This window comes from Mucilaginibacter lutimaris (assembly GCF_042676625.1).
GTDB classification, from domain to species: domain Bacteria; phylum Bacteroidota; class Bacteroidia; order Sphingobacteriales; family Sphingobacteriaceae; genus Mucilaginibacter; species Mucilaginibacter lutimaris.
The window spans coordinates 346,029-402,945 of record NZ_JBHTIA010000012.1 but is presented as its reverse complement, the minus strand read 5'-3'; the positions used below and the strand labels follow the sequence as shown (position 1 = coordinate 402,945).

The following is a 56,917-nucleotide window of genomic DNA, read 5'->3' as shown; positions in this document are numbered from 1 at the left end:
CGATTGTAGTTGCTGGGCAAAAACGGGGTAGCCGCAGAAGGCAGCTATAAATACAAAAAGTAATTTTTTAATCATGTATAAAATGCTTGTGTCAGTAATGCTAATCTAAATATATTTTTTTCAGGTTTCACTATCAGGCTATTAATTCAAATCTGCACTTTTGCATACAACATCATGACGCCTATACAAGCCCTTCAAAAATATTTCGGATACTCAGAATTCAGGCTTTCGCAGGAGGCTATTATAGCTAATGTTTTAAATAAGAAAGATACGCTGGCGCTAATGCCTACCGGCGGCGGTAAATCGCTTTGCTACCAGTTGCCCGCTGTATTGCTTAATGGGTTAACTATAGTTATATCGCCACTGATAGCGCTGATGAAGGACCAGGTAGATAGCCTGAACCTCTCCGGCATCCCCGCGGCATTTCTTAATTCGAGCCAAAGCCCTGAGGAGCAAAAGGATATTGCCATTAGGCTGAGGAAAAATGAGCTTAAACTGCTTTACATTGCCCCCGAACGTTTGTTTGGCGCCGATAACCGCATGATGGCCTTTTTGCATACACTTAACGTGGTGCAAATAGCTATTGATGAGGCGCATTGTATATCGCAATGGGGTCATGATTTCCGCCCCGAGTACCTGATGCTGGCCGGGCTGAAAAAAGAATTTCCAGGCGTACCGGTGATTGCCCTTACTGCTACCGCCGACAAGCTTACCCAAAAGGACATTTTAGAAAAGCTGAACCTGCACCAGCCCGCAGTCTTTATCTCATCATTTAACCGCGAGAATATCACCTACCGGGTGGTTCCAAAAAAGAATAGTTTTAACCAGCTTTTGAGCTTTTTAGAGGCGAAAAAGGACGAATCGGGTATCATTTATTGTCTTTCGAGGAAGTCTACGGAATCATTGGCGGATGATTTGAAAGAAGAGGGCTACGCCGCCGCCGCTTACCATGCGGGGCTCACTAACGATATTAAAGCCCGCAACCAGGAAGCATTTCTGAAGGACGAGATCAAGATAATTGTTGCAACCATTGCCTTTGGTATGGGCATCAACAAAAGCAATGTGCGTTACGTAGTGCATATGGATCTGCCCAAGAATATAGAAGGCTACTATCAGGAAACCGGCCGTGCAGGCAGGGATGGCCTGCCATCGAACGCGCTGTTATTGTACTCGCCAGGCGATGCTATTAAACTGCGTGGTTTTGCTACGGTAGAAAACAACCAGGAACAAAGCGCCATTATGCTTAAAAAGCTGGATGATATGGTTGATTATTGTCAACTTCATGCCTGCCGCCGGCAGTATCTGATGCATTACTTTGACGAGCCCTTCCCCGATAATTGCGGCTCGTGCGATTTTTGCCTGAGCGAGTTCACCAAATTTGACGGGACGCTTATCGCCCAAAAAGCGCTGTCGGCTGTGGTACGGTTAAAGGAACGTTTCGGTGCCAATTATGTGATTGATTTTTTACGCGGATCGCGAAATGAAAAAATTTGGGCGGAGCATAAAGCGCTTAAAACCTATGGTGCAGGCGCGGATATAAGTAAGGCCGACTGGCAGCGCTACCTGCGAGAGCTGATCTCGCAGGGCTTTTTGCAAAGTGTTGACGAAGGTTTCCCTACCATCCGCCTCACCCCAAAAAGCGACGGCGTTTTAAAAGGAGAAACAAAAGTTGAATTAATTGCAAGCCAGGTTACCGACGAGCAGGAACAGGAAGTATTAAACTACGAAGCTGAACTATTGGCCGAATTGCGCCAAAAGCGGCAGGAAATTGCCATTAGCGAAAACCTGCCTGCATACATCATCCTGTCGGATGCTACCTTGCTGGAAGTAGCCACGTACCTGCCGCAAAAAATGGATGAGCTAAGGCTCATCTCGGGCTTTGGTGATGTTAAGCTGGCTAAATACGGCCGCGAATTTTTAGCGGTCGTAACTAATTATAGTTATGCTAAAGGTTTATCATCCCGCATAAAACAAAAAGCGGTTAAGCGCGAACGCAAAGCCAAGGTCAGGAAAAGCAAGCAATCAGATACATTTGCATTCACCTATAACCTATATAAAGAAGGCAAAAGCGTTACCGAAATTGCACACGAACGCGGCCTCTCGCCAACTACAATTGAGGGCCACTTAAGCCGTTATATACAAACCGGCGAACTTGATGTATATGAATTTGTTAACGAGAATAAAATCCCGGCTATAAAAGACGCGGTTGAAAATTATGGTAGCGCCATGCTATCGCCCATAAAAGAAGCACTTGGCGATGCCTACACCTACGGCGAAATTAAAGCCGTTATTGCCTGGATGAACAGAGAAGTGTAATTTAGTTTACAATTTACCATGAAAACAACTACCGAACAACTATACCAGGTATTTACCCAACACCCCGTTGTTAGCACCGATACGCGCAAAATAGCGCCGGACAGTTTATTTTTCGCACTAAAGGGCGATAAGTTTGACGCCAACACATTTGCCCAAAATGCACTTGAAGCCGGTGCAGCATACGCCGTTATTGATAACCCGGAATATGCTACAAACGAAAAATTTTTATTGGTTGATGACGTGCTTACTACCCTGCAAGACCTGGCAAGGCACCACCGCAGGCAGCTGACCATCCCTATCATTGGCCTTACCGGCACTAATGGCAAAACAACCACCAAAGAATTGATCAACGCCGTGCTATCTCAAAAATATAAAACGCTGGCAACACAGGGTAACCTTAACAACCACATTGGCGTGCCGTTAACTATTCTTACAATTGATGGTAGTCATCAAATGGCGGTGATTGAAATGGGGGCTAATCACCAAAAAGAAATAGGGCTGCTTTGTAGCATAGCACAGCCCACGCATGGTTTAATAACTAACGTAGGCAAAGCCCATTTGGAGGGTTTTGGTGGTGTAGAAGGGGTGAAAAAAGGTAAAGGAGAGTTGTATGATTATTTAGCAGAGGCCGAAAATCGCGTCGCTATTATTAATAGTGATGACACTACGTTGCTTGAAATGCAAAAAGCCCGCACCTTAAATAACGTGGTTTATTACGGGCAAAATAATAATGCGGATAATTTGGTAAGCGGTAAATTGCTGGGCAACTCGCCGTACCTAACCTTAAAATGGCACGATAAAACATGTTCTTCGTACAATGTGCAATCGCAACTAACGGGGTCATATAATTTAGATAATATTTTGGCGGCAATTTGCATCGGCCGGTTATTCAGGCTGTCATCAGATCAGATAGACCAGGGCATTGAAGGCTATCAACCTAAAAACAACCGGTCGCAGATAACCAAAACGGCAACTAATACCCTCATCTGCGATTTTTACAATGCTAACCCCAGCAGCATGTTTGTAGCTATTGAGAATATGGATAAGTTACAAGCTGCCCATAAAGTAATGATATTGGGAGACATGTTTGAAATGGGTACAGAATCGGCCGTAGAGCATACATCTGTAATACAAAAGGCCATGAGCGCGCAGGTAGACGAACGTATTTTTATAGGTAAAGATTTCTCCAGCCAGCAAACCGAGGTAGATAATACCAACCTGATAAATACCACATTTTATTTAACTGCAGAAGACGCTATGAAAGGCCTTAAACAAAACCCGATAACTAATGCAACGATATTGATTAAAGGCTCACGGGGTATGGCTTTAGAAAGGCTGGTGGAGATGTTTTAAATGCGTTCACGATTGCAAAGACATAAGCAACTGAAATAAATAAACTTTCTACTTAAAAGCCAGTTTCGCCACTTCCTCTCCTACCAAACTACCCATTGCTACGCCCATACCGTTGCAGCGCACGGCACAAAATATATTTGGTTCCAGCTGTTTTACAATTGGGCTTAGTTCTTCTCCAAAGCCCATAATGCCGCTCCACCAATAATCTATTTCGGCGCCCTGCCCGGGCAGTATCACCTCATTGAGATAGGCAGTCAGCTTTTGCTTTACGGCATCGGTATGTCCAAATTCCGGGGTTTCTTCCGCAGCGAAATCAAGGTTACGGCCGCCGCCAAAAAGCACACGGCCATCAATATTCCTAAAATAGTAGTACCCGCTTTGAAAGTGGTATGTCCCCTTTAATTTTAAACCGGGAATGGGTTTGGTAACCAGCACCTGCCCACGGCCCGGCCTAACATGCAATTCGGGATAGAGCTGCCGGGCAAATGCATTAGTAGCCATAATAACTTTCCGGGCCTTGAAATCGCCATGCTGAGATTTAACGCAGATATAGTCGCCATAATTGTGGATTGATGAGATCTCGCAGCCGTTCAATACCAATACATCTTTTAGATAACACTTATTCAATAACGCCCTCATCATTTTACCGGTATGTATCTGCCCCTCAAAGGGATTGTAGATCATCCGGCTAACGCCGTTAAAACCAAAACCTGCAATTTTAGCATCAGCAACTGAATAAATGTCATGCCCTCCTATAGCGGCTTTTAATAAATCATTCAAGCGTGGTAAATGATCTAAAGCCTCCTCGGCCCGGTGTTCCTCACCATTCATAAACAACTCATAACCGCCATGCTGATGGTAATTAATATTATCGTCGCCAAGGTTTTGACGAAGGCGCTGCAACCCATGCCACTTATAGCTTGCAAGTTTTGCAACTTCTTCTTCTGATGTATGTTTTAGCGCTTCTAACTGCTCAGAAGCTGTGCCGAAACAGGCAAAACCCGCATTTTTTGTACTTGCGCCACTGGGCAAAAAGCCGCGCTCTAAAACCAATACTTTTAAACCCGGTTCGCGCGTTTTAAGATGAAGTGCGGCACTCAGGCCAACAATGCCACTACCAATAATGATAACGTCGGTATCATCAATATAGGCGGTGCGCTCCCAGTAAGAGAAGTTATTATCCATTAACCCAAAAGTACATTTTTGAGTTTTGAAATTGCCTGTTGCCAACATGGAATGCTTTTTGAAATAGCTAACAATAAAATCTATTGAAAATGATGAACCTGTTATTCATATCCTATAATTCGGCAATACTGCTTATGATAGTGATTGCGCTGGTGAGCTTTATTGTACAATGGCGCTTTAAAAGCAAATTCAGGCAGTACTCAGAAGTACCGCTGTTGTCAGGCCTCTCCGGTAGGGATGTGGCCGAGCAGATGCTTAAAGACAACGGCATATACGACGTAAAAATAATTTCGGTAGAAGGCCAGTTAACCGACCACTATAACCCCGAAGATAAAACGGTTAACCTTAGCCCCGATGTATACCACAGCCGCAGTATTGCTGCCGCTGCTGTTGCAGCGCACGAGTGCGGGCATGCCGTACAGCATGCTAAAGCATATAGCTGGTTAAGCTTTCGCTCGGCAATGGTGCCGGTTGTTAACGTGGCATCCACCCTTACACAATGGACGTTGATGATTGGTATTATGCTGCTGTTTTTTACGCATAACCCTTTAGTATTGGCCATTGGCGTAGGTGCACTGGCATTGGTTACCCTATTTAGCTTTATTACTTTACCTGTTGAGTTTGATGCCAGCAACCGCGCTTTGGCCTGGTTAAATAATAACTATGCTATTATGCAAACCCGTCAGGAGCATGAGCAGGCAAAAGATGCGCTTTGGTGGGCCGCAATGACATATGTGGTTGCAGCATTAAGCGCATTAGCTACGCTTGTTTATTACGCTTCATTCCTTTTTAACAGAAGGGACTAAATTCGGAGACTTTAAATTTATATCCTGGTAAAAATCGCCACGAATATCTCGCGGCGATTTTTTTTGCCCTGATGTAACACTTTGCTTTACGCTACCGTCATGTATATTGTTATGAAAAAATATATATGGATTTGCCTGGGCTTAGCATTTACGCTACAGGCATGTAAAAAAGATAAGATTGAAACCGACCCAATAATACCAACCGACCCGGTAGAAACAGCGCCGGTTACCGGCGACACACAGCCATCATCTCAACATATTGTGTACCGTACCTTAAACATGAAGGTTGGGTATAACAAAAACATATTTTTAGATGCCAATGCTGATGGCTCGACTGATATAAGCTTTTCGAGCGTATTAATTATGCGCGATGGCAAACAGCATTTATACCTTTCGGCCTATGGAAAAACAAGCAGTGGTAACAAACTATTTGTAAAAAAAGGCGATGGTTTGGTTAACGGTAGCCTTTGGGCATATCCTTTTGCTAAAGATGAACGCATTGAGCCGACAGATGCGAACCAGGTTACCCTGACAGCACCGCAGCAAAAGGCATCTATCTTGAGCGTAATATCAACAGGATCGCAAACAAGTGTAGACGGACTTTGGGCAAACAAAACAGATAAATACCTTGGCTTTGCCATTAAAATGAACGGCGAACCACATTTTGGCTGGATAAAACTAAGCCATGATGCTGCAACCAATGAAATTGTAGTAAGCGAATATGCTTACAATAAACTACCCGGCGAAGACATCATTGCCGGTGAAAAATAGTTTTTTAGTTTAATTAGTTTAGTGTTTAAAGGCTACCTTAAGGTGGCCTTTTTGTTTACATCCACTTATAGCTGAATCAGGTCCGCACACAATACCTTTTATATTGTGTTATTTAAAAATGGCATCAACCCAAACAGGTAAAGACTGGCGTTTCAGGCTGCACGAGATCATTTATGAATCTAACACGCGTGCAGGCAAGGCTTTTGATGTAGGGTTGCTGATAGCCATTTTTACCAGCATTGTTGTAGTGATGCTGGATAGTGTGGAAAGCATACATCAGCATTACGGCAACCTGTTTAAATACATTGAATGGGGCTATACCGCGCTATTCACTATTGAATATATTCTTAGGCTTATCAGTATCAAACGCTCAATAAGTTATGTATTTAGCTTTCTGGGTATAATTGATCTCATCGCGCTGATACCATCTTACCTCAGTATATTCTTTATGGGTGCGCAATCGTTATTGGTGTTTAGGGCGCTGCGTTTGTTGCGGGTTTTCAGGATCTTTAAACTAACGGCTTTTTTAACAGAGATCAATTTTTTAACAGTTGCCATAAAAGGCAGCCTGCGCAAGATCAGTATATTTTTACTCACCGTTTTATCGCTCACCGTAATATTGGGGTCCATAATGTACCTGGTAGAGAAACGCGAGAACGGTTTCAGCAACATCCCCGAAAGCATTTATTGGGCTATTGTTACCATAACTACGGTTGGTTATGGCGATATATCTCCGGTTACACCCTTAGGTAAGTTTGTAGCATCTATTGTGATGCTTATTGGCTATGCTATCATAGCTGTACCAACCGGCATTCTTACGCATGATTTGGCCATAGCCGCTAAAAACAGAAAAGAACTCACGGAATCGTGCCCATCCTGCGGCCGCGAAGGGCATGAAAGCGATGCCACCTTTTGTAAATTTTGCGGCGCGGCGCTTCTTTAAGTTTGCCATAAAAAATAAATCAGATCGATGTGTAGCGCTAACAACAATGCCTGCGTAATGCAATTGATCGTTCTATTGATTTTGCATTACAATGTATTGCATATGCCTCCGCAAGATAGCCGGCCAGCTTCTTAAAAAGGCAGAATAATCTGATAGTTTGATTGTTGTTTAGAAAGGCTGCCTTAGGGCAGCCTTTTGTTTTTTAAATAAAAAAGCCCCAACATTTCTGTAGGGGCGGTATCTAAATTATTTCCTGCTCTTTAATTTAACCTGTAAGGTGCTATCAAATAAAACTCGGGGATCTGTACATTAAACAGGGAGTTATCCAGCAGGCGCTCCATCTGGTATTCGCCTTTCATGCTGCCCATATCTGTTTTAAGATTACATCCACTAACATATTCGTGTGAGTTACCCGGCTCTATAATAGGCTGTTGGCCTACTACCCCCTCGCCTTCAACTTCTCGCTTGGCTCCGTTAGAGTCGAAAATGTACCAGTGGCGGCTTACCAGGCGCACGGCATAGTTGCCCATATTCTCGATGCTTACCCTGTAGGCAAACATAAAGTGGTCGTTCATCGGGTTAGAATATTCGGGCTGGTAAATTGTTTCCACTGAAACCTTAACACCTTCAGTTATGATAGTGGCCATTGTTTATTGTCTTGTAATTTCAAATATATAGGATGCAAACAAATATTACGCCATTTCAAAAGCATATTTTCTGTCTACCTGATCCAGTATATCCATAATTTCTTCTACGGTTGCGGCGGTAACAAGTTTCATTCGATACTCCTTAAAATCTGGCACACCTTTAAAATAATTGCTGTAATGGCGGCGCATTTCAAATATGCCGGTTCTAGGTCCTTTCCACTCTATTGATTTTTGCAGATGGGTTTTGCAAACGTCTATCCGCTCGGCAATGGTTGGTTTATCCAGGTGTTCGCCTGTTTTAAAATAATGTTTTATTTCGCGGAAGATCCAGGGATATCCTATAGCGGCCCGACCGATCATCATGCCATCAACCTCAAACTGCGTACGCCATTCAGCAGCTTTCTCCGGCGAATCTATATCACCATTTCCAAAAATCGGGATCTTGATACGCGGGTTTTTCTTTATCTGATGTATCAGCGTCCAGTCAGCAACGCCTTTATACATTTGCGAACGGGTACGGCCATGAATGGTTAACGCTTTTATACCTACATCCTGCAGCCGTTCGGCAACCTCATAAACGTTTTTGGTGTTATCATCCCACCCCAGGCGTGTTTTAACGGTAACAGGCAGGTGGGTAGCGTTTACAACAGCCTTGGTCATGGCTACCATCTTGTCAATATCTTGCAAAAGGCTTGCGCCTGCTCCGCGGCATGCCACTTGTTTAACAGGGCAGCCATAGTTAATGTCCATCAAATCGGGGCCGGCAAGTGATGCTATTTCGGTAGCCTCGCGCATGTGGTCAATGTCGCTCCCAAAGATCTGGATGCCTATAGGGCGTTCGTATTCAAATATATCCAGTTTCTGGCGGCTCTTGGCGGCATCTCGGATCAACCCTTCAGATGAGATAAATTCCGTGTACATCATATCCGCGCCGTTTTGCTTACACACATAACGGAACGGCGGATCGCTCACGTCCTCCATAGGTGCAAGTAACAGCGGAAACTCCCCTAAATCAATATTTCCTATTTGTACGGACATGCTTATATTTAACCCTGCAAAATTACGAAATTTAAGCAATATGATAAAAGGCCCTGTAAATCAAATGTCCCCGGCAAAACAATTATTGCTTTTTATAGCTGTTTTTGGTGGGATATTTTTAGTCGGCAACCTTTTGGGCTTCGCTATGATAGCTGCTTTTTACGGCATGGGTATGCTAATGGATATTGGCCGCCTAAACCTTAGCAACCCGCAAAGTATAACTGCGCTTTATATTTTACAAATAGCTACCATGACTGCCCCAATTTTTTTAGCGCCGGTTGTATTTGCAAAATGGATCTTAAGAGACACAGCCAATTACATTAAACCGGGCTTCCGTTTTCCCTGGTTATTGCTTGTTATTACTTTTTTTGTGATGCTGGTATCTATGCCGTTAATAGAGGTTTTAAGCAACATAAACCAGCAAATGGTTTTACCCGGATGGCTAAGTGGTTTAGAACAGTGGATGAAAAACAGCGAAGAAAACGCCCGGCGCATTACCGAAGCTATACTCAACATGGATTCTGTTTGGGATTGCTTAAAAAATGTATTCCTGATAGGTTTTTTAACTGCCGTTGCCGAAGAAATTATGTTTAGAGGGGTGTTGCAAACCATCTTTCAAAAATTAACAAAAAACACACATGCTGCCATTTGGGTAACGGCGGCACTTTTTAGCGCGTTCCACATGGAGTTTTATGGCTTCTTACCCCGTACATTATTAGGCGCGCTGTTCGGTTATTTTGTTGCTTATAGCGGCAGTATATGGCCTGCGGTTTGGGGGCACTTTTTAAATAATGCAACAGCTGTTGTGGGCACCTTTCTCTATCAAAAAAAGCACATACAACTAAATCCTAATGATTCGCACTTATTTAGTTACATGGGTTATGTATTTAGCGCGATAATTATTATAATTTTGCTGTTAGTGTACAAAAAAGTAGCGCAGGGCAGTCAAAAGCCCCTATTAAATGGAGAAGAACTGGGTTAAGATTTTTACCTCATCAAACTTTTATCAATCAGAAATTGTGAAACAGGTGCTTACCGATTACCGGATAGATGCCGTATTGCTTAATAAGCAGGCATCATCGCACCAGGCGTTTGGAGATATTGAAGTTTACGTTCACCAGGAAAACTTTAGCAGTGCTATAGAAATAATGATATTGAACCAGATAAGTTTATGAAAACACGCGCCATTACAGGCTTCTTTTTTATAATAGTGATGATCGGGTCGTTTTTACTTGGTTACCAGGTGTTTTCGGCATTTTATTTACTGCTAAGCTGTTTTGGCCTTTATGAGTTTTATTCGCTTATAAAAAAAGATACAGCATCCCCTAACATTATTGCGGGTATAATTAGCGCCGTATTGCTGTATAGTGGAATTGCATTGCTAAACTATGCGGGCGCATTTGCCGCACCTGCATTCAATATTCATAGCGCAGCTTATATACTGCTCTTTTTATTTGTATTCGGCATTAGCTTAGTTTTTATAATGGAGCTGTTTAAAATATCGGTAGCGCCTTTCGCCAATATCGCATTTACCATCATGGGGCTGGTTTTTGTAGTAGTGCCTTTTACCTTTTTCCATGCCCTGGCTTATATCAATAAAGATTTTAGTCCCCATATACCTCTTGGCTTTTTACTGATGCTTTGGGCTAACGATACCGGGGCTTACCTCGTAGGCATGAGTATGGGCCGCACCAAGTTATTTGAACGCCATTCCCCTAAAAAAACCTGGGAAGGTTTTATCGGCGGTGTGGTAATAAGCGCCGGGGTTGGCTACATCATCAGCCTGTACTTTCCCGAGCTCGACTGGAAGCAGTGGGTATCGGTTGGGATACTGATCTCGTGCTTTGGTACACTTGGCGATCTGGTAGAATCGATGTTTAAACGCAGCATCAACATTAAAGACTCGGGCACTATATTGCCCGGCCATGGTGGCCTGTTAGATAGGTTTGACGGATTGCTAATGGCCGCGCCTATTGTTTATACATACTTGTACTTTGTTGTAAATTTTTAATTTTGTAGAAACACATACCCAATTATAATGACTTTCCATAAAGAAGGATATACATCACTTGCCTTAACCGTTCTGTTCATTTTTGTAGTGAACGCCTTAATATCTTTTTATTTCCCCGATGCCCACGTAGTAAAATGGATAGTTTACATCCTATCGTTTTTGCTTTTTGTAACCATCGTACAGTTTTTCCGCAACCCTAAATTTGCTATTACCACCAGTGAGAATCATGTTTTATGCCCTGCGGATGGTAAAGTAGTTGTAATTGAAGAAGCGGATGAAACCGAGTTTTTAAAAGACCGCAGGATCCAGCTTTCTGTATTTATGTCGCCGGTTAACGTACACGTAAACCGTAACCCTATAAGTGGTGTTGTTAAATATTTTAAATACCACCCCGGCAAATACCTGGTGGCATGGCACCCTAAATCATCAACCGAGAACGAACGTACAACCGTTGTAACTGAAAATAGCCAGGGCGTACAAGTGTTGTTCCGCCAAATAGCAGGCGCACTTGCCCGCCGCATTGTATGGTACGTTAAAGAAGGGGATGTAGTTGAACAGGGCCAGCAATTTGGCTTTATTAAATTTGGGTCGAGGGTAGACCTTTTCCTCCCGCTTGGCACCAAGATCAACGTAGAGCTTAATCAGGTTGTTAAAGGTGGTCGCACGGTATTAGCAGAACTAGTCGGCACAGCGCCAGCAACAGAGATAACATCAGACGTTATTGAAAACACCCATATCCCCGATGTAGAAACGCCGTTATCTGACGAGCACGGTGAAGAAACTTTAGTAATTGAGCACGATCTTGAAAAAGAAAAGCTGCCTGCTACCCCGGTTGCCAAAGCAGCTGCACCTGCCAAAAAACCTGCCGCAGCAAAAACTCCTGCAAAACCAAAAGCAACTCCTAAAAAGGACGATAAAAAATAATTTCTGGTCTGAATAAAACAAGGCCCCGGTGTGTTTCACACCGGGGCCTTGTTTTAAATGTTTCATAGCGAGGAGCGATAGCGACGTGGCAATCTCAAAACCAGTGCCTCATAGCCTTTTAAACGAGGAGATTGCCGCTGTGCTACCAATGACGTGAAATGATTATTAATCGCTGCGCATTACAATCAAATAAAAACCAATCAACGCAAAAAAACCCGCCCGTTTAACGGGCAGGTTTGGTACACTTTTATATTGTATCCGCCTTGCGGCGAAAGATAATTAAACCCTTTTTGATTTGATACGGGCTGCTTTACCGGTAAGGGCACGCAGGTAGTAAAGTTTTGCGCGACGTACTTTACCAACGCTGTTAACTTCTACTTTATCGATGTTTGGAGAGTTGTAAGGGAAGATACGCTCAACACCAATACCGTTAGACACTTTACGTACGGTAAAGGTTTCGCTGTTACCAACGCTGTTGCGTTGTAAAACAACACCCTGGTAAACCTGGATACGTTCTTTATTACCTTCTCTGATTTTATAATGCACGCTAACAGTGTCACCAGCCTTAAATGACGGGAAGGTATTTTTAACTACTGATTGCTCTTCTACAAATTTTACTAAATCCATGATTTTTAGCTCTTAAAGCGATTTTTAACCCGTAAAAATCGGAGTGCAATAATAGGGATATTTTTTGAAATAATAAAACCTATTTTAAAAATTTCCACAAATTGTGTTTTGTCCACACATGGCGTGGGTTTTTAGTTGATTGCCTTGAGTATGTAAATGGTTTTAAGAATGTTAACCGATCCCGTTTATACACTTGATTATTCCAAAAGATCGGGTCGGCGTTGTTTAGTCCGTTCCAGCGCTTGCTCAAAACGCCACTTTTCAACTTCGGGTGTATTGCCGCTTAATAGTATGTCCGGGACCTTATGCCCGTTCCAATCGGCCGGGCGCGTATAAACCGGGGCATCCAGCATATCATCCTGAAAGGAATCGGACAATGCCGATGTTTCGTCGCTTAATACGCCGGGTATCAGCCTCACCACGGCATCTACCAGTACAGCTGCCGGCAGTTCGCCGCCAGATAGTACATAGTCGCCTATCGAGATCTCGCGGGTAACATAAATATCCCTTATTCGTTGATCTATCCCTTTATAATGGCCACAAAGTATGATGATATTTTGTTTAATAGAAAGCTGGTTGGCTATCCCCTGGTTCAGCGTTTCGCCATCGGGCGACATAAAGATGATCTCGTCGTACTCGCGTTCGCTTTTGAGCTTTTCGATACAATCGGCAAAGGGTTGGATGGTCATTACCATGCCACTCCCACCACCATAAGGATAATCGTCAACGCTTTTTTGTTTCGCAGTTGAGTAATCGCGAAGGTTATGCACTACAATTTCAGCAACCCCTTTCTTTTGAGCGCGTTGTAAAATTGAGTGGGCAAACGGGCTTTCCAGCAGGCCTGGCAAAACGGATATGATATCGAAACGCATGGGGCAAATTTAGTGATTAGTGATTGGAGAATGGAGATTAGTTTTATCTTGATCCTCTCAAATCTTTTTCTGGATTTGCCAGCAATGTCCGTAAATATCTATAAGATCGGCCTGCCGGTAGCCGTAATCAAAATCCTGAACGGGTGAGGTAACCTTGGCGCCCGCGGCAACGGCCCGATCAACAACGGCATCTACATCATCCACAAAAATATTTACAGATACGGTGCTTGCCCTGGCCTTCTCGGGGCTTACCAATTTGATCTCCCATTGCTCGTGCAGGTGAAATACCGAACCGTCCAGATCAAACTCCACCACGTGGATGGTGCCATCATCATTATTAAAACGCCTTAATTCCACAGCGCCGAAAGCTTTAGTGTAAAAGCTAACATCAGTTAACCCGTTGGGGATGATAAGCATAGGTGCAAATGTTGTTGCCATGGTTAAAGTTAGTTTTAAAAAACAAAAGCTCCCAAAACCGGGCGCTTTTTATGCTAAATAATTTCGGGCTAATGTTTACCCCTCCAAGTATACATCCAGCAAACCGTCGGGCAGGTCAATATAAATTTCTCCGCCTTCAACATCAATTCCTTTAATGATCTCCACATTAAGCGGAAATAATACTTCTTTATTTTTAAAGTTAACAGACGCGATGAGTTGCTGCGGATATTCGATCACGTCCAGTATCTCGCCCAGTTCTCCATGGGTTTCATCAACCGCAATAAAGCCTTTAACATCTTTAAGGGTAAACTCTTCCTTCTTCTTTTTAGGTTTTACCTTGTTGGGGAGGTAGATATCCTTTTTAACCAGCATGGCTGCCTTCTCAATGGTATCTATATCCTCCAGGTTAAGGTAGGCCTGGCTTTTTTGCAAAAATTTGATAGAACTTACAAAGTAAGGCACCAGTTTACCGGCAACATCCACAAAAAGCGATTTGATCTTGATGGTTTCGGCGCCGTCAAAATCAATGTAAACTTGCATTTCCCCTTTAAGACCCTTTGTTTTTAGTATGCTGCCCAGTCTAAAATATTCTGCTGTATTGGTCATGTATGTTTCTTTAAATAATAATGGCGAAGAACATTGTCCTTCGCCATTATTGTGTTTTTGAGTTAAGGATAGCGACAATAGTTTAATCTCTCGTCTCTAATCTCCTATCTCTAATTACTCAGCGCTTTCTGCTTCAGTATCAGCAGCGGCTTCTTCGGCAGGGGCCTCGGTTGCTTCTTCTTCTACTTCTTCGGCAACAGGAGCGTTTTTAGCAGCGATAGCCGCAGCTTTATCTTCTTTCTTTTTCGCTTCAGCAATTAAAGCCAATTTACGGGCTTCGTCTTTAGCAGCGTTAAGGTTTGATTTTTTGCCTGTTATTTTGCTGTCTTTTTGGTCTAACCACTCAGCAAATTTAGTATCTGCCTGCTCTTGGGTTAAAGCACCTTTTTTAACACCGCCCTGTAAGTGTTTTTTGTATAATACGCCTTTGTAAGACAGTATTGCACGGCAAGTGTCTGTTGGCTGTGCGCCGTTGTTTACCCACTCAAGAGTTTTATCAAAATTGATATCAATTGTAGCCGGGTTGGTGTTAGGGTTGTATGAACCTACACGCTCAATAAAACGACCGTCTCTTGGAGCACGGGCATCTGCTACTACGATGTAATAAAAAGGTTTGCCTTTTTTACCGTGTCTTTGCAGTCTGATCTTAGTTGCCATTCTTTAATTTTTATGTATTCAACATTATCCCCGGAGTTCTTTCTGCGGGGACGCAAAGGTAAATAAATTTATCTTAATATAAAAGGCTTATAACTAAATGAATAACTATGTACTATTCTGTCAAAAATATTTTCGCTATTTTTTGTAACAAGCAAATCACATCTGAATCATAATATCGCTATATAGCCAAGGTCTCATAAAGCTATAAGTTATTGTGAGGAGCCCGCACCTTAAGGGTTCCGTTAATTAAAATCACTTAAACAAAATGTCTCAAAATTTATTGATCCAGTTCTGGTGGGTATTTCCGCTGGTGGGTGCTGTTCTGATGTACAAATTTGTACTTCGGGTGTTTTTTGGTATGATCATCGTTCCCGATAACCGTATTGGGCTGGTGGTTAAAAAGTTTACGCTTTATGGCGATAAGCGGCTGCCCGATGGCCGCATAATTGCCATACATGGCGAAGCCGGTATGCAGGCAAAACCCCTTGCGCCGGGCCTTTACTGGCGCATGTGGCCATGGCAATATATGATCACTATGGAGCAATTTACTATTGTTCCGCAAGACAGGCTGGGCCTGGTAAAAGCCAAGGATGGCGCGCCGATGGATACCGGCCGTGTGCTGGGTAAACCGGTAGATTGCGATAAATTCCAGGATGCGCAAGCCTTTCTTGAAAACAACGGGCAAAAAGGCCCGCAGGCAGCATTCTTAACGCCGGGTAATTATCGTATCAATACTTTCCTGTTCGAGATTGTAATGGTGCCTATTACCAACATACACGAAAACAAGGTTGGTATAGTTACCACACTTGATGGTGAGCCGCTTGATAAGGGTGAAATTGCCGGCGGCTCGGTTGAAGGCCACCGTAATTACCAGGACCCAATGGCTTTTATAAAAGCCGGTGGTAAAAAGGGCTTGCAGGAAGATGTGATACTGGCCGGCACCTATTATCTAAACCCGTGGTTTGCCATTGTGGAACAGGTAGAGATGGTGCATATTCACATCGGCTTTGTGGGTGTGGTAAACTCCTTCGTAGGCCCCGAAGGTAAGGATACCAGCGGTATAGGCTTTACGCATGGTAACATCGTTAAGAAATACGAAAAAGGTGTTTGGGACGAGCCGCTCGACCCGGGCAAACACCCCGTAAATATTTACACCCATACTGTAGAAATTGTACCAACAACCAACATTGTATTGAACTGGGCCAACAGCCGTACCGAAAGCCACGAACTTGATAAAAACCTGTGTACTATAAGCGTACGTTCATCCGATGGTTTTACATTCAACCTCGATGTTTCGCAGATCATCCACATACCGCGTAACGAAGCGCCTAAGGTTATCGCCCGTTTCGGTAACATGAAGAACCTGGTATCGCAAGTGCTCGAGCCTACTATCGCTAACTACTTCCGTAACTCGGCGCAAAAGAGTGGTGTTATCGAGTTCCTTACCGCTCGTTCGCAAAGGCAGGAGGATGCCCGTATGCAAATAAGTAAGGTATTGAATGAGTATAACGTAGAGGGCGTTGATACGCTGATAGGTGACATTGTGCCACCCGAAGCGCTGATGAAAACCCTTACCGACCGTAAAATAGCCGAACAGGAACGCGTCACTTACGAAATTCAAAAAAGCGCGCAGATAGAGCGTAAAGAATTTGAAAGCGCCAAAGCCGGTGCCGACATGCAGCCCGAGGTGGTAAAATCTACCCGCCAGGTTGAGATAAACACGCAAATGGCTGCATCTAAAGTTGCTGCCGCTAAAGGTGATGCCGAATCGCGGGTGATCAACGCTAAAGCGGATGCCGAGAACAAAACTATTATTGCCCGTGCCGATGCCGAAGCTAAAACCATTAACGCTAAAGCGGATGCTAATGCAACAGAAGTAAACGGTAGCGCTGAGGCAGGTAAAATTAAAGCGATAGGTTTAGCCGAAGCCGAGGTTACCAAACAAAAAACTGAAGCAATGGGTACCGAACAATATGCCATTGTCCGCGTGGCCGAAGCTTTGGCTAACGCCGGTATTAAACTGGTACCAGAGATTTTGGTTAATGGCCAAAACGGCGGCGGTAACGGCATGATAGACGCCCTGATAGGCTCGGAAATGCTGAAAAAGCTGCAACGCGAAGGCGAAGAAAAAGTGGTTGATATTACGCCCAAAGCGGAGTAAGTAAGCAACCAATCATCATCCTATGTTTGCATAGGATGACGGATTTGAATACAATGAAAGAGCCGCTCAATTGAGCGGCTCTTTCATTATGCTATTATCAAACTTATATCGCCAGTATCTCTACTATCTTTAAAAATTTGGGGTTTATTTCCACATTATGTTTGCAGGCATGCTCAAACGGAGTGTAAGATATTTCGTTATGTATAACACCTATCATTTCGTTGCGGTGCCCGTCTCTTAAAGCCTCAACAGCAGCTACACCAACGCGGCTTGCCAACACCCTGTCCTGGCATGACGGGCGGCCACCACGCTGAATGTGACCAAGGATAGAAACACGGGTATCATAATGCGGGAAACGCTCTTTTACATGGCGGCCAATCTCAAATGCGCCACCGGCATCGTCGCCTTCGGCAACAATCACGATTTTTGATAGCTTGTCCTTACGGCCGTGTTCAAGGCGTTCGCACAGGGCATCAATATTGGTTTTACTTTCGGGTATTACAATGGCTTCCGCGCCGGATGCTATACCTGTACGTAAAGCAATAAGGCCCGAGTCGCGGCCCATTACCTCAACAATGAATACCCGGTCATGAGATTCTGCAGTATCGCGGATTTTATCAACGGCGTCAATAACAGTGTTAATGGCAGTATCGTAGCCAATGGTAAAATCGGTACCTAAAAGGTCGTTATCTATAGTGCCCGGTAATCCTACAATCGGGAAATCGTACTCTTCCCCAAAAATACGTGCACCGGTAAAGGTACCGTCGCCACCAATGGCAACAAGTGCATCAACACCATGTTTTTTTAACTGTTCGTAAGCTAATTTACGGCCCTCGGCTGTGCGGAATTGTTCGCTGCGGGCAGTTTTAAGAATGGTACCCCCACGCTGAATGATATTAGAAACAGATTTCCTGTCCATGGCAAAAAATTCACCATTTATCATTCCCTCGTATCCCCTGCGGATACCGGTAACTTCAATACCATAATAGATTGCGGAGCGTACAACCGCCCTGATGGCGGCGTTCATACCCGGTGCATCACCACCAGATGTAAAAACTCCAATGTTTTTGATCTGCGTCATTTGTAAAAGGGCGCTGTCGCTTTGTAAGTGTAAACAAAAAAGAACTCTACAAAAGCTATGCAGCATGCTACATCGTTTTCGTAAAGTTCCGCGAATTTACACTAATTTTAATAGGTTACACTGATTATATCTCGAAAGATCTTTTATAGAGTTAGAATATTTATTCCCATAATAACCAAGAATAATACGCCTTAACATATTAATATCAGTAAATACTCTTCAAATATTCGTAAATCAATTACAGCTAAACCCTATTTATGACGATTAGTTCTGTAACATCGCTCCGCCACAAGCGTGGTTTTTGTCATGTAATTGTTGTGCGCTACAGCACATACCTAGTGCATTTGGTCCATAATCTCCAGAAATCAGCACACATATCGGTGTGCTACCTGAACAATTGCTGTGTGTAGTACAATTAGCAGCTAATCCGCCCATAACATTCTTCATTTCTCCCCTTGAAAGAGGGGTTCCAAAATTTTTCATAGAATTTTAATAAATGGTTTTTAAGTATTCAAATATAACAATATTAGGCAATTGTGATTGAATTAATAAAATTACTGCTTACTATTAATTTTATATGCTGCTATCCCGCTATCCAGGTAAGAAATAAAGGATTTAATATTTTTTGTAGATCCAGTAGGCTCTACAAGTACTTCGCCCTTTTCATTAATAATCACATAGTATGGTTGCGCATTGGAATTAAATTTACTAATCTCAAGGTCTAGCCACTTGCCTCCAATAGTTGTTATTTCCCTTTTTTGCACTGGAGATACATACTGTTCCGCTTTTGGCAATTCTGTTTTATCATCTATTACCATCTGCAATATTACAAAGTCGTTTTGCAGGCGTTTAAGCACCTCTGGATTGGGTAATACGTTCTGCTCCATTTCTCGGCAGTTAACGCAGTTCCAACCTGTAAAATCAATCAAAACAGGTTTATGCAATTCTTTTGAAAGCTGTATAGCCTGATCATAATCATACCATTCGTCAAGCCCCTTTACCTTTGGCAAGCGTTTAAAAAGCTCTTCGTATTTTTTTGTTTTTATGGATGATGTATTGGTCGGTGTTGCAACGGGTGCAGCGCCACCGCCGGATATATCAAAATCCTGCGTGCTTAGCGGAGGCAGTAACGCGCTAATAGCTTTTAAAGGCGCTCCCCAAAGGCCGGGGATCATATAAACCGTAAAAGCAAACATACCCATGGCAATAAATGTGCGGGTTACTGTTAAGTGTTGCACATCACTATCGTGCGAGAATTTGATCTTGCCGATAAGGTATAAACTCATTAATATACCAATAGCTATCCAAAGCGATAATACCACTTCGCGGTCTATTAAGTTCCAGTGGTAAGCAAGATCGACATTTGACAAGAATTTTAAAGCGAAGGCAATCTCTATAAATCCTAAAATAACCTTGACGCTGTTTAACCAGCCGCCGGATTTTGGCAGGCTTTTAAGCGCAGAAGGGAACATGGCAAATATGGTGAACGGCAATGCTATGGCTAACGAAAAGCCAAACATTACTACCGCAGGCCCAAGCCTGTCGCCTTTTGTAAAGGCACTTGAAAGTACCGCGCCAATAGCAGGCCCAGTACAGGAAAACGAAACCACAACTAAAGTAGCTGCCATAAAGAAGATCCCTGCAAGGCCCCCCTTATCAGAATTAGCATCCAACTTGTTAGCTAACGAGCTAGGCAATGTTATTTCAAACGCGCCCAGGAATGAAGCCCCGAACACGATCAGCATCAAAAAGAAAAAGAAGTTAAAGACGCCGTTTGTAGCCAGTCCATTAAGTGCCGCCGGCCCAAATATAATGGTGATCAGCAAGCCAAATACCACGTAAATAAATATGATAGACAGCCCGTATAAACAAGACTGCCATATGGCATTGGCCCTGCTTCCACCTCGCTTAGTAAAAAAGCTCACGGTTAACGGCAGCATAGGGTAAACACATGGCAGTAAAAATGCTGCAAAGCCGCCCAAAAAGCCAATTATAAATAATTGCCAAAGGCTTTCAGATGCATCCGCTGCACCGGCATTTTTAAACTTAGCTTTTGCATTAACAACCGCGGCCTTAACCGAATCCGCTTTTACTTTAGCCAGCGAATCTACCTTCTTCTTGTTGGCAATAATTTGCTGCGAGGCTGATGGCACATCGGTAAATTCAACATCGTTGGTAGATACGGTGTCGGCGGTTTGCGCCTTAAGCTGTTGAGGTACTAACGTGGAAAGAAAAAACAGGAAAACGAAAAATAGAAAAGCGTGCTTAAAGGAGCTGCGCGAGGTAGCTGATGTCATTTTGTGTTGCCTTAAATATTATTTACCTAACGGGATAGAAAACTCAACCTCGTCTGGTTGAAGACATCTGGAATCACTACAGGTCATAAACTCAAGTTTGCCTTTAACAGCAGAAGCTTTGGCCGATTTTAGTTTAATTTTTTGTTGAAATACAACTGAGTTTTCAAAATAACCGACGTTCATGCCAAAGGTTTTTTCGTATTTAATTACAGGCTGTGGTTCGACAGGCTTTCCAACTAAAACGTATTCTTTCGAGGGGGCAAAAGTAAAACTGGTTTTAATTGGGCCGCCTTCTTTAACCGTTTGCGAATAAATGTGCCATCCCGGGTCAATAGTAGCCTTTATTAAAACAACCGCCTCTGTTGGGCTGGTCTTTTTGGCTGCGTAGGCCCATCTTACATGTGACTCTACCTGCGCTTTAGCCCCTACTGATAATACTAATGCGACAACCGCTAAAAATAATCTCTTCATATTACTTATTTAAAAATTCTATTTCCTTTAAATTATATCTTTCTTCAAGGCCGCTTTTGTTAATAACCAGCATCCCTGCGGGCTCAACATTTTTAATAACGCCTTTAAAAATGTCTCCGTTCGACTTAAATCTACGCTGTTCGTTTAACCAATATAGCCGGCTTAAATATAAATTCCTTACAAAATCTATGCGGCCGGCCTTCAAATGCAGGTAATAAGCCTCGATATGGTTACAAATTTCAGCTAATATATTTTTTAATTCATAATCCCTTTGTAATATCTTCTTTATAGAGGTAGCATTAACTGCCCCCGGCGGAAAGCTCTTCTGATTTACATTCAAGCCTATGCCTATAATACTATGCTTAATATGGTTGCCCTGTAAGATGTTCTCTATCAACATCCCTCCAAGTTTCGCATCGCCGTGATAAATATCATTTGGCCATTTTATTTTTAGGTTGTCACGCAACAGGGGGTATAAAGCGTCATATACACCCATGCTAATGGCGCGCGTAAGATCAAACTGCTGCTGTGCCGATAAAAAGGTGGGATTTAAAAGAATGCTGAAAGTTAAGTTTTTGCCGGGTTCGGCATACCATGTGTTATCCCGCTGCCCTCGGCCGGCAAACTGGTCTTCTGCCATAATGACTGTTCCTTCGGGTACTGGCTTGGAATTTGACAGGATATTTTTAAGGAATGTATTTGTAGAGTCAACTTCTTTGAGTGACACTAAATTTTGTCCAACAAATAGTCCTGAAAATATGTTATTTTGCAACGTATAATATTATTAAACCCAAAATCGTTCAAAACTAAATCTTTTTAATGGTAAAAAGTAAAGTGATAAATGAATCTACCTATATTTCTGAGCTGGCCATTCATGGTATGCAGGAAAAAAAAGGTAATGATCTGGTAAGGCTCGATCTCCGTAATATCAACAGCTCGGTAGCAGACTACTTTGTAATATGCCACGCCGATTCAACCACACAGGTAAAAGCAATAGCAAACAGTGTTGAGGAAGAAATTTATAAAGTTATGCAACAGGATCCCTGGAGAAAAGAGGGCCTTGAGCATGGCGAATGGATACTGCTGGATTATATAGACGTTGTCGTACACATCTTCAGGACCGATAAACGTGAGTTTTATGGTGTTGAGGACCTTTGGGGTGATGCTGAAGTAAAAAGCTATAAAAGCGCTTAACCAACACCCTAATTAATACATTATTGATAAGTTGAGCTTGTAGAACATGGAAATTAACGATAAGAAAGAATCTCAAAAACCTTTACGTAAGGTACCTAATAAAAAACCCTCGCCAAAGCCGCCTAAGTTTAACCTGATGTGGCTTTACGCCATTGCTATTATAGGTATACTGGTTGTACCTACTTTAATGAGTGGAAACAGCGGTAAAACCATAGATTTTCAAAGATTTAGCAGCCAGATGCTGCGCAACGGCGATGTTGAAAAAATTGTAGCCTATAAAAATGGCGACCTGGTAACTGCCGAAGTTTTTTTAAAACAAGGCAGTATTGGTAAATCTGAATACGCCGATGCCAACAAAGGCCAGCGCAGCCTGGGTATCTCGGCTAAAGAGCCTCAATATAATTTTACCGATGCATCTTATGAAAGTTTAAAGCAATCTGTAGCGGCAGCGCAAAAGGATATACCCGATGCTAATAAAATATCCATCGAGTTTCAGCAGGGCAAAGAGAACCTGTTAAGCAATTGGCTTGTACAATGCGTAATTATGGCTATACTACTTGTTGGCGTATGGTTGTTTATTATGCGCCGTATGGGTGGCGGTGCTGGTGGCGGCGCAGGCGGCCAGATATTTAACATTGGTAAGTCAAAAGCTACCCTGTTTGATAAAGAATCGCAGGTATCGGTAACCTTTAATGATGTCGCCGGCCTCGAAGAAGCCAAACAGGAGGTTATGGAAATTGTAGATTTTCTTAAAAACCCAAAGAAATATACCAATCTGGGTGGTAAAATACCTAAAGGCGCGTTGCTGGTTGGTTCGCCGGGTACAGGTAAAACATTATTGGCCAAAGCTGTAGCCGGCGAGGCGCAAGTGCCATTTTTCTCGCTTTCGGGTTCGGATTTTGTGGAGATGTTTGTGGGTGTAGGTGCATCACGTGTGCGTGATCTCTTTAAACAGGCAAAAGATAAAGCCCCATGTATCATTTTTATTGACGAGATTGATGCTATTGGCCGTGCCCGTGGTAAAAATAATATGATGGGCGGTAATGATGAGCGCGAAAACACCCTGAACCAGTTATTGGTGGAGATGGATGGCTTCGGTACCGATTCCGGTATTATCATACTTGCAGCTACCAACCGCCCCGATGTATTGGATAGCGCGCTAATGCGACCGGGGCGTTTCGACAGGCAGGTATCTATAGATAAGCCCGATTTGAATGGCCGTGAGCAGATCTTTAAAGTACACTTAAAGCCGATTAAACTGGCCGAAGGTGTTGACCCTAAAAAACTATCGGCCCAAACACCAGGCTTTGCTGGTGCAGAGATCGCCAATGTTTGTAATGAGGCCGCGTTGATAGCTGCACGTCAAAATAAAGAGGCGGTTGATATGAAAGATTTTCAGGACGCTATTGACCGTGTTATTGGTGGTCTTGAAAAGAAAAACACGCTTATTTCTCCTGAAGAAAAACGCGTTGTTGCCTACCACGAAGCAGGGCACGCTATTGCAGGCTGGTTCCTTGAGCATACCGATCCATTGGTTAAAGTGTCTATTGTTCCACGTGGTGTGGCTGCGTTAGGTTACGCGCAATATTTACCAAACGAACGTTTCCTGGTTGCCAAGGAAGAATTGATTGACGACATGACCCTTTCGATGGGTGGCAGGGTTGCCGAGGATATTATTTTTGGTAAGATCACAACCGGCGCTTTAAGTGACCTGGAACGTATTACCCGCCTTGCATACGGCATGGTTAAAATATATGGCATGAACGATAAGGTTGGTAATTTATCATTCTATGACCCACAGGGCGATAGCCAGTTTGTTAAACCATATTCTGACGCTACGGCTGAGTTAATAGATGCCGAGGTGCGTAACCTAATTGAATCTGTTTATGCACGTACTAAAGACCTGCTGAATAAACACCGCGAAGGCCTTGAGAACGTAGCCATGAAATTATTAGAGAAAGAAGTGTTGTTCCAATCAGATCTTGAAGAGATACTGGGTAAACGCCCTTTCGAGCACCGTACCGCTTATGATAAGTTTGTAAACGGTGAGCCCGAACTTGTACAGGACAATAATGCCATTCCAGATAAATTGATCAATCCCGAGCTATCTATGGTAGATGTACCGGAAGATCCGGCATCAGAAAAATAATAATTAAGGTTTCTTATTTAAATCGCAAGTCTTTGATCCGCATTTGTGGACCGGGCTTGCGATTTTTTGTTTGATGCTTATTACTTTTGAATACTAATGAGAGATATCACGACATCAAAAGAAAAACTTTTAAAAAAGGTACGCAAAGCCTTATTAGAGAAACGTGACAACCCCTACCCTAACCTGGAAGATTTGCCCATGTACCCCCAAAACGAGGAGATGCTGGAGGTTTTATTTGCCCAGGAATTTACAGCAGTTAGCGGCCAGTTTGTTTTTTGTGAAGACGATGTACAATTTATAGAAAACCTGCTGGAACTTGCCGAAGAGCGCAAATGGCACAAAATTTACTGTTGGGAACCCAAACTGCAGGAAATTCTTAATACCTACGAATATCCCTTTTTTGAAACCGATAAGGACTTTGAACATGCCGAAGTGGGTTTTACCCTTTGCGAAGCTTTAATTGCCCGTAACGGCACCATCTTGTTATCTAACGGCAATGCAGCCGGCCGCAGGCTAAGTATTTACCCGCCTGTACACATTGTACTGGCCTATACCTCGCAGCTTGTGCTTGATATTAAGGATGGCTTTAAGCTCATGAAAGATAGATATGGGAACCAACTACCAACCATGATAACCCACGTTACCGGCCCAAGCCGCACTGCCGATATTGAGAAAACCCTGGTGCTCGGCGCCCACGGCCCTAAAGAATTATTTGTGTTTTTATTGGATGGATAACTAAACCACAGTTTAAGCCTTAAGCTCAATCCCATTTTTATCTAAGCTTACTTTTTACTAACGACTTATTTTTAAATCCTCCAACTTGCTTTCTTCCAAAACTATCCGTTGGCTAATTTTTTTATGGTACGCCCACTTTATTAGGCGTATGCAACCGTCGGCAATTTCTATACCGGTAATGTCACCATCGTTAAAACAGCAGCAGCCTGTGTTAAAATAAGTATCAAGGTAGCCGTTAAAATCGGGCTGGGTGTTGCCCTGCAGGTGCATTGCGGTTATCTTCTTTTCAATCTCGGCAACCTTAACTGTATCACTTGCTTTCCTGGCGTTCTCTAATCCTATATAAAGTATTTCCAGCTGGGTTAACGATTTAAAAACCGGCTGGTGAGTGTGCCCTGTTATCAGCAGCATATTTTTACGCTCGCTACTCCACTCATACATAATACGGTTATGGTCGGTTTTTAACTGATTATTATATGCCGGGGTATTCGGGTTAATGCGCAGGAAGCCCTGCAATGGCCCCCACACATCAGACACAAACCATTTGCTAAACCAATTACCGTCGCTTTGCAGATCGCCCTGGTGGCCGTGGGTCATAAAAATTTCGAGGGGTTTATTATTTACTGTAGTTTGTAAAACAGCGCCTTCATAAACACGGATGGCTTGCCCATATATCTGTAATAAACTTACTGCAGCCAGTGGGTCATTCCCCCAATATAGGTCGTGGTTACCAAAAATTTTCACAAACCTGTCTACGGGGATAAATTTTTTTTCCTTTTCAAAGGTTGCTTTATTGTGCCTTTTAACAGTAACAAACAGGTTTTCCCAAAGCTCTTCGCTATCGCCAAGGTTTATGTAAATAAAATCGTCCTTATAATAATGGTCGAGCGCTGACAGGTAATTCTTAGCCGATCTCGCAAATATATCCGCACCGTCGCGGGCGCCTTTATGCTGGTCTGATAGGATGATGAATTTATTTTTATGAACATCAAACGGAATAACCAGCCCCTTTTTACCGGGATTTGTAATGATACTTTTGTATAGCGCGTTTAAGGCCTTGTTAACCCGCGCCTTGTTGGGGCGTGATGAAAATTTATCGGCGAGGCGTGATACCGGTTTATAAAGTAGCTTTTGCAAAAAACGGCGCATGTGGTGTAAACATGCGCCGTTGCTATTTGTGTGGGTTTAGGTATTTTAATATTCGCCCGAGCCGGTTATTGTAACGCGCTCATCGGTTGTAAGATCGATCATGTTAATGGAAAATTTATACGAACTCGACCCTGTTTTGGTAACGGTGCCCCCGGTTGATGCGTAACCCGCATTATTGGTATTGGGTACGCATATGGCATATAACTTTGATGAGAAGCCGGTAGCTTCATCAAAATTTACCACGTTGCTTGTACCGCCGCTGCCGGTTGGCATGTTATAAACAGTAAATGACGCGCCGCTTGTAGTTGCAATAATTACATCGATATTGCCACTAACACCACTTGTAGCGGGGATTGATTGGCAAACGCCGCTATAGGTTGTGCCTTTAAGCGTAAACGAGCCTTTACCCGAGCCAAGGTCGCCGTCGCCATTATCGCTGTCTTTTTTACAGCTGCCTAAAAATGATACTACCAACATCAGCAGTACGCTTTTTATAAAGATATTTCTCTTAATAGTTTTCATGATATTTTATTGTTTGAAAGATTATGTATGTTAAAAAGAGAACAGGTAACTAAGGCCTGCAAATGAATAAGAGCCACCTGTAACTTTTACGTAGTTGTAACCTACGCCAAGGTTTGACTTATCGCCGATATTGATGCCCAGTTTAGCGGCTAATAACAGATTGGTGTTGGTAACAGAACCGCCGCCGTCATCAAGTGAGGTACGCAAGCTGTAAAGGCCAACCTGAGGCTCTAAAAAAAACATATCGCCAAGCTTAGCCAGATAACCAATTTTAAACGGAATGCCCGAATACTTATAATCTACATCCTCTTTAGATACAAAGTAATTATACCCAACTGTCGCGGTTACCGCGCCGGCATCGTTCAGGTGGTAAAGGCCTTTTAAATTAATACCCACACCAACTGATGATGAATTTTTAAAATCGCCCAATGGCAATAATACCTCCGGTTCTAACCCAAGGCTAAACGTAGAAGCTGACCCATCTGCGAACATGGTGTTTTTAAGCGCGTTTTTTTGCTCAAAAAGGTCTTTTTGGTTTGCCGGCTGGCTGATAGTCCCGTGCTTGGCGGCGGCTATAATACCACTGGTAGTAATTGGCTCTGCACCGCTTGTAAGGCTGCTGTTTTGTGCATTGGCAGCAAAGCCCGCGCATAATAGCGGGATAAAAAGTAATCTGGAAAGGTTAAGGTTTTTCATTGTTATTAATTAGTGCTGCCTACTCTGATCCGTTTTCGGCTTTCCCGGCCACAATTATTGGTAATTGCTTAACACAAATTTCTGTCTGCGGCGGGCGCGCATCAATGCGCATAACACCTTAATTAGCCTGTGTTTAGGCGGGGCAAATACCGTGTTTTCACGGTAAGCCGGCCTCACCTCCCGCCATAACTTAGCTCCCGGAATAAAGGATCAATCACACAAAAATTTAAAACTCATGAAAAAATTACTATTAATCGTATTACTGATTACCGCTTGCACAGTTGCTTTTACAGGCTGTAAAAAAAGCGGCGAAAACCCATCTTCGGTATCTAAAAGCGAGATCACCGGCAAGTGGTTTTATGTTAAAATTGTTGAGGATGGCGATACCGATACTTTTAGCGATGGCGAGTACCTACAGTTTAATGAGGATGGTACCGCTTACGATAGCATGGATAATGATAATGCTAAATGGAGCTTATCGGGCAATAAATTAACCATCATATCTAACGGCGAAACTAACGTGGCCAATGTTGACAAAATTACAAGCAGTGAATTGGTATTATCGTTAACCGACGATGACGGGCACCGCACAGCTTATTTTAAAAGGTGAGATTTAAAATAGTATAAAATGCTGTGTCACAACATTTAGTTTACATCTTAAAATGTATTTTAGCATAAACCAAACTCTTATTAAAATGAAAAAACTATTACTATTAGGCTGCATCCCCTTGTTACTTGCAGCCTGCAAAGGCAAAACCAACAAAGATGCTCCCGATTCGAATGCCGAAAGTACAGCATCGGCTACAGCTAAAGTAAGCACAACACGCACTGCATTGCCCACGCTTATTACATTGAATGGGATATTATTAAATGATGCAGACCGCCTGGTAATGGATTTTATCAGCAATAGCAGCATTTACAAAAGCCCTACAAACATCTGGTTCAGCAAAAACTATTTAACTAAGCTTAAGCAATTGCTTGAGAAAGAAGGCGCAGATGGCATACGTATTTATTTTGCTAAGTTTAATAATGGCCATAATATTATCCTTGCTTCAACACGTAAAACCGGCGAAAGGGATACACACAGAGATTACTTTGAGCATACCGATCCATTTCTACAAACAGCCGAAGCAAAAGGGGTTGTAGATTACACTGGTAAATACGGCGCTACATTATATGACCCAAACATGAAGTGCCCTGATGATGATAATTGCAACATATCGTATAATCATTATCTTAAATGCAGCGAGGCAGGAGAAAGGGTAAGGAATTTTACCAATGATAAAATTGCAACCACAAGCGAATGGTTTGACATCGGCTTACTAAGCCATTTGATGAATGAACTTGAAACTAATGCAGTTGCCGATGGAATACGTATTTATTATGCAAGAAAAATTGATGCTGATAAAACACATGGCTTTGTTATAGTAACCACCCGGCCGTCTGCCGCCAATAAAAATATTCACGAAGACTATTATACCTGCAGCTCACCAATTATACGGGTAGATAACGGCGAGCAGTGCCCTACCAATTGTAACGGCGTAACCTGGCCACCGCAACCATAATAGCAAAATGTTAAAATATATAACCCTTAATATAACAGTAGAATTTATATGCCTGTTAACTGCATTGGTTTCGCTGAAAAAAAGTGCCGGCAGATCCTGGTTAAGTATGATACCGTTTCTTTTTATAATTTGCTTAACCGAGATTGGGGGAAAGTATTTAAAAACAATTTATCTTCAAGACAGGGTTCATAATCAATCAAATTCATGGTTATATAATCTTCTTCTTATTTTTCAGGCATTGTTTATTAGCCTGCATTTTAACTATTTGATTGGTAAGTTTAAAAACAGCAAGCCCCTTATCTATATCGGGCTTGCTTTAACCGGGTCACTTTACATTTACGAACTTTACGACCACGGCTTTTTTGTGTTCAATAACCTAACATTTACTGTTTTATCTGTACAGTTTATAAGTTATAGCTTATATTATTATTATAATTTATTAAAAGATGACAGATACATCGACCTAAAATATTCAGCTGGTTTTTGGTGGGTAACCGGAATGTTATTTTTTGGATTCGGAACTGTAATATCCAGTTTATTCTATAGCAAGCTATCGGTTATGTTACTGCATTCTAAGGTGTATTTAACTACTTATATTTATATCGGGTTAAACATCATTTTGTATGGCTGCTGGAGCTATTCGTTTATCTGCAAAAAATGGCAAACGTCGATATTAAAGAAATAATACTTATTGCCACCGTTATCTTTTTGTTGGCGCCAACGTTTCTGGTGCTTTATGTAAATATGTATAACCAACGTAAAAAGCGGCATATCGAAGAAAAAAAGTTACTGCAAGCACAATTCCAACAGGAGCTTCTTAAAACGCAGGTTGAGATGCAGGAGCAAACGCTAAATCATATTAGCCGCGAGATACATGACAACGTTACACAGGTACTGTCTTTTGTAAAATTAAACCTGGCCATTTCTGCCAAAACATCACCAGAACTGGCAGAGCAAAAAATAAGCGAAAGCCGCGACCTGGTTGCCCAGGTAATAAATGACCTGCGCGACCTGTCTAAAAGTTTAAGTTACGAGCATATTCTGCAGCTTGGCCTGGTGCAAACTATGGAAATAGAGGTTGGGCGTATAAATAAAAGCGGCATTATTGATATTGAACTTGCCGTTGGCGGCGATGCCCATAACCTTGGCGAAGAAAGGGAACTGGTATTATTCCGCATTTTTCAGGAAGGACTTAATAACGCGCTTAAGCACTCGGGCGCCAATAAGCTTAAAGTAAGTTTGGATTATTTTGAGCATTTATTTAACTTAACCATCCACGACAACGGGAAGGGTTTTTTGGCCGGCGAGCAGCTTAAAAGCGGCTCGGGCTTAAGAAACATTGTGAACAGGGCTGCCTTAATTGGTGCCGTTGCTGTTATAGACAGCGCGCCAGGCAAGGGTTGTTGCATTAAAATAGCTATTGACCCCCTTACACAAAACCCAGATGCTAACGGAAACCACCATAGCTTTAGTTGACGACCACCGCTTGTTTAGAAGCGGGATAGTATCGTTAATAAACAGCTTTACAGGGTATAAAATTTTGTTTGAGGCCGCCAACGGCGAGGAGCTTACACGAAAGCTATCCCCTAAATTTAAACCCGATATTATTTTATTGGATATTAACATGCCTGTTATGGACGGTATAAGCACCGCGCAATGGCTGCGAGAAAAATATCCCGACATCTGCGTTATTATCCTATCTATGTTTGAAGATGCCGAAAAGGTGCTTACCATGGTTAAAATGGGTGTTAAAGGCTACTTGCTTAAAGATGCCGAGCCGAACGAATTTGAGCAGGCATTAAAAAAAGTATCGGAAGGAGAATTATACTACCCCGAGTTTGTTACACGTCACCTGGTACATAACTTTAATAAGCATACCGAACAGGTTAAGCTAAACAGCCGCGAGATAGAGTTCCTGAAACTTGCCGGCACCGAGTTAACTTACAAAGAAATTGCTGACCAGATGTGTATAAGCGCACGTACCGTAGATGGTTACCGCGACCAGCTTTTCGAAAAATTAAACATAAAAAGCCGTGTAGGCCTGGTTTTATACGCCATAAAAAATAACATGATAGAATTGTGATTTGCTAAAATTATTAGCAAATTTGCTTCTATGTCGCACGCGGAGAATGATGAATTTTTTAAAGGTAGAGGGGCACAGGTAAACACCCACAACAAATTTCTGAAGAACAAGTACGTACTGGACCATATTGAGGGCCTGGACGAACAGCTGCTTGAAAATACGCATACTCAATTGTTTGAAGAGACGCCCAAAAAGATCGTAAGTATATCCAACAGCCCCGATCTTAGTCACTTCCATTCCATAAACCCATATCAGGGGTGCGAGCATGGGTGCATTTACTGCTACGCCCGCAATAGTCATGAATACTTTGGTTTTAGTGCCGGGCTGGATTTTGAGCGCAAAATAATTGTGAAACGCAACGCGCCTGAATTGCTTGAAAAATATCTGAATAAAAAGGGCTACGAACCCGTCCCCATTATACTATCGGGCAATACAGATTGTTACCAGCCTATAGAGCGTAAGCTTAAAATTACCCGCGGTTTATTAGAAGTGTTTTTAAAATATAAGCACCCGGTAAGCATCATTACAAAAAACAATGTGGTACTGCGCGATATGGATATTTTAAGTGAGCTGGCCGCCTTGCGGCTGGCGCATGTAAACGTTTCTATCACTACGCTAAGCGAATCGCTTAGGCAAACGTTAGAACCACGTACCGTTACCGGGATGAGCAGGCTGGCGGTAATTCAAAAGCTTACCGAAAAAGGCATCCCATGCAGGGTGATGGTCGCACCAATAATACCGGGATTGAACAGCAATGAGATCCCAGATATCATAAAAGCCGCTGCCGACCGGGGCGCGGTTGATGCAGGCTTTACCATTGTGCGCCTCAACGGCTCCATTGCCGAAATTTTTACCGATTGGGTGCATAAGGCATTTCCATACAGGGCCGATAAAGTGTTAAATATGATTAAAGCCTGCCACGATGGTAAGCTTAACGACAGCGACTTTGGCCGCCGTATGAGCGGTGAGGGTCACGTTGCCCAATCTATCCATCAGCTTTACCGTATGGCCTGCGTACGTTTCCTGGCCGGCCGCGAAATGCCGGGATATGACATGACTTTGTTTACACCCAAAGGAGGGAAACAAACAAGTATGTTTTAAAGGTTTAAGGCAATAACATTTTATTTGGATAATATGGTGTCACAACATTGCCACCAATTTAAAAGTAAAAATGCTGATAATTAAGCCATTGTAAAAAGTGCCTGCACTTGTGCAAACGTGAACGTGAACATTTAGCGCCTATTATACTGCATAAAGTAGAAACACTTTATTACCTACATCCTCAATCTTAACGATACCGACCTGCCCAGGGCCTGCACAAATTGAGGGTCGAGGGTGTGGTGTTCGCCCTCTTTTTGGATCCAGATGGTGTTTTGTTTTATCAGCTGCAACTTTTCGCCATTTAGCAGCAGTTCAAGTTCAGTAGTGTTTTGATTGATCAGGCGGCTGTTTACAATCTGGTAAACGTAGTCCTTATCATTAAAAGTAATCCTTAGCGGTAATCCCATATCTCAAATCTTCTCGGTGGTAAAGTTAACCCTTAACGCCGGGATTTGAATTTTATTTGAAAAAAACTCTCAAATATCATTGTGTGAGGGCGGGAGGTGAGGCCACAAAAAAAGCCTCGTAAACGAGGCCTTTTAAATATAATTTTATGAACGTGGTTGCAGGTTATGCGTTCTCTTCTTCAAGAGCCATTATCTCGTCAACCAAAATGCGGCCGCAATGCTCGCAAACGATGATCTTTTTGCGTTGGCGAATGTCGGACTGGCGCTGAGGCGGGATCTGGTTAAAGCAACCAGAACATGAATCGCGCTGAATGGTTACTACCGCCAAACCATTTTTAGCGTTTTTGCGCAAACGGTTATAAGCAATAAGTAAACGCTCATCAATTGTACCTGTAGCTTTTTCTGCCTGAGCGGTTAATTCGGTCTCATCTTTTTCAGTTTCGGCAGTAATGGTGCCTAACTCATCTTTTTTCGCATCAAGGTCGCTGCGGCGTGCTTCAAGGTCGGCAAGCGCTTTTTCGTAAATGGCGGTTTTTGAAGAGATCTCAAAACCAAACTCACGGATTTTTTTCTCGCTTACTTGTATATCTAAGCCTTGTATCTCAATTTCTTTCGAAATAGCATCATACTCGCGGTTGTTTTTAACCTCGTTAAGCTGCGTTTCGTATTTTTTTATGTTAGCCTGAGCCTCTTTGATCAGGTTCTTGCGGGTTACAATTTCGTCCTCAAGATCATCAAGCTCATTTTTAATTTTTTGTATGCGGGTTTCAAGGCCGGCAACATCATCTTCTAAATCAGCAACTTCCATAGGCAGTTCACCTCTTACCTGGCGTATTTTGTCGATTTTGGTGTGGATGAGTTGCAGGTCGTATAAAGCTTTAAGCTTTTGTTCTATGGTCTGTTCCATTAAATAAAATATTTGACGGGGTTTGTATTCACTTTTGTTAAACGGATGGCAAAGTTAACAAATTTTTCTTGAATAATTTCGCACAATAATTGTTGCGTAAATTGCTCACTTTCAAAATGTCCGATGTCTGCGATCACTATTTTTCCTTCGGCATCAAAAAACTCGTGATATTTATAATCGGCGGTAATAAAAACATCGGCGCCGGCAGCTATGGCGTGCTTCAATAAAAACCCGCCCGAGCCGCCGCAAACCGCTACTTTCTTAACTCTTTTACCGGTAAAAGCGGTATGCCTTATTACGGTGCAATCCATGGCGGCCTTAACTTCGCCTAAAAATTCGGCTTCGTCCATGGGTACCTCCAGTTCGCCTATCATGCCGCTGCCGATTTGCTGGTGCTGGTTAGTTAGGTTGTATAAGTCGTAGGCAACTTCCTCGTATGGGTGCGCCAGTACCAGCGCCATAATGATCTTGCTCTCCAGGTTGGCCGGGTAAACGGTTTCTATTCGCATCTCCTCCTCGTGGTGGCGGATGCCGGGCTCGCCAACATATGGGTTGCTATTCTCGCTGCCTTTAAAGGTGCCTGTTCCCTCTACGTTGAAACTACTTTCGCTATACTCGCCAATATGGCCCGCGCCTGCGTGAAACAATGCCTTGCGTACCTGCTCGGCCTGTGCAACGGGCACATAGGTCACCAGTTTTTTTAGCAGGTTTTGTTTAGGCGCCAGTATGCGGGTATTGGTAAGGCCTAACGTTTCGCAAATGCGGGCGTTAACCCCCGTCATAATGTTATCCAGGTTAGTATGAATGGCATAAATAGCCACGTTGTTGCGAATGGCTTTTTCTACCACACGCTCCACATAGGTTTTGCTATTAAACTTCTTTAGCCCTTTAAATACAATGGGATGGTGCGATATAATTACCTGGCAGCCGGTGGCAATCGCCTCATCAACCACGGCCTCGGTACAATCCAGCGAGATCAGTGCTTGGCTAATCTCCATGTTGGACTGGCCTACAATAAGGCCGCTGTTATCATAATCTTCCTGAAGAGCCAATGGGGCAAGGCTTTCCAGGTAAGCGGTTAGTTGAGAAAGTTTCATAGTTTACTAAGGTAGTAACGCGGGGCGAGGTTTGGAAATTTAGGTGTTTGAAAATCTCTTTCTGTTAGGCGAGATTTTTCAAGTCGGCTGCTTTACAATCTTACTCCACCCACGGCACCACTTGCGCGACCCTATATGCATAGCAAAGGGTGGGGAATATTGGCGTTTCACCCTCTTTCCGCTTGCGGAGAGAGGGTCGACCAGCGAAGCGAAGTCAGGGTGAGTGAATTAGCAGCTATGGTTTATAAAAATTTATTCCACAAAAAAATCAAAACGTACAGGTGATATTTTCTTTGGCGCTAACCGTTTATTAGTTTGCCAACGCTCACCGCGTTTTGATTCTTTTTTATTGTTAAATACTTTTCTGATGCTTATGCGCTATGTTTCAGGTTACGCGCTTTAAGCGTTTTAAGGTCGTTCATTAAAATGCTCATCAGTTCTTTGTCGAAGCGTGATACTAATTTATGAGTTGCAGATTTTTTTGAATTTTTCATGATCATTTACGGTTAAGGATTTATATGTGATAAGGTTAAGGTTTAATATTGTTGGTTATACATGCCCATTTTAGCTATCTGGAAACTTTCGAATGCCATTTTCTGGTTATACTCGTTGGCTAAACTTTGGTGATTAACAAGGTCGACTATAGTACCGATAAGGCAAAAACCGCCTGTAAAAATGTAAAGTAACCCCATCATAACCTGCCCAACCATAAACCTTTGGATACCCGCTACCAGAACAAAGCCAAGCAGCGTAAATATCAAAATATCCTGTGGGCTACGCCTTTTACTTGAGTAGATCATATAAAAGCTTTGTTTTTGCGCGTCTGTCAAGTCGTTAGTTGCCTGATGTAATACTGCCATTTCCTCTGTTGTGATGCCCGGCAGCGACATATAAGGATTGTAAGTGTTCATCTTTTTAATTTTTTGGTGTGATTTGATGATGTAAAACTACTGCCGAATGGCAAATTAGCCTATGGCTATTAGGCAGCCTGTTATAAAGCATCGGTAAGCGTGGTAATTTATTCGGCGAAATAAGGGAGAAATGTTTTTACCGACGGGGAATGGTAAACCTATACCGTTTGTTTAAAACAAGCATGTATATGCGGTAAAACAACAGCAAAAATACAGGTATACCAAGCCAGTGCGCATGAAACGAACTTCTAACATCGCCCCTAAACAAATAAGATATTGCATGGCCAAGGCCGCAGCCCGGGCACCAGGTAATGCCAAGCAACTTTAAAGGGCATAAACTAAAGTGGCTTTGGCCGGCCGGGTCGGTAAACGCCAGGCAGGCCAAAGCCACAATCCAGAATGTTAATTCAAAATACCGGTTAAATATTTTCCTAATCGACACGGTTGCTTTTGGTGGTAAGCAATAAAGATACTGCAAAAGCCTCTATTACACCAACAAGCAGGGCGCCAAAAATACGGCCGCTAAAGCTCTGGAAACTGGTATCATTGCTATCGCCCCCGCCCCAGTTAATAAATATGATGCATGCGAAAACAGATAATACACCTCCTACAAGTAAAATTTTAAAGCTTTGTATCAGCGCTTCTAAAAAACCCATCTGGCCTTTCAACTCGCCATCCCTAAAGTTTTTTACACCAAAAAATAAGCCTATGGCCGGTATCAATACCGATACATATTCGATGGGGTTTGCTTTACTGTCTGTTAAATTATAACCTGTTTGTCGCATAACAAAAAGCCATACTAAGCTTAAAACACCTATTAATAATCCAAATATCACTGAGTTTTTCATGTTGTATAAAGTTTGGTACTTTGTTGTGGTTTCGAAATATCATTTAAAAGTAAACATAAGCGCAAATTGTTTGCTTTAATTTTAATCAATGCGTAGTTAGGCCTGTTAAAAAGCCTTTTTTACCTATATTTACACTGTTTTGAACATCCGTGATATATTAGAAAGATACAAAGCCGACGAACGGATAAAGGCCTTGGCGCAAGCCTTAAATGCCGGTAAAAATCCAAGGGTACAGCTGCGTGGTTTAGTCGGATCAGGTGATGCGGCCATGGCGGCAGCATTGTATTTTTTGCAGCATAAGCACATGGTGTTTGTACTGCCCGAGCGCGAAGAGGCCTCTTATTTTTTGGCCGACCTGGAAAACCTCACCGGTAAAGAGGCCCTGCTTTTTCCTTCATCATACCGCAAACCATTTGAATTTACACAGCCCGATAGCGCCAATGTTTTAGCCCGGGCAGAAGTATTGAATGAGCTTAACCATTCTACCGAATACGGCCAATTGATTGTAACTTACCCGGAAGCGTTAGCCGAAAAGGTGATTGACCGCGCATCCCTTGAAAAAAACACGCTCGAAATTTCTGTTAACAACAAGCTGAATATCGATTTTATTACCGAGTTTTTGGTGGAGTATGATTTTGACCGGGTTGAGTTTGTTTACGAGCCGGGGCAATTTTCGGTACGCGGCGGTATTGTAGATATTTTCTCTTTCTCGCACGACCTGCCCTACCGGGTGGAGTTCTTTGGCGATATTATCGAATCGATCCGCACGTTTGAAATTGAGAGCCAGCTGTCGGTTGAGCAGGTAAAACAGATCACCATTGTACCTAACGTACAATCCAAATTCCTTACCGAAAATAATATTTCCCTGTTGGAGTATGTGGAACCCGATACGCAGATCTGGATAAAGGATGTGCAGTTTACGCTGGATATCATCCAAACAGGGCATAAAAAAGCTACCCAATTATGGAAGGCCTTATCTGCCGAGGATAAAAACCAAAACTCGGATTGGATAGATCCGAAATTCAGCTTTACCGATGAAAAATTGATTGCCGACCAGTTGCATGATTTTGCTTTGGTGGAATTTGGCAAGCAGTTCTTTTACAACGATGCCGCGCAGATAAATTTCGACATGCGACCGCAGCCATCGTTCAATAAGGACTTTAGCCTGCTGATACATAACTTTAAAAACAACGAGGCCGAGAAGATAGAGAACTACATCCTTACCGATTCGGCAAGGCAGGTGGAGCGGCTTTACGCTATCCTGGAAGATCTGGATAAGACCGTAAAATTCACTCCCATTAGTATCAGTATCCGCGAGGGGTTTATAGACCGTGAGCAAAAGCTTGCGTGTTATACCGACCACCAGATATTTGACCGTTATTACAAATACAAGCTTAAAAAGGGCTACCAGCGCTCGCAGGCTATAACGCTTAAAGAATTGCGAGACCTTAAGCCGGGCGATTTTGTAACCCATATAGATCACGGTATTGGCAAATACGCCGGGCTGGAAAAAGTAGAGGTAAATGGCAAAACACAGGAGATGATCCGTTTGGTATATGCCGATAACGATCTGCTATATGTAAACATCAACTCGCTTAACCGTATAAGCAAATACAGCGGCAAAGAAGGTACGGAGCCACGCATGAACAAGTTGGGCACCGACACCTGGGAACGCCTCAAAAAAACCACAAAAAAAAAAGTTAAGGACATCGCCCGCGACCTTATAAAGCTTTATGCCGTGCGTAAGGCACAGGATGGTAATGCCTTTTCTCCCGATAGTTATTTGCAAACGGAGCTGGAAGCATCTTTCCTTTACGAGGATACCCCTGACCAGGAAAAAGCCACGGTAGATTTCAAAAAGGACATGGAATCGCCACATCCGATGGACCGCCTTATTTGCGGCGATGTGGGCTTTGGCAAAACCGAGATAGCCGTACGTGCCGCTTTTAAGGCCGTGGCCGATAGTAAACAGGTGGCCATATTGGTGCCTACAACCATCCTTGCCGCTCAACACTACAAAACATTCAGCGACCGACTTAAAGGCTTCCCGGTAAACATTGATTATGTAAACCGTTTTAAAACCACCAAGCAAATTAAAGATACGCTTGCAGGCTTGAAAGAGGGCAAGGTAGATATCATCATAGGCACACACCGCCTGGTGAGCAAGGACGTAAAGTTTAAAGACCTGGGCTTGATGATAATTGACGAGGAGCAAAAGTTTGGCGTAACCGTAAAGGAGAAGCTAAAGCAAATGCGTGCCAATGTAGATACGCTGACGCTTACGGCAACGCCTATCCCGCGCACGCTGCATTTCTCGCTGATGGGTGCGCGCGACCTTTCTATTATATCTACACCACCACCAAACCGCCAGCCCGTAGTTACCGAGCTGCATGTGTTTAACGATACGCTGATTAAAGAGGCGGTGCAGCATGAGATAGACCGCGACGGGCAGGTATTCTTTATCCATAACCGTGTTGCCGACTTGCCGCAGCTTGGCGCCATGATCCACAAGCTGGTTCCCAAAGCCAGGGTGGGTATTGCCCACGGCCAGTTAGAAGGCGACGCGCTAGAAGATGTAATGCTGAAATTTGTAAGCCACGAGTATGATGTACTGGTAGCCACAACCATTATCGAGGCCGGTTTGGATATCCCCAACGCCAACACTATCATCATTAACCATGCACACATGTTTGGCCTAAGCGACTTGCACCAGATGCGTGGCCGTGTTGGCCGGAGTAACAAAAAAGCGTTTTGTTATTTGCTTAGTCCGCCGTTAAGCACGCTCACCAACGAGGCACGTAAACGGCTAAGCGCTATAGAAGAATTTAGCGACCTGGGCAGCGGCTTTAATGTTGCCATGCGCGACCTTGACATCCGCGGCAGCGGGAACTTATTGGGTGCCGAGCAAAGCGGTTTTATAGCCGAAATAGGTTTTGACATGTATCACAAGATATTGGATGAGGCCATACAGGAATTAAAAGAAGACGAGTTTAAAGGCGTATTCCCTGATGAAAAGCCGAAGCCTTACATCAACTTTACCCAGATAGATACCGACCAGGAGATCCTAATCCCGGATGAATACGTAACCAATATTGGCGAACGCTATAACCTGTACACCGAGCTAAGCAAACTGGAAAACGAAACCGAGCTTGAAGCCTTTAAGCAACAACTACACGACAGGTTTGGCCCCATCCCGGCCCAGGTTCATGACCTGCTGAACTCCATGCGCCTGCAATGGCTGGGCAAAGCCATCGGCTTTGAGAAAGTTTCGCTTAAAAAGAATGTGTTGCGCGGTTATTTCATCACCAACCAGCAATCGCCTTACTTTGAAACGGACGCATTTAAAGAGGTGCTGAACTTTGTACAACGCAACCCACGCCGCACCAATCTTAAAGAAGTAAAAAATACCCTACGGTTAAGTATTGAGCGCATCGCTAATATCGACGAAGCGCTGGAAGTGTTGAGCGAGATGACGGTGGTTGGAGTGTAATGTTGATCTATTCTATACTTTTGGGCAAGGCTGGCAAATCACCCAAGGGAATCCCCCTATAAAGCGAAACCTGGTAATTCTCCACTCCTTTTACGTTATATAATGTTCTAAAATTGATAGTTTCCACAAACTTTAGTGATAGTACAACCTGGGTTTGCAGGGGTATACCATACATTTTAGACGGCGACCATTTTGGCCCTTCAACAAACGCGGTTTTTATTATTGATAGCAACTCTTCAGGAACCGGCTCTACCGTTTCTATGTGTGTTACGCTCCCATCAGCTTCAACCTGGAAGTAAATTTTGGCCGAATCAACAATACTCTTTGTGATAGCTGACCCTGCCGGCGTTTTTATTTTCTTGCGAAGTTTTGATATAAATGTTACCGCACCTTTTTCGCAGGTAGCGCTTTCATATATTTCTTTAAAAGGATATGATTTACCGGTAGAAGTTTGATAAGCCATACCTGATTGCATTTCGTTATCCTTAAAAATCAGTTTATATTTTACATCCTCCATTTCTTGAGCCCAACCTTCCCAAGCGCCATTCATCCTGCTGTTTTTTAACTCACCAGAGATGACGGCCGTATAATCGTCATTATATATAATAACCTTCCCTGTCCCGTCTTTGCATATTTGCTTGCCTGTTTTATCATAGTAATCCATCACTTTACTATACGACTTGATATGATATTGTTTATCGATCTCGTTTTTCATGGTCACACGTATCGAGCCATCGGGATAAAACTGGTACTCCGGTCCGCTTTTTAACCCTTTACTGTAATTTACTATCCTTACTCTTTTACCCGTTGGCGCATAGTTGATACATATACCTTCAAATTTGCAGCCGCCATCGGTTAAGTTCAATGTTGGCGGTATACCGTTCCCGGCAAACATTAATTTACCGTCTTTATAAAAATCTCTTATTTCAACAGTAGGGTCGATGAGTTTGTAGGGTGGTACTATCCTGAAGAAATCCGCGCTATCTAACGATGGGACAAGTTTGCCATACAACCCTGTTCTTTTAAAGAAGAAAATAGTGCTATCCTTTAGCTGGGCGGCAACAATGTTAGTTATAAAAGAAAAGACAATTAACAGTAACAGGTGTTTAAGAGATGATGAAATTCTCATGTGGGTAACAAGGTCGTTTTGGTATCATAAAGATATTAAATCTTCTTGTAAATCCCCCTCAAATTCCTGCCCAGCTCGCGGTAATCTAAGCCGTAGCCTACCACAAATTTATTAGGGATCTGAAAGGCTACATACTTTAACTCTTCGATGCTGTGCTCAACCGAATCGGGTTTGTAGAGCAGCGTGCAAACGGTGATGGATGCAGGGTTGCGCACCTGCAGCTTTTCGATAAGATATTTGATGGTGTTGCCACTATCTATAATGTCTTCAAGCAGGATCACATCCTTGCCGGTAATATTTACATGCAGGTCGAAATCATCGCGAATGGTACGGGTGCTTGACAGGCCGCCAAAGTAAGATGCCAGCTTGGTAAAGGTAACCTCGCATGGCACAACAATTTCTTTAAGCAAGTCTGACGCGAACATGAAACTACCGTTAAGTATGCCAACAAATATAGGCTGGCGGCCCTCAAAGTCGTTATTTATGTCCTGCGCAAGTTCGGCAACACGCTGCTGAATAGCCTCGTGCGCGAACAAAGGCTCAAATTCAAGGTCGGCAATTTGTAATTTCATACTGTAAACATAAACAATACCAAACAATTTGGAGGTTTAAACGCTATCTTTGAACCTTTTATGACAGATCACCAGGTTCATACGCTGCCAAACGGCATCCGCATATTATTTAAACATTCGCCTTCACCCATCACGCATTGTTGTTTCGTATTAAACGCAGGCTCGCGCGATGAATTGCCCCAAAAAGAAGGCCTGGCGCATTTTATTGAACACCTGCTGTTTAAAGAAACCCACAGGCGCAACACCAACCAGATACTTAACCACCTTGAACTGGTTGGCGCCGACCTGAACGCATATACCACCAAAGAATATACCTGCATCCATGCCTCGCTGTTAAACCAGCATCTCGAAAGGGCGGTTGACCTTTTCGAAGATATCCTGTTCCACTCTACCTTCCCCGAAGATGAGATGGAAAAAGAGCGCGGTGTGATACTGGACGAGATCTCCTCATACCTGGACCAGCCCGAAGAAGCCATACAGGACGATTTTGAGGAATACGTTTTTAAAGGCCACCCCATCGGCAACAACATTTTAGGCACGCCCGAAAGTGTTGGTGTATTGAATGGTGCGGATATCAAACAGTTCATTAGCGCAAACAACAACACCCACCAGATGATCTTCGCCGTTTATGGCGATTACGATTTTAAAAAGCTGGTTAAGCTTTGCGAAAAGTATTTTGGCCCGGTGCCCGAGAACACTAATCAAAAGCAACGCATTGCGCCCAAGCCGATAGGCCGCGGCATTTATACGTTAAAAAAGCCTATTTCGCAAACGCATTGCATCATTGGCGGGCGGGCGTATCCGTCGGCACATCAAAACAAATATGGCTTGCTGCTGCTAAACAACGTTTTGGGTGGTATGGGCATGAGCAACCGTTTAAATCTCGAGATCCGCGAGAAACACGGCATCGCTTACACCATCGAATCTAATTATACCTCGTTAACCGATACCGGCATCTTCTCTATCTATTTTGGTACCGACGCCGGGAAGGCCGATAAAGCTTTGAAGCTGGTGCATAAAGAACTAAAAAAGCTCCGCGAAAACAAGCTTGGTACTGTGCAGCTTAAACAAGCCAAAGAGAAATTTATTGGCCAGATAGCCCTTGCCGAAGAAAGCCGGATGAGCCTCATTATATCTATGGCTAAGAGCCTGATGGATTTTGGACGGATAGATTCGCTGGAAGATATTTTCGCTAAAATAAACGCGGTTACAGCCGAAGAACTGTTGGAGATAAGCAACGAAATATTCGATAATGATCGTATGATAACCTTATTATTTGAGCCTAAATAATAAAACTTTTACCTTTGCACTATGAAATATCCTATAATAGCATACGGCGACCCTGTACTAAGGAAAAAGGCCACATCTATTGAGCCAGATGAATACCCGAACATCAAAGAATTGGTGGGTAATATGTTCGAGACCATGTACGGCGCGCGCGGTGTTGGTTTGGCAGCACCACAAGTTGGCATGTCTATGCGTTTGTTTGTAGTTGATGTTACCCCGTTTGATGACGAGGAGCCTGCGCTTAAGGATTTCAAAAAAGTATTTATTAACGCTACCATACTTGAAGAAAGCGGCGAAGAATGGTCATTTAACGAAGGCTGCCTGAGCATCCCAGATATCCGCGAAGATGTAAGCCGCAAGCCAACTATTCGGATATCATATTATGATGAAGATTGGAAACACCACGAAGAAACCATAAGCGGCATGGCTGCGCGCGTTATACAACACGAGTACGACCACATAGAGGGTAAATTATTTACCGATAAGCTAAGCCCATTACGCAAACGCCTGATAGAAAAACGCCTTAACGACATCTCTAAAGGTGCCGTTGATGTAGATTACCGCATGAAATTCCCGGCCGCCAAAAAGGGTCGGTAGAAAGATTCAAGACTATAGCGTCAAGAATCGAGATAACCACTAATGTACTCAAAGAAAAAGGCTTCGAATTACCGAAGCCTTTTTCTTTGAGCTATATATTTTTACGGTCTTGACTCTTATATCTTGACTTCTTGACTCTCTCCTCCTTACTTACTATCCCTATCCGTAATAGATTTAACTAAGCTGCCCCAGGCAAGTGGGTTAAGCAAGGGGTTGGTGCGCGAGTGTTGGTTAACAATATCCTGGTGCATGTACTGCGCATTTGCAGACTGTATCTCCTGCCCATCGCGCGGCAGGCTATTGGTCATGGCTACTATAGATGTGCGGCTGATGTTTTTTCGTGCGATCTCCAGGTCATCATCAGCGATCTTCGCGTTTACAAAATCTTTACGGAACTCATCTGTTGTTGCCCACGGGAAAACCCTTACCATTGGCAGATTTATCATTTGCTGCTTTATCATCACCTGCACGGTGTAGCTTTTGCTTTTTACATTCTCGGGGATAACAACTGTTACCGGCGCAAAACCAATAGCGGTAAACTGCAGGGAATCCTGCTCGTGGGCTACAAAAGAAAAGTAACCTTTATAGTTGGTGATATTAACAGTATTGCGGCTGCTTTTGTTAGTAACTGTTACATAAGGCACAACCACACCGGCACTATCGGCATTATATACCACACCGGTAAACTGTACCAGTGGCTTCTCTTTTTGCTGCGAGAACGCTGATAAAGATGTAAGTAAAAACAGTATGCCTATTAATCTTTTCATTTATTGCTTTAGCACAATTTACCTGCCATGTTTTACTAACGTTAAACACAAAGGTAAAAATACATCATTGATGGGTATCAATAAGGTATTTAACACTTCTTAACACTATCGTAAATTTTCGGGAAGCACGGCATTGGGGTCATCAATGTCGGTTAGGTTCACTGCTTCAATTCCGGCAATTTCCGGCACGGCCTTTAAAATGGCTTGTTCAATTCCCGCCTTCAGCGTCATGATGCTCATAGGGCACGAGCCGCATGAACCCAGTAGCTTAAGCCTTACCACTTTTTCAGGAGTAATTTCTTCAATAGAAACGTTACCGCCATCAGCCTCTAAATAAGGCCTGATGGTATTCAACGCTGCTTCCACCTGATCTGTTAAACTCATTATCTTTAAATTATAAAGTAAAGTTATTAATTATTTACCACATTTAAGTTACCAGCCTTTTGCGCGTTACATATCGAAACCTGTTGGGCAACACGCCTGGCCATTTCCATAAATGCCGTTGTCATTACGCCATCGTCATCCATCACAATAGGCCTGCCTGCGTCACCGGAGTCGCTAATACCCTTTATCAGCGGGATCTCGCCCAAAAACGGCACATCAAGCGTTTGGGCTAACTTTTTGCCACCGCCTTGTCCAAAAATGTAGTATTTGTTGTTTGGTAATTCTTCGGGGGTAAAGTAGGCCATGTTTTCTACTACGCCCATAATAGGCACGTTTATGGCCGGCATCAAAAACATGCCTATCCCTTTCTTCGCATCTGCCAAAGCGACGTTTTGCGGGGTGGTAACAATTACCGCTCCTGTAACCGGGAAGCTTTGTGTAACCGTAATGTGGATATCGCCCGTGCCCGGTGGCAGGTCTATTACTAAATAATCCAGCTCGCCCCAGTCGGCGTCATTAAACAGTTGTTTAACCGCGGTTGATACCATTGGCCCGCGCCACGGCACAGGCTGGTTAGGATCGGTAAAGAAACCTATCGATAATAATTTAATGCCGTATTTCTCAATAGGCTCTATGCGTGTTTTTCCGTTCTCCTGCGTTGCCTTCGGGCGCACGCCTTCCAAACCAAACATGATAGGGATAGACGGGCCGTAAATATCGGCATCAATTAAACCAACTTTAGCGCCTGCTTTAGCAAGCGACAAGGCCAGGTTAACTGATACGGTAGATTTACCTACCCCACCCTTTCCCGATGCTACCGCGATGATGTTCTTCACTCCCGGTACACCGGTGTTTAGCTGGGTAGTAACGCGCGAGGTCATGTTCACCGTAACCTCTATCTCTTTGCTGATGAAGTGGGCGATGGCATTGCGGCATGCATTTTCAATTAACGCCTTAAGCGGGCAGGCCGGCGTAGTGAGCACAACCGAAAAGCTTAACTTGTTGCCATCGATATGAATATCCTGTATCATGTTTAGGGTAACCAGGTCTTTTTTAAGATCGGGTTCTTCAACATTCCCAAGGGCTTGTAAAACTTGTTCTTTAGTAAATTCCATATTTATTTCATCGCAAAAATACGAAAACAGGTGCCGGCATGCGTTTGTTATGAAAAACAATTTGCAGTTTGCAACCGTTTGCACACATTGTATTGTTTAGTTTTGAAGCAAAAGTCCTATATGCGCCGTATCAACCCCAAATATATCCGTATTGCAGGTATAACCGTTCTTGCTTTAGTAGTTATTATGCTGATAGGCGGATATATTGCCTATTCTAAACGCGAGGTGCTGCTTCAAAAAGCTATCTACAAAGCTAAATCAAAAGCAAAAAGGGAATATAATTTAGATGTAAAAATAGGCTCCGCTACATTTACCGGTCTCAGCACAGTTGCCTTTACGGACATAAGCGTTGTACCGTTTCAACGCGACAGTCTCCTGTCCATTAAAAACTTTAGCGTTAGTGTTAAGATCCTCCCGTTAATATTTGGCAATATTAAACTGGCCGATGTAGTACTGCAAAATGGTTTCCTAAACCTTACCAGCATTAAGGGCGTAAAAAACTTCGATTTCCTTTTTAGGAAGAAAAAAGACACCACCAGCACCGGCAACAAGGTAGACCTGTCCGAACTATCCAACAACCTCATAAACGAGGTGCTTTATAAAATACCGGATAACTTATCATTACATAACTTCCGCATGGGTTTTGTAGATGATAGCACCAAAGTAAAAATGCTGGCGCAAACAGCTATTATTAAAGATGGTAAACTGGCATCAACCATTAATGTAAATGACGGTGCCGCAACCTGGCATATTGATGGCAAAATGGTACCCTCTGACAAAGACATTGATGTGCATTTATATGCCGAGGGCAAAAAGGTAGAGCTTCCCTTCATTGAAAAAAAATTTAAGCTGAAGCTAAACTTTGATACCATTAGCACTAAGTTAAGCAATGTGAAAAACCACAGTGGCGAAACTAAAATATACAGTTCATGGAGTGTACGCAACCTGTTGCTTAATCACCCGGGGCTATCCGTAAGCGATATTGTTGTGCCGTATGGCTCTATTGACGCCAACATTTTTGTTGGCAGTAATTATGTTTCGTTAGATAGCTCATCGGTTATCCATCTAAAAAAGTTAATCGCTAACCCATATTTAAAATACACCTTAAACCCTGTAAAAATATACGAGGCAAAAATTAACACCGGGTGGGTAAACGCGCAGGATGTTTTTGATTCGTTCCCTACCGGGATGTTCGAATCATTAGAGGGTATTAAGGTTACAGGCAAGCTTAATTACAGCCTAAAAATGTTCCTGAACCGTGCGCATCTTGATGACATGGTGTTTGATTCGCGCCTGCAAAAGGATAACGATTTTAAAATACTTAAATATGGCCGCGCTGACCTGGGTAAACTTAATAACACCTTTGTTTATACCCCATATGAAAAAGGCAAACCAATGCCCCCGCATACCATAGGCCCCGGCGCACCAAACTTTACGCCTTTAGAACAAATTTCGCCCAACCTGCGCAACGCGGTGATGACGGCTGAAGACCCGTCTTTTTACACCAACCGTGGTTTTGTTGATGAGTCGATCCGTAAATCTATCATAACAGATATTAAGGAGAAAAGATTTAAAAGGGGGGGCAGTACCATTTCTATGCAGCTTATTAAAAATGCTTTTCTTAACCGCAATAAAACATTATCGCGCAAGATAGAGGAGATCCTGATCGTATGGCTGATAGAGAACAACCGCATCATGAGCAAGAACCGCATGCTGGAGGTTTACTTTAACATTATTGAATGGGGCCGCGGCATTTATGGTATTGGCGAAGCCTCGAGATATTATTTTGGCAAATCGCCCTCTGAGCTGACCATTGGCGAAAGTATTTACCTGGCCAGTATTGTGCCTAATCCCAAAGCCGGTTTGTACGCGTTTCAACCCGATGGCAGCCTTAGGCAGGGGCTTCATGGGTACTTTAACCTTATAGGGCGGTTAATGGCTAAAAAGGGCTTAACAGAACCAGATTCTAATGCTTATGGTTTTTATAGTGTGCGCCTGCGCGAAGGTTTACGCAAAACAATAGCACCAATTGATACGGCGGTTGCCGATAGCCTGATGCATCAGACCGAAGATGATGGCGGCGGCGGTGTCGGGGTTGCCGCGCCGGTTTTTGAAGAACCTAAAAAGCCTAACTTCTTTCAGCGCTTATTTGGTAAAAAAGATACCACTGAAGCCAAAATGGAAAAGAAGATAGAAGAAACTAACGACGCTATAAAGGCACGCCTTAAACAGGAAATAGAAAAGGTGAAAGCCGAGTACAAACTTAAGGTTGATAATGTAGATACCGCGGGCCGTACCAAAAAAGAAATTAAGGCCGAAAAGAACCGCCTGAAAGATGAGGGCAAAGAAAAGGTAAAAGAACTGAAGGACCGGATGCCTTAACCATGCAGGAAGAATTCAACACACCCTTACCTGCAGGGTTTAAGGTACCAGATAGTGCAGAAAGTATAAAGCACACCGTTGAAACCCTTTTTACCCGGGGGACGGAAGCATACGCCATGTTAATTAAGGCCTTAACAGAAGAGAATAAGGATAAGTACGGCTCATCTGAATTTGAAGATTTGACGTTTGAAATAAAGCGCTTTGATGCTGCCACACTTAAAGGACGCATGCGTATCAATTATAAACTACAGCTTACCTTCAGCTGTTCTGCCATAGTCAACAACTTAAATAACCAGCACTCTTACTGGAACTTTGAGCTTAATCCATCTTTTAACGCGGCATATTTTACAGGAGAAGATTATGGCGACCTCCGTTCTACCGCCGACGAATTCTAATCTGCTTGATTATTTACTTCTGAATGACTAAATTAAATGTTTAAACATCTACTTTTGTGGCACACAATTAAACAGAAGAAACATGTCACTCGTAGATAAATTAAAATGGCGCTATGCCACCAAAAAATTCGACAGCACAAAGAAGATAGCTGCCGATAAATTGCAGGCTATTTTAGATGCCGTTCAGTTAGCTCCCTCATCGATAGGATTGCAACATTACCGTGTATTGGTGATTGAGGATGCCGATACCCGCGAAAAACTAAAGGCTGTAGGTTATGGCCAGTCACAAATAACAGATGCATCACAACTTATTGTTTTTGCAGCCGAAACCAACATTAACGAAGAGTTCGGTAAAAAATATATAGATAACGTTGCCGCCACCCGCAACATCCCTCGCGAAGCATTGGCTGGGTTTGAGGGCATGGTATTGGGTGCCATTAACGGCCGAACACCCGAACAGCTTTTAATTTGGGCGCAAAAACAAGCTTACATTGGCCTTGGTGTTTTAGTAACAGCAGCAGCAGAACAGGATGTGGACATTTGCCCCATGGAAGGCTTTGACCCTGCCGGTTTTGATGAAGTATTGGGGTTGAAAGAAAAAGGCCTGACAGCAACCGTTATTGCAACCATTGGTTACAGGGCCGCAGATGATGCAACTGCCAACGCGGCAAAAGTTCGCCGCCCTGCCAGCGAATTCTTCATACACATTTAACGCCTCTGCTGTAGTTATAATAGCTACATTTACCGAAAGCACGATAATCCTTTTTTATCGTGCTTTTTAATTTTACACCCCACGCAATTAAATTTTCTATAAAATTAAACCTATAATTAACAACGGCACGTCCTTTGCATATGCCTTAATATTATGTGCAAAAAGATATTAATAGTAGACGATAACGAACTGATAGTAGAAGTGATGAGCTACATACTTATCAACAGCGGCTATGAGGTTTCTTCGTTAGCAAACGGCGAACATGTTATTGAGGAGGTGCAGAACACCCGTCCCGATCTGTTGATATTAGATGCCAATATGCCCGGCATGGACGGACGCGATATTTGCAAGATCTTAAAATTAAATAAGGAGACCATGCGCACGCCGGTAATTATTTGCTCTGCAGAAGATGATATTGATGCTACCCTGGCCCAGGATGGCGCGCCTGATGATATTTTGCATAAACCCTTTGATATGACCGCGCTTATTAATAAAGTTGAAGTGCAATTAGCTGCATAACAGTTACGATCTCAACTAAAAAGCCGGACCTTATCAAGCCCGGCTTTTTTGTACTTCTTAACCGGCAACTAAAATGTAGCCTTCATGGTAATATACTTGTTTATATCGTTAGATTTAAAGCCTTTCTCGCGCATTTGCGTAATATATTCGGGTGTTATGCCCATCGCTTTAAGTGCGGTTGCATCATCTAAAGAAACATCGTTAAAGCCAATGTTTTTAAAGCTTTTAATATAATCGGCTGTTACCCCAAGCGCCTTTAAACCCGCGGCTTTACCGGGATTAATATTTTTAAACCCCGCATTTTTAAAGCTGTTAAGATATTCGGGCCTTATGCCCAGGGCTTTCATAGACATCAAATCGTCATGCGATACATTGCTGTAACCAGCCGCTTTAAAGCTCTCCGCAAACTGTGGGGTAACGCCCGCTGCTTTCATACCTATAAGGTCGCTGCTGCTTAGGTTAGTGTAGGCGGCCTTTTTAAATTGGTTCACAAAATCAGCATCAACATTTAAGGCTTTATAGGCTATCATATCATCGGCATTATCTTCGTCATCATTGTTAACTGCCGCCGTTTCCCGGGCCGGCTTAGATGCCTTTGCAGTTTTAAATTTGCGAATGTATTCGCCATTTATGCCTTGTGCTTTAAAACTAACCAGCTTTTCAAAAGATACTTTAGGATACCCCGCCTTCCGGATCTCGCTGATGTATGGGCCGCTGATGCCCATTGCTTTGCCGGTTATCAGGTCCTGTGCACTAATATCAGGGAAGCCATTTTGTTTTAATGATACAATATATGGCTCATCCACACCTAAAGCCGCTGTAGCGATCAGGTCGCTTTTTGATAGGTTTTTGTACCCCTGGCGGTGCATCATGGTTACATAGCTCTTTTTAATATTAACAATAAAAAAAGCCAGCTCATCACCTTTTTCAATACCGCTTATCCCTTCACCTTCCAGATATTTAATAAACTCCCGGTTGGGTACAAACTTATAACGGCCGCTACCCTTGTATCCATTAAATTTACCGGTAAAGTTCATGGTGCCGGCCTCTCGTACCAACTTAAAGTCGCCTTCAGATTTGGTTGGCAGTGGCGAGAACTCAGACAACAAAAAATTGCTGTTGCTCATGTGGTTGCGGTTACCGTTGCTGTCGAATTGTATGTCGATTTTCTCATCTTTTATAGTCGCTGTCCAGGTGCCTTCATCATCCATATTAGTATCGTTCAGCCTGTTAACCGTTGTTTGTAACACCGGCTGGCGGCTTGCCATAGGTTTGTTAAAAGCACACATTAAGAATGCCATCAGCGGCAGCAGGAAAAAGTACTTCCAGGTAGTGTGGATGTTTGATCGTTTCGCGTTCATCATAACAATTCGTTTTTTAAGGAGTGATTGATTATAGTTGGTTGTTATCCGAAGCGACAGGTTAGGTACCGATACCTTTAGCAAACTCATCTGGTACATTTCTCTCTCTACTTCATTATTATTTAATACATCGCTGTCGGTTAAAAATTCCAGGTTGTTTTCCACCTCTTTGCGGTAAAGCCAGGCAAACGGATTAAACCACTGAAAAACGATCATCAGTTCAGACAATAGCAGGTCGGCACTATGGCCTTGCTTAACGTGAATCTTTTCGTGCAGTAAGATCTGGCTGTAGGTTTCCCAATCGTATTTTGCCGGGTTTATAAAAATGTAATTGCCGAATGAGCATGGGGCTTTATCGGTATCTATCTCCACTATCCTATACTGCCCATCTTGAATGGAAGGGCTTTTATACGCCTGGCGTACCAGCACAAACACCTGCAGTAAAAAGTTAAAGCCAAAGGCAGCAACACCACACCAGTAAAGCCATAAAGCCCATTTTAAAAGCTGAGGCGTGTATAACGCCGCGCTTTCGGTAAACGACTTTGCTGTAGACGGTTGTGTTATTACACCAGTCTTGGTAGTTGGCAGATCGGTAGATCGTACAGGGTTTTTTGTTACAGAATTGGCATTTACTTGTATTGGGGCGCTAACTATTGGTTCGGGCGCCTTCCTTAAAGCCCATTGCTGTGGAACGTGCAATGTTGGCAATACAAAGGTTAAAGCCAGGCAAGCGAGCAACACCCATCTGTTAAGGTGATGAAACGTTTCATTTTGTAACAGCAATTTGTAAAACAAAAAGCAAACGCTTATGAGCAATGCAACATGCAAAATGTAGGGTATCATTTCTTGTTAGATTTAATGAGGTTCAAAATATCTTCCAGTTCCTTTTCGCTAATTTTTTGTTCTTTGGCAAAAAAGGCCAGCATACTTGGATAGGAGTCGTCGAAATACTGGCTCACAATATCCTTCATGGCGTGTTTCTGATAGTCCTCGCGGGTTACTTTAGGGTAATAGTGGTAAATATTCCCAATGGTGTCATGGTCTAAAAAGCCCTTCTCCTCCAATATTTTCACCATGGTAGCAACCGAATTGTAATGCGGTTTAGGGTCGGGCATTTCGGGGATCACCTCTTTAATAAAAGCCTTACCCAGTTTCCAAAATACCTGCATTATTTGTTCTTCGCGCTTTGCCAGCTTTTGCATAAAAATTTAAATTTTAAACAAGTTTAATACTAATGCATTAGTATTGCAACTAATCCATTAGTATTTCTTTAGATACAATCATAAACTATTGATTGTTAGTTAATTAATTTTTACGCTATAAAGCACTGGCATAAATAGGAACAATACCTCCAATTTGCAATGCTGTACTGCCTAATTCACTGTGGATGGAAAGCGGGTATTAAAGAATGGGTACGTATAGTAATTATTTTATACAAAGTGGTGGCGGTGTTTTGACACCATTTCGATTTTAAAATGCTGATATACAGCCGATAACAAAAAACACCCTGAATGTGTGATCGTGAACGTGAACATTTATGGATTAAATCGCGCTACTTGCCCGGGTAGCTTATGCTAACCAAAGTATATACGCCATTTAGTTAGGATTATTTAAATATGCTTTGCGCCTTTTTAATGGTTTTTTCGAGGTCAATGCCTTCGCCAAGAACACCATTGAAAAGGTCCCCTTCTTTTTTAAGCCGTGCAACAGAATTATGAATGGTAAAATGTTTCATGGTAAGGCCGGGTTTTACCTCGTCCCAGTGCAGCGGCATGGAAACGGTTGCGCCCGGTTTTGGGCGAAGGGAATACGGCCCGGCAATAGTAGCGCCCGGTCGGTTTTGCAAAAAATCGAGATACATTTTACCCCCCCGGTTTTTGATCATCCTTTCCAGCGAGGTATACTCCGGGATCTGGTCGTGAACAATGTTTACAATTAACCGCGCAAACATCTGCGACTGGTCATAATCATACTTAGCGCCCAAAGGGATGTAAATGTGCATCCCTGTAGAGCCCGATGTTTTGCAATAGCTTGGAACATCCAGTGCATCCAATACTTTTTTTACCTCCTGCGCAGCTTCTATCACCTGGTCGAAGGTGTTTTTATCTGGGTCGAGGTCAATAATGCAATAATCAGGGTTGTCAGGTGACTGAATGCGGCTAAACCAGGGGTTCATTTCAATGCAGCCCAATGATGCCATCCAAAGCAGGGTAGCTTCATCATGCCCAACAAGGTAATCTTTATCCTCGCCATCACTTGTAGTATACGGGAATGTCCTCACCCAATCAGGCGATTTACCGCGTACGTCTTTCTGGTAAAAGCTTGGCCCGTGTATCCCGTTAGGAAAACGGTTTAACGATTGCGGCCGGTCTTTAAGATATGGTAAGATGTACTCCGCAACCTGGTAATAGTAATTAAACATATCCCGCTTGGTGATACCATCTTCCGGCCAGTAAACTTTGCTGAGGTGGGTAAACTTAAGGTCGTGCCCGCAGATCTTTTTAACCTGCGTTTCTTCCTTGGGGTTTAATAGGGTACGTTTAACAGATTCTTTAGGCGCTGCCACCAGTTTGTGTTTTGGCTCTTTTTTAGGTTCTGTTTGTTGCTGCGCATCCTCAACTATATCGGTTGTATCCGCCTCTGTTTCACGCACAACATCCCGGGCTTTTTTATCTACCCTCATACCCTCAAAAGAAGGGTGGCGGAATACGCCGTCGCTCGTTACTTCGGCAAAGCTAACTTCGCAAACCAACTCCGGCTTTAACCAGGTAGCCTTTGCCTTGGGCGGATTTGGCCTAAAGCGCGATGGTTTGTTTACATCGGGTTCGCTGGTAAACGGCACTTTGTCTACAATCAATGGCTTAAACATGGCCATCATTTCTTTTTGCAGCTTATCAGAAAAGCCGGTACCTACCTTGCCAACGTACTGGAATTTGCCCCCTTCATAAACGCCCAATAAAAGTGAACTAAATTGCTTGGCCGTACCTTCGTTTTTGGTAAAGCCGCCAATTACAACTTCCTGGCGCTTGTTTATTTTTACTTTAAGCCAATCTTTAGAGCGGTTATCGGCAACGTAAGTGCTGTTGCTGCGTTTGGCCATTATACCTTCCAGCCCGGCCTTTTCAGCGGCTTCAAAAAACTCAATGCCGTTAACTTTAAAGGTCTGGCTTATTCTTATCCGGTCATCATCTGTTGGGATAACCTCTTTTAATACGGCCTGGCGTTCAATAAGGGGCAGGTCCATCAGGTTCTTACCATCATACCATAAAATATCAAATATATACAGCATCAATTCGCCGTCAGCCTCGCTGCGCCAGTTTTGCAGGGCGCCGAAATTGGATACCCCATCCTCATTCATTACCACTATCTCACCATCAATCACAGCGTTTATGTCCCAGGTTTCCAGCTGCTTTTTTAGTGGGTAATATTTCTCATTAAAATCTTTGTTATTGCGCGATAGCAGCTGAACCTCTCCCTTATTAATGAAACCAAGGGTGCGGTACCCATCCCACTTTACCTCGTACTCCCAGTCAGGGTCATCAAATGGCTCGTTAACAAGGGTTGCGAGCATAGGTTTAATGCCCGTTGGCATCTTTCCTTTCGGCGCTTTTTTTAATATAGCTTTTGCATCCGGCTTTTTATCTTCCGGTGTTATTCCGGCTTTATCAGCCAGATCTTCTACCGGGTCATGCAGTTTTTTTTTTGATGCGGTTTTCTTTTTGGGCTTCTCCTCCTCTACATCCTGCTCACCTCCATCCTTCCAAACTTTCTCGCTGGTTTTTTCCATCTTCTCAATAGTCTTGCCGGATAGCACCGATTTATCTTTTTTAGTGATATCGGCCGCAGATGCAAACTCATCCTTGTGCTTAATAAGCAGCCACCCGTTCTCGCCCATACCCTGGGTTTTTACCAGCGCATACTCCCCTTCCAGCTTTTCGCCATGAAGTTTAATTTTTAACGAGCCTGCTTTAAGCTGCTTAAGCAGGTGTTTTTCCTGGGCTTTTTTTCCGCCCTTAATTTCTTCTATTGGTTCATAGGTGCCTTCGTCCCATACAATAACGGTACCGCCCCCATATTCGCCCTGGGGTATAATGCCTTCAAAATTGCGGTAGTCGAACGGGTGGTCTTCTACCATCATAGCCAACCTTTTGTTCTTAGGGTCTGTTGAAGGGCCTTTAGGCACCGCCCAGCTTTTGAGTACGCCTTCCATTTCAAGCCTAAAATCGTAGTGCAGGCGCGATGCATCGTGTTTTTGTATCACAAACATCAATTTGTCCTTATCCTTACTTCTACCGGCTTTAGGTTCAGAGGTTTTTGTAAAATCCCTCTTTTCAACGTATTTCTCCAGGCTCATGGCGGTACAATTTATTTGTTCAAATATTCCTGTACATCTTTAACGGAGGTACCAACCGCCTGTACGGCTTCTTTCAAGCGATTGCGGCTTACATTAAACTTTTCGCTCCAGTATTGTAACTCGTAATCTTCGTTTACGTTGATCCTGTCCCTATCGGGGCTGCCTACATTTTGTTTGCTATCCATAACGTTTATATTTAGTTAGTAGATAAACAGGTGTTTACAACAAATGGTTTTGAAAAGAAATTAATTACTAATTAATCTAACTGCCGGACTCGGGATCGAGAACAGAAAGAAAATTGCCCGCAGGGTCTTTAAACCAGGCAATTGTAGGGCCGCCGTTCCCTTTAGATATTCCCTTTTCATCCGTCTTGAGATATTCGCTATCGTATATCTCGAATTTTACACCGCGTGATGTCAGCTGCTTAACCGTACCCTCAACGTCTTTCACCGGAAAGTTTAAGATAGTGTAAGTTGCAGGTGTATGATCTGGCTTATTGTACACCAGGATGTTGTTAGCATTCCCGTTAATATGAATGGTGAGCATTCCACCCATCTCGTCGGTCTTATCTACCTGCAAGCCTAATATTCCGCTGTAAAACTGATAGGCAGCATCGATATCATTTACCGAAAACCCACTAAACGCTTTTGAATCTTTTAACATGACTTTGTTTTATTGATTATTGGATCTTTACAAAGATGCGGCCAATAAATTAACAAAGGAAGGCAAAACGCGACGAATTGAAGGCGGTTTAAGACGTTTTATAAATGATTAACTAAATATTTTCCAGGTATTTATAGCCACTTCCGGTATTTACTAACACCACCGTTTCCCCCGCGTTGATCCAGCCGGAGGATTTTAGCTTTTTATAGGCCTGCCATAACGCGGCCCCTTCGGGCGCTATCAGCATACCCTCGTGGCTGGCAATTTCTTTAATACCGGCATTCATTTCCATGTCACTAACGGTTATGGCGGTGCCTTTGCTATCTCTAAGCACTTTTAGTATCAGCTTATCGGCAAATGATTTTGGTACACGCAGCCCATTAGCAATAGTAAAACCGCCATCCACAAATTCGGCACTACTATGCCCGCTGTTAAACGCGGTTACAATTCCATCGCAACTTTCAGATTGTACGGCAACCATGCGCGGGCGTTTGCTGCCAATCCACCCTAACTGCTCTAATTCATCAAATGCTTTCCAAATACCAATAAGCCCTGTTCCGCCTCCTGTTGGGTAAAATATCACATCGGGCAGATCCCAATTAAACTGTTCGGCAATTTCAAA

General features: G+C 43.0%; 59 protein-coding genes and 1 pseudogene (2 of these 60 only partly in view). 25 read left to right on the top strand and 35 right to left on the bottom strand.

Going from position 1 to position 56,917, the window contains the following annotated elements; all coding sequences use genetic code 11:
- Positions 1-75: the 5' portion of a M14 family metallopeptidase gene (locus ACFQZI_RS16780; protein ID WP_377144533.1), read on the bottom strand. The gene continues 2,430 nt to the left of window position 1, outside the view; 75 of the gene's 2,505 nt are visible here — the first part of the coding sequence; its start codon is at positions 73-75; its stop codon lies beyond the left edge, outside the window.
- A gap of 99 nt (positions 76-174) precedes the next feature.
- On the opposite strand from ACFQZI_RS16780, the gene recQ reads away from it, so the two are divergent.
- Positions 175-2,316 (top strand): DNA helicase RecQ, encoded by a 2,142-nt coding sequence (gene recQ / locus ACFQZI_RS16775; protein ID WP_377144531.1) that lies wholly within the window; start codon positions 175-177, stop codon positions 2,314-2,316.
- Positions 2,317-2,334: 18 nt separating this feature from the next.
- Positions 2,335-3,669, top strand: a complete 1,335-nt coding sequence (locus tag ACFQZI_RS16770) for a UDP-N-acetylmuramoyl-tripeptide--D-alanyl-D-alanine ligase (protein WP_377144529.1) — start codon at positions 2,335-2,337, stop codon at positions 3,667-3,669.
- A 48-nt stretch (positions 3,670-3,717) separates the two neighbouring features.
- On the opposite strand, the gene ACFQZI_RS16765 is transcribed toward ACFQZI_RS16770, so the two are convergent.
- Entirely contained in the window at positions 3,718-4,854 is a 1,137-nt protein-coding gene (locus tag ACFQZI_RS16765) for an NAD(P)/FAD-dependent oxidoreductase (protein ID WP_377144527.1), read from the bottom strand.
- Between the two features lie 89 nt (positions 4,855-4,943).
- Here ACFQZI_RS16765 and ACFQZI_RS16760 point away from each other — a divergent pair, with 89 nt between their 5' ends.
- The 3 genes from ACFQZI_RS16760 to ACFQZI_RS16750 all read left to right on the top strand — a co-directional run bounded on the left by ACFQZI_RS16760 (position 4,944) and on the right by ACFQZI_RS16750 (position 7,374).
- Positions 4,944-5,660 (top strand): zinc metallopeptidase, encoded by a 717-nt coding sequence (locus tag ACFQZI_RS16760; protein ID WP_377144525.1) that lies wholly within the window; start codon positions 4,944-4,946, stop codon positions 5,658-5,660.
- A 111-nt stretch (positions 5,661-5,771) separates the two neighbouring features.
- Positions 5,772-6,431 carry a hypothetical protein gene (locus tag ACFQZI_RS16755; RefSeq protein ID WP_377144523.1) on the top strand — a complete coding sequence of 220 codons (660 nt, stop codon included), beginning with the start codon at positions 5,772-5,774 and terminating at the stop codon, positions 6,429-6,431.
- Positions 6,432-6,549: 118 nt separating this feature from the next.
- Positions 6,550-7,374, top strand: a complete 825-nt coding sequence (locus ACFQZI_RS16750) for an ion transporter (RefSeq protein ID WP_377144521.1) — start codon at positions 6,550-6,552, stop codon at positions 7,372-7,374.
- Positions 7,375-7,634: 260 nt separating this feature from the next.
- Here the strand turns inward: ACFQZI_RS16750 and apaG are convergent, their stop codons facing one another.
- Positions 7,635-8,021: a Co2+/Mg2+ efflux protein ApaG gene (apaG, locus tag ACFQZI_RS16745; RefSeq protein WP_377144518.1), complete on the bottom strand. Its 387-nt coding sequence runs from the start codon at positions 8,019-8,021 to the stop codon at positions 7,635-7,637.
- A 45-nt stretch (positions 8,022-8,066) separates the two neighbouring features.
- Complete coding sequence (dusB, locus tag ACFQZI_RS16740) at positions 8,067-9,059, bottom strand: tRNA dihydrouridine synthase DusB (RefSeq protein ID WP_377144516.1); 993 nt, start codon at positions 9,057-9,059, stop codon at positions 8,067-8,069.
- On the opposite strand from dusB, the gene ACFQZI_RS16735 reads away from it, so the two are divergent.
- From ACFQZI_RS16735 to ACFQZI_RS16720, 4 genes and pseudogenes are all read left to right on the top strand, one after another.
- Entirely contained in the window at positions 9,058-10,041 is a 984-nt protein-coding gene (locus ACFQZI_RS16735) for a CPBP family intramembrane glutamic endopeptidase (protein ID WP_377144514.1), read from the top strand. The genes dusB and ACFQZI_RS16735 overlap by 2 nt on opposite strands.
- Positions 10,022-10,234: a hypothetical protein gene (locus ACFQZI_RS16730; RefSeq protein ID WP_377144512.1), complete on the top strand. Its 213-nt coding sequence runs from the start codon at positions 10,022-10,024 to the stop codon at positions 10,232-10,234. Before ACFQZI_RS16735 ends, ACFQZI_RS16730 begins: the two co-directional genes overlap by 20 nt.
- Positions 10,231-11,070 carry a phosphatidate cytidylyltransferase gene (locus ACFQZI_RS16725; RefSeq protein ID WP_377144510.1) on the top strand — a complete coding sequence of 280 codons (840 nt, stop codon included), beginning with the start codon at positions 10,231-10,233 and terminating at the stop codon, positions 11,068-11,070. The genes ACFQZI_RS16730 and ACFQZI_RS16725 overlap by 4 nt, the downstream gene beginning before the upstream one ends.
- A 27-nt stretch (positions 11,071-11,097) precedes the next feature.
- Positions 11,098-11,751 (top strand): annotated as a pseudogene (locus tag ACFQZI_RS16720) (phosphatidylserine decarboxylase family protein); the annotation flags it as partial.
- 522 nt (positions 11,752-12,273) lie between these two features.
- Here the strand turns inward: ACFQZI_RS16720 and rplS are convergent.
- From rplS to ACFQZI_RS16695, 5 genes are all read right to left on the bottom strand, one after another.
- Positions 12,274-12,621: a 50S ribosomal protein L19 gene (rplS, locus tag ACFQZI_RS16715; protein ID WP_067056587.1), complete on the bottom strand. Its 348-nt coding sequence runs from the start codon at positions 12,619-12,621 to the stop codon at positions 12,274-12,276.
- A 197-nt stretch (positions 12,622-12,818) separates the two neighbouring features.
- The gene (gene trmD, locus ACFQZI_RS16710; protein WP_377144508.1) at positions 12,819-13,493 is read right to left on the bottom strand and encodes a tRNA (guanosine(37)-N1)-methyltransferase TrmD; all 675 of its coding nucleotides are present in this window, start codon (positions 13,491-13,493) and stop codon (positions 12,819-12,821) included.
- Between the two features lie 57 nt (positions 13,494-13,550).
- Complete coding sequence (locus tag ACFQZI_RS16705; protein WP_377144506.1) at positions 13,551-13,931, bottom strand: VOC family protein; 381 nt, start codon at positions 13,929-13,931, stop codon at positions 13,551-13,553.
- Positions 13,932-14,006: 75 nt separating this feature from the next.
- Positions 14,007-14,537 carry a ribosome maturation factor RimM gene (gene rimM, locus ACFQZI_RS16700; RefSeq protein WP_377144504.1) on the bottom strand — a complete coding sequence of 177 codons (531 nt, stop codon included), beginning with the start codon at positions 14,535-14,537 and terminating at the stop codon, positions 14,007-14,009.
- Between the two features lie 114 nt (positions 14,538-14,651).
- Entirely contained in the window at positions 14,652-15,194 is a 543-nt protein-coding gene (locus ACFQZI_RS16695) for a 30S ribosomal protein S16 (RefSeq protein WP_377144502.1), read from the bottom strand.
- Positions 15,195-15,459: 265 nt separating this feature from the next.
- Between ACFQZI_RS16695 and ACFQZI_RS16690 the strand changes: the two genes are divergently transcribed.
- Entirely contained in the window at positions 15,460-17,355 is a 1,896-nt protein-coding gene (locus tag ACFQZI_RS16690) for an SPFH domain-containing protein (protein ID WP_377144500.1), read from the top strand.
- Between the two features lie 103 nt (positions 17,356-17,458).
- Here the strand turns inward: ACFQZI_RS16690 and pfkA are convergent, their stop codons facing one another.
- The 5 genes from pfkA to ACFQZI_RS16665 form a co-directional block, all read right to left on the bottom strand.
- Positions 17,459-18,436 carry a 6-phosphofructokinase gene (gene pfkA / locus ACFQZI_RS16685; protein WP_377144499.1) on the bottom strand — a complete coding sequence of 326 codons (978 nt, stop codon included), beginning with the start codon at positions 18,434-18,436 and terminating at the stop codon, positions 17,459-17,461.
- 264 nt (positions 18,437-18,700) lie between these two features.
- Positions 18,701-18,919 (bottom strand): hypothetical protein, encoded by a 219-nt coding sequence (locus ACFQZI_RS16680; protein WP_377144497.1) that lies wholly within the window; start codon positions 18,917-18,919, stop codon positions 18,701-18,703.
- A gap of 71 nt (positions 18,920-18,990) precedes the next feature.
- The gene (locus tag ACFQZI_RS16675) at positions 18,991-20,733 is read right to left on the bottom strand and encodes a protein-disulfide reductase DsbD family protein (protein ID WP_377144495.1); all 1,743 of its coding nucleotides are present in this window, start codon (positions 20,731-20,733) and stop codon (positions 18,991-18,993) included.
- 18 nt (positions 20,734-20,751) lie between these two features.
- Positions 20,752-21,204, bottom strand: coding sequence for a protein-disulfide reductase DsbD N-terminal domain-containing protein (locus ACFQZI_RS16670; protein WP_377144493.1), 453 nt, complete (start codon positions 21,202-21,204; stop codon positions 20,752-20,754).
- Between the two features lies 1 nt (position 21,205).
- Positions 21,206-21,931 carry a biotin--[acetyl-CoA-carboxylase] ligase gene (locus ACFQZI_RS16665; protein ID WP_377144491.1) on the bottom strand — a complete coding sequence of 242 codons (726 nt, stop codon included), beginning with the start codon at positions 21,929-21,931 and terminating at the stop codon, positions 21,206-21,208.
- A 92-nt stretch (positions 21,932-22,023) separates the two neighbouring features.
- Here ACFQZI_RS16665 and rsfS point away from each other — a divergent pair, with 92 nt between their 5' ends.
- The 3 genes from rsfS (at position 22,024) to ACFQZI_RS16650 (ending at position 25,282) form a co-directional block, all read left to right on the top strand.
- The gene (gene rsfS / locus ACFQZI_RS16660) at positions 22,024-22,398 is read left to right on the top strand and encodes a ribosome silencing factor (protein ID WP_377144489.1); all 375 of its coding nucleotides are present in this window, start codon (positions 22,024-22,026) and stop codon (positions 22,396-22,398) included.
- A 46-nt stretch (positions 22,399-22,444) separates the two neighbouring features.
- Entirely contained in the window at positions 22,445-24,547 is a 2,103-nt protein-coding gene (gene ftsH / locus ACFQZI_RS16655) for an ATP-dependent zinc metalloprotease FtsH (RefSeq protein ID WP_377144487.1), read from the top strand.
- Positions 24,548-24,643: 96 nt separating this feature from the next.
- Positions 24,644-25,282, top strand: a complete 639-nt coding sequence (locus tag ACFQZI_RS16650) for a LutC/YkgG family protein (RefSeq protein WP_377144484.1) — start codon at positions 24,644-24,646, stop codon at positions 25,280-25,282.
- Between the two features lie 57 nt (positions 25,283-25,339).
- On the opposite strand, the gene ACFQZI_RS16645 is transcribed toward ACFQZI_RS16650, so the two are convergent.
- The 3 genes from ACFQZI_RS16645 to ACFQZI_RS16635 are packed head-to-tail and all read right to left on the bottom strand — an operon-like array spanning position 25,340 to position 27,649.
- Entirely contained in the window at positions 25,340-26,431 is a 1,092-nt protein-coding gene (locus tag ACFQZI_RS16645; protein ID WP_377144481.1) for a metallophosphoesterase, read from the bottom strand.
- Between the two features lie 45 nt (positions 26,432-26,476).
- Positions 26,477-26,953, bottom strand: coding sequence for a hypothetical protein (locus ACFQZI_RS16640; RefSeq protein WP_377144478.1), 477 nt, complete (start codon positions 26,951-26,953; stop codon positions 26,477-26,479).
- A gap of 30 nt (positions 26,954-26,983) precedes the next feature.
- Positions 26,984-27,649, bottom strand: a complete 666-nt coding sequence (locus tag ACFQZI_RS16635; RefSeq protein WP_377144475.1) for an outer membrane beta-barrel protein — start codon at positions 27,647-27,649, stop codon at positions 26,984-26,986.
- A gap of 235 nt (positions 27,650-27,884) precedes the next feature.
- On the opposite strand from ACFQZI_RS16635, the gene ACFQZI_RS16630 reads away from it, so the two are divergent.
- The 5 genes from ACFQZI_RS16630 to ACFQZI_RS16610 all read left to right on the top strand — a co-directional run bounded on the left by ACFQZI_RS16630 (position 27,885) and on the right by ACFQZI_RS16610 (position 32,398).
- Positions 27,885-28,259 (top strand): lipocalin-like domain-containing protein, encoded by a 375-nt coding sequence (locus ACFQZI_RS16630; RefSeq protein ID WP_377144472.1) that lies wholly within the window; start codon positions 27,885-27,887, stop codon positions 28,257-28,259.
- Between the two features lie 85 nt (positions 28,260-28,344).
- A complete protein-coding gene (locus ACFQZI_RS16625; protein WP_377144470.1) occupies positions 28,345-29,214 on the top strand; it encodes a hypothetical protein in 870 nt (289 codons plus the stop codon).
- 657 nt (positions 29,215-29,871) lie between these two features.
- Positions 29,872-30,690, top strand: coding sequence for a sensor histidine kinase (locus tag ACFQZI_RS16620; RefSeq protein WP_377144467.1), 819 nt, complete (start codon positions 29,872-29,874; stop codon positions 30,688-30,690).
- Positions 30,659-31,297: a response regulator transcription factor gene (locus tag ACFQZI_RS16615; protein ID WP_377144464.1), complete on the top strand. Its 639-nt coding sequence runs from the start codon at positions 30,659-30,661 to the stop codon at positions 31,295-31,297. Before ACFQZI_RS16620 ends, ACFQZI_RS16615 begins: the two co-directional genes overlap by 32 nt.
- Positions 31,298-31,327: 30 nt before the next feature.
- The gene (locus ACFQZI_RS16610) at positions 31,328-32,398 is read left to right on the top strand and encodes a PA0069 family radical SAM protein (protein WP_377144462.1); all 1,071 of its coding nucleotides are present in this window, start codon (positions 31,328-31,330) and stop codon (positions 32,396-32,398) included.
- Positions 32,399-32,571: 173 nt separating this feature from the next.
- Here the strand turns inward: ACFQZI_RS16610 and ACFQZI_RS16605 are convergent, their stop codons facing one another.
- The 7 genes from ACFQZI_RS16605 to ACFQZI_RS16575 all read right to left on the bottom strand — a co-directional run bounded on the left by ACFQZI_RS16605 (position 32,572) and on the right by ACFQZI_RS16575 (position 36,568).
- On the bottom strand, positions 32,572-32,805 hold the full coding sequence (locus ACFQZI_RS16605; RefSeq protein ID WP_377144460.1) for a hypothetical protein: 234 nt from the start codon (positions 32,803-32,805) through the stop codon (positions 32,572-32,574).
- Between the two features lie 163 nt (positions 32,806-32,968).
- Positions 32,969-33,712, bottom strand: a complete 744-nt coding sequence (locus tag ACFQZI_RS16600) for a zinc ribbon domain-containing protein (RefSeq protein ID WP_377144458.1) — start codon at positions 33,710-33,712, stop codon at positions 32,969-32,971.
- Positions 33,712-34,809 (bottom strand): Nif3-like dinuclear metal center hexameric protein, encoded by a 1,098-nt coding sequence (locus ACFQZI_RS16595; RefSeq protein ID WP_377144456.1) that lies wholly within the window; start codon positions 34,807-34,809, stop codon positions 33,712-33,714. The genes ACFQZI_RS16600 and ACFQZI_RS16595 overlap by 1 nt, the downstream gene beginning before the upstream one ends.
- A gap of 371 nt (positions 34,810-35,180) precedes the next feature.
- Positions 35,181-35,303, bottom strand: a complete 123-nt coding sequence (locus tag ACFQZI_RS16590) for a hypothetical protein (RefSeq protein ID WP_377144454.1) — start codon at positions 35,301-35,303, stop codon at positions 35,181-35,183.
- Positions 35,304-35,345: 42 nt separating this feature from the next.
- A complete protein-coding gene (locus tag ACFQZI_RS16585; RefSeq protein ID WP_377144452.1) occupies positions 35,346-35,720 on the bottom strand; it encodes an NINE protein in 375 nt (124 codons plus the stop codon).
- A 136-nt stretch (positions 35,721-35,856) separates the two neighbouring features.
- Positions 35,857-36,162: a DUF2752 domain-containing protein gene (locus ACFQZI_RS16580; RefSeq protein ID WP_377144450.1), complete on the bottom strand. Its 306-nt coding sequence runs from the start codon at positions 36,160-36,162 to the stop codon at positions 35,857-35,859.
- Positions 36,152-36,568, bottom strand: a complete 417-nt coding sequence (locus tag ACFQZI_RS16575) for a DUF4199 domain-containing protein (protein WP_377144448.1) — start codon at positions 36,566-36,568, stop codon at positions 36,152-36,154. The genes ACFQZI_RS16580 and ACFQZI_RS16575 overlap by 11 nt, the downstream gene beginning before the upstream one ends.
- A 139-nt stretch (positions 36,569-36,707) precedes the next feature.
- Between ACFQZI_RS16575 and mfd the strand changes: the two genes are divergently transcribed.
- A complete protein-coding gene (mfd, locus tag ACFQZI_RS16570) occupies positions 36,708-40,058 on the top strand; it encodes a transcription-repair coupling factor (RefSeq protein ID WP_377144445.1) in 3,351 nt (1,116 codons plus the stop codon).
- Positions 40,059-40,065: 7 nt separating this feature from the next.
- Here the strand turns inward: mfd and ACFQZI_RS16565 are convergent, their stop codons facing one another.
- Positions 40,066-41,187, bottom strand: coding sequence for a hypothetical protein (locus ACFQZI_RS16565; protein ID WP_377144443.1), 1,122 nt, complete (start codon positions 41,185-41,187; stop codon positions 40,066-40,068).
- Between the two features lie 35 nt (positions 41,188-41,222).
- A complete protein-coding gene (gene hpt, locus ACFQZI_RS16560; protein ID WP_377144440.1) occupies positions 41,223-41,759 on the bottom strand; it encodes a hypoxanthine phosphoribosyltransferase in 537 nt (178 codons plus the stop codon).
- A gap of 60 nt (positions 41,760-41,819) precedes the next feature.
- On the opposite strand from hpt, the gene ACFQZI_RS16555 reads away from it, so the two are divergent.
- Both ACFQZI_RS16555 and def read left to right on the top strand, forming a co-directional pair.
- Complete coding sequence (locus tag ACFQZI_RS16555; protein WP_377144438.1) at positions 41,820-43,049, top strand: M16 family metallopeptidase; 1,230 nt, start codon at positions 41,820-41,822, stop codon at positions 43,047-43,049.
- A 21-nt stretch (positions 43,050-43,070) separates the two neighbouring features.
- Entirely contained in the window at positions 43,071-43,643 is a 573-nt protein-coding gene (def, locus tag ACFQZI_RS16550; RefSeq protein ID WP_377144436.1) for a peptide deformylase, read from the top strand.
- 146 nt (positions 43,644-43,789) lie between these two features.
- Here def and ACFQZI_RS16545 read toward each other — a convergent pair whose 3' ends face one another.
- The 3 genes from ACFQZI_RS16545 to ACFQZI_RS16535 all read right to left on the bottom strand — a co-directional run bounded on the left by ACFQZI_RS16545 (position 43,790) and on the right by ACFQZI_RS16535 (position 45,909).
- On the bottom strand, positions 43,790-44,410 hold the full coding sequence (locus ACFQZI_RS16545) for a carboxypeptidase-like regulatory domain-containing protein (protein WP_377144434.1): 621 nt from the start codon (positions 44,408-44,410) through the stop codon (positions 43,790-43,792).
- Positions 44,411-44,515: 105 nt separating this feature from the next.
- On the bottom strand, positions 44,516-44,794 hold the full coding sequence (locus ACFQZI_RS16540) for a NifU family protein (protein ID WP_377144431.1): 279 nt from the start codon (positions 44,792-44,794) through the stop codon (positions 44,516-44,518).
- 26 nt (positions 44,795-44,820) lie between these two features.
- Positions 44,821-45,909 carry an Mrp/NBP35 family ATP-binding protein gene (locus ACFQZI_RS16535; RefSeq protein ID WP_377144429.1) on the bottom strand — a complete coding sequence of 363 codons (1,089 nt, stop codon included), beginning with the start codon at positions 45,907-45,909 and terminating at the stop codon, positions 44,821-44,823.
- A gap of 102 nt (positions 45,910-46,011) precedes the next feature.
- Here ACFQZI_RS16535 and ACFQZI_RS16530 point away from each other — a divergent pair, with 102 nt between their 5' ends.
- The 4 genes from ACFQZI_RS16530 (at position 46,012) to ACFQZI_RS16515 (ending at position 49,917) form a co-directional block, all read left to right on the top strand.
- Entirely contained in the window at positions 46,012-48,291 is a 2,280-nt protein-coding gene (locus ACFQZI_RS16530) for a transglycosylase domain-containing protein (protein ID WP_377144426.1), read from the top strand.
- Positions 48,292-48,293: 2 nt separating this feature from the next.
- Positions 48,294-48,686 carry a hypothetical protein gene (locus tag ACFQZI_RS16525; RefSeq protein WP_377144423.1) on the top strand — a complete coding sequence of 131 codons (393 nt, stop codon included), beginning with the start codon at positions 48,294-48,296 and terminating at the stop codon, positions 48,684-48,686.
- A gap of 82 nt (positions 48,687-48,768) precedes the next feature.
- Positions 48,769-49,398 (top strand): NAD(P)H-dependent oxidoreductase, encoded by a 630-nt coding sequence (locus tag ACFQZI_RS16520; RefSeq protein WP_377144420.1) that lies wholly within the window; start codon positions 48,769-48,771, stop codon positions 49,396-49,398.
- A gap of 153 nt (positions 49,399-49,551) precedes the next feature.
- The gene (locus ACFQZI_RS16515) at positions 49,552-49,917 is read left to right on the top strand and encodes a response regulator (RefSeq protein WP_377144418.1); all 366 of its coding nucleotides are present in this window, start codon (positions 49,552-49,554) and stop codon (positions 49,915-49,917) included.
- A 68-nt stretch (positions 49,918-49,985) separates the two neighbouring features.
- Here ACFQZI_RS16515 and ACFQZI_RS16510 read toward each other — a convergent pair whose 3' ends face one another.
- From ACFQZI_RS16510 to ACFQZI_RS16485, 6 genes are all read right to left on the bottom strand, one after another.
- Positions 49,986-52,121 carry a M56 family metallopeptidase gene (locus ACFQZI_RS16510; RefSeq protein WP_377144415.1) on the bottom strand — a complete coding sequence of 712 codons (2,136 nt, stop codon included), beginning with the start codon at positions 52,119-52,121 and terminating at the stop codon, positions 49,986-49,988.
- Entirely contained in the window at positions 52,118-52,480 is a 363-nt protein-coding gene (locus tag ACFQZI_RS16505) for a BlaI/MecI/CopY family transcriptional regulator (protein WP_377144413.1), read from the bottom strand. The genes ACFQZI_RS16510 and ACFQZI_RS16505 overlap by 4 nt, the downstream gene beginning before the upstream one ends.
- A 404-nt stretch (positions 52,481-52,884) precedes the next feature.
- Complete coding sequence (gene ligD, locus ACFQZI_RS16500; RefSeq protein ID WP_377144411.1) at positions 52,885-55,632, bottom strand: DNA ligase D; 2,748 nt, start codon at positions 55,630-55,632, stop codon at positions 52,885-52,887.
- An 11-nt stretch (positions 55,633-55,643) separates the two neighbouring features.
- On the bottom strand, positions 55,644-55,817 hold the full coding sequence (locus tag ACFQZI_RS16495) for a DUF3606 domain-containing protein (protein ID WP_377144410.1): 174 nt from the start codon (positions 55,815-55,817) through the stop codon (positions 55,644-55,646).
- A gap of 76 nt (positions 55,818-55,893) precedes the next feature.
- Positions 55,894-56,295 (bottom strand): VOC family protein, encoded by a 402-nt coding sequence (locus ACFQZI_RS16490; protein ID WP_377144408.1) that lies wholly within the window; start codon positions 56,293-56,295, stop codon positions 55,894-55,896.
- A gap of 112 nt (positions 56,296-56,407) precedes the next feature.
- Positions 56,408-56,917 carry the end of a threonine synthase gene (locus ACFQZI_RS16485; protein WP_377144406.1) on the bottom strand. Its footprint extends 720 nt past the window's final position, so 510 of the gene's 1,230 nt are visible here — the last part of the coding sequence; its start codon lies off the right edge, out of view — the gene reads right to left on this strand; its stop codon occupies positions 56,408-56,410.

Excerpts from the sequence above, each read along its gene's own strand:
- ACFQZI_RS16765 (WP_377144527.1), bottom strand. The coding sequence starts at position 4,854 with ATGGATAATAACTTCTCTTACTGGGAGCGCACCGCCTATATTGATGAT.
- ACFQZI_RS16490 (WP_377144408.1), bottom strand. The coding sequence starts at position 56,295 with ATGTTAAAAGATTCAAAAGCGTTTAGTGGGTTTTCGGTAAATGATATC.
- ACFQZI_RS16600 (WP_377144458.1), bottom strand. The coding sequence starts at position 33,712 with ATGGAACAGACCATAGAACAAAAGCTTAAAGCTTTATACGACCTGCAA.
- ACFQZI_RS16630 (WP_377144472.1), top strand. The coding sequence starts at position 27,885 with ATGAAAAAATTACTATTAATCGTATTACTGATTACCGCTTGCACAGTT.
- hpt (WP_377144440.1), bottom strand. The coding sequence starts at position 41,759 with ATGAAATTACAAATTGCCGACCTTGAATTTGAGCCTTTGTTCGCGCAC.
- ACFQZI_RS16515 (WP_377144418.1), top strand. The coding sequence starts at position 49,552 with ATGTGCAAAAAGATATTAATAGTAGACGATAACGAACTGATAGTAGAA.
- ACFQZI_RS16495 (WP_377144410.1), bottom strand. The coding sequence starts at position 55,817 with ATGGATAGCAAACAAAATGTAGGCAGCCCCGATAGGGACAGGATCAAC.
- ligD (WP_377144411.1), bottom strand. The coding sequence starts at position 55,632 with ATGAGCCTGGAGAAATACGTTGAAAAGAGGGATTTTACAAAAACCTCT.
- ACFQZI_RS16590 (WP_377144454.1), bottom strand. The coding sequence starts at position 35,303 with ATGAAAAATTCAAAAAAATCTGCAACTCATAAATTAGTATCACGCTTC.
- ACFQZI_RS16605 (WP_377144460.1), bottom strand. The coding sequence starts at position 32,805 with ATGGGATTACCGCTAAGGATTACTTTTAATGATAAGGACTACGTTTAC.
- ACFQZI_RS16755 (WP_377144523.1), top strand. The coding sequence starts at position 5,772 with ATGAAAAAATATATATGGATTTGCCTGGGCTTAGCATTTACGCTACAG.
- ACFQZI_RS16705 (WP_377144506.1), bottom strand. The coding sequence starts at position 13,931 with ATGGCAACAACATTTGCACCTATGCTTATCATCCCCAACGGGTTAACT.
- rplS (WP_067056587.1), bottom strand. The coding sequence starts at position 12,621 with ATGGATTTAGTAAAATTTGTAGAAGAGCAATCAGTAGTTAAAAATACC.
- ACFQZI_RS16545 (WP_377144434.1), bottom strand. The coding sequence starts at position 44,410 with ATGAAAAGATTAATAGGCATACTGTTTTTACTTACATCTTTATCAGCG.
- ACFQZI_RS16525 (WP_377144423.1), top strand. The coding sequence starts at position 48,294 with ATGCAGGAAGAATTCAACACACCCTTACCTGCAGGGTTTAAGGTACCA.
- ACFQZI_RS16610 (WP_377144462.1), top strand. The coding sequence starts at position 31,328 with ATGTCGCACGCGGAGAATGATGAATTTTTTAAAGGTAGAGGGGCACAG.
- ACFQZI_RS16690 (WP_377144500.1), top strand. The coding sequence starts at position 15,460 with ATGTCTCAAAATTTATTGATCCAGTTCTGGTGGGTATTTCCGCTGGTG.
- ACFQZI_RS16635 (WP_377144475.1), bottom strand. The coding sequence starts at position 27,649 with ATGAAAAACCTTAACCTTTCCAGATTACTTTTTATCCCGCTATTATGC.
- def (WP_377144436.1), top strand. The coding sequence starts at position 43,071 with ATGAAATATCCTATAATAGCATACGGCGACCCTGTACTAAGGAAAAAG.
- ACFQZI_RS16510 (WP_377144415.1), bottom strand. The coding sequence starts at position 52,121 with ATGATACCCTACATTTTGCATGTTGCATTGCTCATAAGCGTTTGCTTT.
- rsfS (WP_377144489.1), top strand. The coding sequence starts at position 22,024 with ATGGTAAAAAGTAAAGTGATAAATGAATCTACCTATATTTCTGAGCTG.
- ACFQZI_RS16760 (WP_377144525.1), top strand. The coding sequence starts at position 4,944 with ATGATGAACCTGTTATTCATATCCTATAATTCGGCAATACTGCTTATG.
- ACFQZI_RS16555 (WP_377144438.1), top strand. The coding sequence starts at position 41,820 with ATGACAGATCACCAGGTTCATACGCTGCCAAACGGCATCCGCATATTA.
- ACFQZI_RS16535 (WP_377144429.1), bottom strand. The coding sequence starts at position 45,909 with ATGGAATTTACTAAAGAACAAGTTTTACAAGCCCTTGGGAATGTTGAA.
- ACFQZI_RS16585 (WP_377144452.1), bottom strand. The coding sequence starts at position 35,720 with ATGAACACTTACAATCCTTATATGTCGCTGCCGGGCATCACAACAGAG.
- dusB (WP_377144516.1), bottom strand. The coding sequence starts at position 9,059 with ATGTCCGTACAAATAGGAAATATTGATTTAGGGGAGTTTCCGCTGTTA.
- trmD (WP_377144508.1), bottom strand. The coding sequence starts at position 13,493 with ATGCGTTTCGATATCATATCCGTTTTGCCAGGCCTGCTGGAAAGCCCG.
- ACFQZI_RS16645 (WP_377144481.1), bottom strand. The coding sequence starts at position 26,431 with ATGCGCCGTTTTTTGCAAAAGCTACTTTATAAACCGGTATCACGCCTC.
- rimM (WP_377144504.1), bottom strand. The coding sequence starts at position 14,537 with ATGACCAATACAGCAGAATATTTTAGACTGGGCAGCATACTAAAAACA.
- ftsH (WP_377144487.1), top strand. The coding sequence starts at position 22,445 with ATGGAAATTAACGATAAGAAAGAATCTCAAAAACCTTTACGTAAGGTA.
- pfkA (WP_377144499.1), bottom strand. The coding sequence starts at position 18,436 with ATGACGCAGATCAAAAACATTGGAGTTTTTACATCTGGTGGTGATGCA.
- ACFQZI_RS16625 (WP_377144470.1), top strand. The coding sequence starts at position 28,345 with ATGAAAAAACTATTACTATTAGGCTGCATCCCCTTGTTACTTGCAGCC.
- ACFQZI_RS16615 (WP_377144464.1), top strand. The coding sequence starts at position 30,659 with ATGCTAACGGAAACCACCATAGCTTTAGTTGACGACCACCGCTTGTTT.
- recQ (WP_377144531.1), top strand. The coding sequence starts at position 175 with ATGACGCCTATACAAGCCCTTCAAAAATATTTCGGATACTCAGAATTC.
- ACFQZI_RS16520 (WP_377144420.1), top strand. The coding sequence starts at position 48,769 with ATGTCACTCGTAGATAAATTAAAATGGCGCTATGCCACCAAAAAATTC.
- ACFQZI_RS16650 (WP_377144484.1), top strand. The coding sequence starts at position 24,644 with ATGAGAGATATCACGACATCAAAAGAAAAACTTTTAAAAAAGGTACGC.
- ACFQZI_RS16770 (WP_377144529.1), top strand. The coding sequence starts at position 2,335 with ATGAAAACAACTACCGAACAACTATACCAGGTATTTACCCAACACCCC.
- ACFQZI_RS16575 (WP_377144448.1), bottom strand. The coding sequence starts at position 36,568 with ATGAAAAACTCAGTGATATTTGGATTATTAATAGGTGTTTTAAGCTTA.
- ACFQZI_RS16675 (WP_377144495.1), bottom strand. The coding sequence starts at position 20,733 with ATGACATCAGCTACCTCGCGCAGCTCCTTTAAGCACGCTTTTCTATTT.
- apaG (WP_377144518.1), bottom strand. The coding sequence starts at position 8,021 with ATGGCCACTATCATAACTGAAGGTGTTAAGGTTTCAGTGGAAACAATT.
- ACFQZI_RS16725 (WP_377144510.1), top strand. The coding sequence starts at position 10,231 with ATGAAAACACGCGCCATTACAGGCTTCTTTTTTATAATAGTGATGATC.
- ACFQZI_RS16670 (WP_377144493.1), bottom strand. The coding sequence starts at position 21,204 with ATGAAGAGATTATTTTTAGCGGTTGTCGCATTAGTATTATCAGTAGGG.
- ACFQZI_RS16540 (WP_377144431.1), bottom strand. The coding sequence starts at position 44,794 with ATGAGTTTAACAGATCAGGTGGAAGCAGCGTTGAATACCATCAGGCCT.
- ACFQZI_RS16595 (WP_377144456.1), bottom strand. The coding sequence starts at position 34,809 with ATGAAACTTTCTCAACTAACCGCTTACCTGGAAAGCCTTGCCCCATTG.
- ACFQZI_RS16695 (WP_377144502.1), bottom strand. The coding sequence starts at position 15,194 with ATGGCAACTAAGATCAGACTGCAAAGACACGGTAAAAAAGGCAAACCT.
- ACFQZI_RS16565 (WP_377144443.1), bottom strand. The coding sequence starts at position 41,187 with ATGAGAATTTCATCATCTCTTAAACACCTGTTACTGTTAATTGTCTTT.
- ACFQZI_RS16750 (WP_377144521.1), top strand. The coding sequence starts at position 6,550 with ATGGCATCAACCCAAACAGGTAAAGACTGGCGTTTCAGGCTGCACGAG.
- ACFQZI_RS16505 (WP_377144413.1), bottom strand. The coding sequence starts at position 52,480 with ATGCAAAAGCTGGCAAAGCGCGAAGAACAAATAATGCAGGTATTTTGG.
- ACFQZI_RS16735 (WP_377144514.1), top strand. The coding sequence starts at position 9,058 with ATGCTTATATTTAACCCTGCAAAATTACGAAATTTAAGCAATATGATA.
- ACFQZI_RS16640 (WP_377144478.1), bottom strand. The coding sequence starts at position 26,953 with ATGAAAACTATTAAGAGAAATATCTTTATAAAAAGCGTACTGCTGATG.
- ACFQZI_RS16620 (WP_377144467.1), top strand. The coding sequence starts at position 29,872 with ATGGCAAACGTCGATATTAAAGAAATAATACTTATTGCCACCGTTATC.
- ACFQZI_RS16680 (WP_377144497.1), bottom strand. The coding sequence starts at position 18,919 with ATGAAAAATTTTGGAACCCCTCTTTCAAGGGGAGAAATGAAGAATGTT.
- ACFQZI_RS16730 (WP_377144512.1), top strand. The coding sequence starts at position 10,022 with ATGGAGAAGAACTGGGTTAAGATTTTTACCTCATCAAACTTTTATCAA.